The 44,368-nt window shown below is 40.6% G+C and carries 38 protein-coding genes and 1 pseudogene; 19 read left to right on the forward strand and 20 right to left on the reverse strand.

The annotated features are described in order from the left end of the window. Both tnpA and BMX26_RS08115 read left to right on the forward strand, forming a co-directional pair. A partial coding sequence (tnpA, locus tag BMX26_RS08110; protein WP_075530930.1) for an IS200/IS605 family transposase occupies positions 1–270 on the forward strand: 270 nt, incomplete at its 5' end. Positions 271–330: 60 nt separating this feature from the next. Next, positions 331–969: pseudogene (locus BMX26_RS08115) on the forward strand (RNA-guided endonuclease TnpB family protein); the annotation flags it as partial. Positions 970–1,040: 71 nt separating this feature from the next. Here the strand turns inward: BMX26_RS08115 and BMX26_RS08120 are convergent. The 3 genes from BMX26_RS08120 to BMX26_RS08130 are packed head-to-tail and all read right to left on the reverse strand — an operon-like array spanning position 1,041 to position 2,643. Further along, a complete protein-coding gene (locus BMX26_RS08120; RefSeq protein WP_075530931.1) occupies positions 1,041–1,271 on the reverse strand; it encodes a hypothetical protein in 231 nt (76 codons plus the stop codon). Then, positions 1,258–1,497, reverse strand: coding sequence for a hypothetical protein (locus BMX26_RS08125; protein ID WP_143454890.1), 240 nt, complete (start codon positions 1,495–1,497; stop codon positions 1,258–1,260). Before BMX26_RS08125 ends, BMX26_RS08120 begins: the two co-directional genes overlap by 14 nt. A gap of 9 nt (positions 1,498–1,506) precedes the next feature. Continuing rightward, on the reverse strand, positions 1,507–2,643 hold the full coding sequence (locus tag BMX26_RS08130) for an MFS transporter (RefSeq protein WP_143454893.1): 1,137 nt from the start codon (positions 2,641–2,643) through the stop codon (positions 1,507–1,509). Positions 2,644–2,997: 354 nt separating this feature from the next. Here BMX26_RS08130 and BMX26_RS08135 point away from each other — a divergent pair, with 354 nt between their 5' ends. Then, positions 2,998–3,432 (forward strand): sigma-70 family RNA polymerase sigma factor, encoded by a 435-nt coding sequence (locus BMX26_RS08135; protein ID WP_075530934.1) that lies wholly within the window; start codon positions 2,998–3,000, stop codon positions 3,430–3,432. Positions 3,433–3,631: 199 nt separating this feature from the next. Here BMX26_RS08135 and BMX26_RS08140 read toward each other — a convergent pair whose 3' ends face one another. The 3 genes from BMX26_RS08140 to BMX26_RS08150 form a co-directional block, all read right to left on the reverse strand. Further along, the gene (locus BMX26_RS08140; protein ID WP_075530935.1) at positions 3,632–5,539 is read right to left on the reverse strand and encodes an ABC transporter ATP-binding protein; all 1,908 of its coding nucleotides are present in this window, start codon (positions 5,537–5,539) and stop codon (positions 3,632–3,634) included. Positions 5,540–5,541: 2 nt separating this feature from the next. Beyond that, on the reverse strand, positions 5,542–7,281 hold the full coding sequence (locus tag BMX26_RS08145; protein ID WP_225355237.1) for an ABC transporter ATP-binding protein: 1,740 nt from the start codon (positions 7,279–7,281) through the stop codon (positions 5,542–5,544). 419 nt (positions 7,282–7,700) lie between these two features. After that, positions 7,701–7,958 carry a hypothetical protein gene (locus BMX26_RS08150; protein WP_075530937.1) on the reverse strand — a complete coding sequence of 86 codons (258 nt, stop codon included), beginning with the start codon at positions 7,956–7,958 and terminating at the stop codon, positions 7,701–7,703. A 479-nt stretch (positions 7,959–8,437) separates the two neighbouring features. Here BMX26_RS08150 and BMX26_RS08155 point away from each other — a divergent pair, with 479 nt between their 5' ends. From BMX26_RS08155 to BMX26_RS09795, 10 genes are all read left to right on the forward strand, one after another. Further along, positions 8,438–8,668, forward strand: coding sequence for a transcriptional regulator (locus BMX26_RS08155; protein ID WP_075530938.1), 231 nt, complete (start codon positions 8,438–8,440; stop codon positions 8,666–8,668). Positions 8,669–8,778: 110 nt separating this feature from the next. Beyond that, positions 8,779–10,893 (forward strand): AAA family ATPase, encoded by a 2,115-nt coding sequence (locus tag BMX26_RS08160; RefSeq protein ID WP_075530939.1) that lies wholly within the window; start codon positions 8,779–8,781, stop codon positions 10,891–10,893. 149 nt (positions 10,894–11,042) lie between these two features. Beyond that, positions 11,043–11,846 (forward strand): Cof-type HAD-IIB family hydrolase, encoded by an 804-nt coding sequence (locus BMX26_RS08165; RefSeq protein WP_075530940.1) that lies wholly within the window; start codon positions 11,043–11,045, stop codon positions 11,844–11,846. Between the two features lie 390 nt (positions 11,847–12,236). After that, complete coding sequence (locus BMX26_RS08170; protein ID WP_075530941.1) at positions 12,237–13,619, forward strand: MFS transporter; 1,383 nt, start codon at positions 12,237–12,239, stop codon at positions 13,617–13,619. 338 nt (positions 13,620–13,957) lie between these two features. Beyond that, positions 13,958–14,314 (forward strand): dihydrofolate reductase family protein, encoded by a 357-nt coding sequence (locus BMX26_RS09780; RefSeq protein ID WP_225355238.1) that lies wholly within the window; start codon positions 13,958–13,960, stop codon positions 14,312–14,314. 118 nt (positions 14,315–14,432) lie between these two features. Continuing rightward, the gene (locus BMX26_RS08180; protein ID WP_225355232.1) at positions 14,433–14,906 is read left to right on the forward strand and encodes a low molecular weight protein-tyrosine-phosphatase; all 474 of its coding nucleotides are present in this window, start codon (positions 14,433–14,435) and stop codon (positions 14,904–14,906) included. Between the two features lie 235 nt (positions 14,907–15,141). Continuing rightward, positions 15,142–16,077, forward strand: a complete 936-nt coding sequence (locus BMX26_RS08185) for an NAD(P)-dependent oxidoreductase (protein ID WP_075530942.1) — start codon at positions 15,142–15,144, stop codon at positions 16,075–16,077. A 406-nt stretch (positions 16,078–16,483) separates the two neighbouring features. Continuing rightward, positions 16,484–16,744: a hypothetical protein gene (locus BMX26_RS09785; RefSeq protein ID WP_225355233.1), complete on the forward strand. Its 261-nt coding sequence runs from the start codon at positions 16,484–16,486 to the stop codon at positions 16,742–16,744. A gap of 32 nt (positions 16,745–16,776) precedes the next feature. Beyond that, positions 16,777–16,923 (forward strand): hypothetical protein, encoded by a 147-nt coding sequence (locus BMX26_RS09790; protein ID WP_225355234.1) that lies wholly within the window; start codon positions 16,777–16,779, stop codon positions 16,921–16,923. A 143-nt stretch (positions 16,924–17,066) separates the two neighbouring features. Then, a complete protein-coding gene (locus BMX26_RS09795) occupies positions 17,067–17,663 on the forward strand; it encodes an MFS transporter (protein ID WP_225355235.1) in 597 nt (198 codons plus the stop codon). Between the two features lie 51 nt (positions 17,664–17,714). Here BMX26_RS09795 and BMX26_RS08195 read toward each other — a convergent pair whose 3' ends face one another. From BMX26_RS08195 to BMX26_RS08215, 5 genes are all read right to left on the reverse strand, one after another. Continuing rightward, complete coding sequence (locus BMX26_RS08195; RefSeq protein WP_075530964.1) at positions 17,715–18,242, reverse strand: PadR family transcriptional regulator; 528 nt, start codon at positions 18,240–18,242, stop codon at positions 17,715–17,717. 40 nt (positions 18,243–18,282) lie between these two features. Then, complete coding sequence (locus BMX26_RS08200; protein WP_075530943.1) at positions 18,283–18,840, reverse strand: phenolic acid decarboxylase; 558 nt, start codon at positions 18,838–18,840, stop codon at positions 18,283–18,285. A 60-nt stretch (positions 18,841–18,900) separates the two neighbouring features. Continuing rightward, positions 18,901–19,098: a hypothetical protein gene (locus BMX26_RS08205; RefSeq protein ID WP_075530944.1), complete on the reverse strand. Its 198-nt coding sequence runs from the start codon at positions 19,096–19,098 to the stop codon at positions 18,901–18,903. A 31-nt stretch (positions 19,099–19,129) separates the two neighbouring features. Continuing rightward, the gene (locus tag BMX26_RS08210; RefSeq protein WP_143454891.1) at positions 19,130–19,492 is read right to left on the reverse strand and encodes a hypothetical protein; all 363 of its coding nucleotides are present in this window, start codon (positions 19,490–19,492) and stop codon (positions 19,130–19,132) included. Between the two features lie 133 nt (positions 19,493–19,625). Beyond that, positions 19,626–19,871 carry a hypothetical protein gene (locus BMX26_RS08215; protein ID WP_075530946.1) on the reverse strand — a complete coding sequence of 82 codons (246 nt, stop codon included), beginning with the start codon at positions 19,869–19,871 and terminating at the stop codon, positions 19,626–19,628. 513 nt (positions 19,872–20,384) lie between these two features. On the opposite strand from BMX26_RS08215, the gene mprF reads away from it, so the two are divergent. Next, complete coding sequence (mprF, locus tag BMX26_RS08220; protein ID WP_075530947.1) at positions 20,385–22,982, forward strand: bifunctional lysylphosphatidylglycerol flippase/synthetase MprF; 2,598 nt, start codon at positions 20,385–20,387, stop codon at positions 22,980–22,982. 37 nt (positions 22,983–23,019) lie between these two features. Here the strand turns inward: mprF and BMX26_RS08225 are convergent, their stop codons facing one another. Genes BMX26_RS08225 through BMX26_RS08235 form a run of 3 tightly spaced genes read right to left on the reverse strand, consistent with a single transcriptional unit; the run spans position 23,020 to position 26,347 of the window. Then, on the reverse strand, positions 23,020–24,786 hold the full coding sequence (locus BMX26_RS08225) for an ABC transporter ATP-binding protein (RefSeq protein WP_075530948.1): 1,767 nt from the start codon (positions 24,784–24,786) through the stop codon (positions 23,020–23,022). After that, on the reverse strand, positions 24,783–25,418 hold the full coding sequence (locus BMX26_RS08230; RefSeq protein ID WP_075530949.1) for a hypothetical protein: 636 nt from the start codon (positions 25,416–25,418) through the stop codon (positions 24,783–24,785). The genes BMX26_RS08225 and BMX26_RS08230 overlap by 4 nt, the downstream gene beginning before the upstream one ends. Before the next feature lie 59 nt (positions 25,419–25,477). Beyond that, positions 25,478–26,347 (reverse strand): helix-turn-helix domain-containing protein, encoded by an 870-nt coding sequence (locus BMX26_RS08235; protein WP_075530950.1) that lies wholly within the window; start codon positions 26,345–26,347, stop codon positions 25,478–25,480. Between the two features lie 198 nt (positions 26,348–26,545). Between BMX26_RS08235 and BMX26_RS08240 the strand changes: the two genes are divergently transcribed. Continuing rightward, on the forward strand, positions 26,546–27,391 hold the full coding sequence (locus BMX26_RS08240; protein ID WP_075530951.1) for an alpha/beta hydrolase: 846 nt from the start codon (positions 26,546–26,548) through the stop codon (positions 27,389–27,391). Between the two features lie 262 nt (positions 27,392–27,653). On the opposite strand, the gene uidA is transcribed toward BMX26_RS08240, so the two are convergent. The 5 genes from uidA to BMX26_RS08265 form a co-directional block, all read right to left on the reverse strand. Next, complete coding sequence (uidA, locus tag BMX26_RS08245) at positions 27,654–29,393, reverse strand: beta-glucuronidase (protein ID WP_075530952.1); 1,740 nt, start codon at positions 29,391–29,393, stop codon at positions 27,654–27,656. A 142-nt stretch (positions 29,394–29,535) separates the two neighbouring features. Beyond that, complete coding sequence (locus BMX26_RS08250) at positions 29,536–30,771, reverse strand: DUF4038 domain-containing protein (protein WP_075530953.1); 1,236 nt, start codon at positions 30,769–30,771, stop codon at positions 29,536–29,538. Further along, positions 30,755–32,299, reverse strand: coding sequence for a glycoside hydrolase family 43 protein (locus BMX26_RS08255; protein ID WP_075530954.1), 1,545 nt, complete (start codon positions 32,297–32,299; stop codon positions 30,755–30,757). Before BMX26_RS08255 ends, BMX26_RS08250 begins: the two co-directional genes overlap by 17 nt. 4 nt (positions 32,300–32,303) lie before the next feature. Then, complete coding sequence (locus tag BMX26_RS08260; RefSeq protein ID WP_075530955.1) at positions 32,304–33,542, reverse strand: MFS transporter; 1,239 nt, start codon at positions 33,540–33,542, stop codon at positions 32,304–32,306. A 115-nt stretch (positions 33,543–33,657) separates the two neighbouring features. After that, positions 33,658–36,039 carry a sugar-binding domain-containing protein gene (locus BMX26_RS08265; protein ID WP_075530956.1) on the reverse strand — a complete coding sequence of 794 codons (2,382 nt, stop codon included), beginning with the start codon at positions 36,037–36,039 and terminating at the stop codon, positions 33,658–33,660. A gap of 128 nt (positions 36,040–36,167) precedes the next feature. On the opposite strand from BMX26_RS08265, the gene BMX26_RS08270 reads away from it, so the two are divergent. Beyond that, entirely contained in the window at positions 36,168–37,154 is a 987-nt protein-coding gene (locus BMX26_RS08270; protein ID WP_075530957.1) for a helix-turn-helix transcriptional regulator, read from the forward strand. Here the strand turns inward: BMX26_RS08270 and BMX26_RS08275 are convergent. Then, the gene (locus tag BMX26_RS08275; RefSeq protein WP_075530958.1) at positions 37,144–38,148 is read right to left on the reverse strand and encodes an AraC family transcriptional regulator; all 1,005 of its coding nucleotides are present in this window, start codon (positions 38,146–38,148) and stop codon (positions 37,144–37,146) included. The genes BMX26_RS08270 and BMX26_RS08275 overlap by 11 nt on opposite strands. A gap of 123 nt (positions 38,149–38,271) precedes the next feature. Between BMX26_RS08275 and BMX26_RS08280 the strand changes: the two genes are divergently transcribed. The 3 genes from BMX26_RS08280 (at position 38,272) to pgmB (ending at position 43,561) form a co-directional block, all read left to right on the forward strand. Beyond that, entirely contained in the window at positions 38,272–39,975 is a 1,704-nt protein-coding gene (locus BMX26_RS08280) for a glycoside hydrolase family 3 protein (protein WP_075530959.1), read from the forward strand. Positions 39,976–40,094: 119 nt separating this feature from the next. After that, positions 40,095–42,899, forward strand: coding sequence for an alpha-L-rhamnosidase (locus BMX26_RS08285; RefSeq protein WP_075530960.1), 2,805 nt, complete (start codon positions 40,095–40,097; stop codon positions 42,897–42,899). After that, complete coding sequence (gene pgmB / locus BMX26_RS08290; protein WP_143454892.1) at positions 42,899–43,561, forward strand: beta-phosphoglucomutase; 663 nt, start codon at positions 42,899–42,901, stop codon at positions 43,559–43,561. Before BMX26_RS08285 ends, pgmB begins: the two co-directional genes overlap by 1 nt. Positions 43,562–44,368 lie beyond the last annotated feature (807 nt).

Raw genomic sequence — 44,368 nt, forward strand, 5'->3', positions numbered from 1 at the left:
CCAGACCACGTACACATGTTAATTTCTTTTAAGCCTAAACACGCTCCATCTAATATTGTTAAAAATCTTAAAGGAGCGTCAGCTAGAATATGGTTTAAACAATATCCTGAAACTAAAAAATTATTGTGGGGTGGACATTTGTGGTCGCCTAGTTATTATATGGGGACTTTAGGTGATATGAGTAAAGAAGTTGTAGAAAAATATATTGAATCGCAGTATACAGAAGCTATGAGAAGGCAACTTAAAGGCTATTATGGTAAAAATAGATAAGACAGTTTGGCGGGCTTGACCCCTGATTAAAATCAGAGGTCAAGCCCGTTTTATAATCAACTGCCTGAGACTCATCAATCAGTTGGTCTGGACATGGGCCTCGCTGATCTGGCAATTAGTTCTGACAGTGTCAAGTACGGTGCTTTTAATGCAGAATGGTTGGAAAAACAAGCCATTCAATGGCAACGCAAATATGCCAGACGCCGCTACCTTGCTCAATGCCAGGTGTGGAAGTGGAATCATAATCGCTCTGACCATCTGGAAGAGCTTGATGATTATTCCAATTGGCAGCGTGCAAGAGTCAATAAAGCTCGCTGTCAGCAAAGGATTGCCAATAAACGCAGAGATTACCTTCATAAGCTGACAACTGACTTAGTCAGGAACTATGACGTGATTGTAATTGAAGATTTGAGAATCAAGAATCTGCAGAAAAATCACCACATAGCCAAGTCAATTGCCAATGCCAGCTGGTACCAATTCCGCACAATGTTGGAATACAAGTGTGTTTGGTACGGTAAACAATTAGTTGTAGTGAAGCCTGACTACACCAGTCAAATCTGTTCGAACTGTGGCTTTAACAGTGGAAGAAAACCGCTGGAAGTCCGCGAATGGACATGCCCAAAGTGTGGCATTCACCACGATCGAGATGTTAATGCGGCAGTTAACATCCTGCACAAAGGTTTAAAAGCTATTGGTTAGGGACTGACCTTGGTAAAAGAGCGGAGTTCTGTAAGTTAGGTAGCTGGAATACCAGTGCAACATCCTGAATACTACTTCGTGTTCCCAGAAGCTCGATCATTTATGTCCGAGTAGTTCACTAAATAACCCGGCTCCTTAAAATTAGGACCTAAATACCATTTTTTCATGCCCAGCGTCTCGCCGGCAATCGTTTGGTAGCTGGCATAATCATAGCTGGGACAATTCACCAACACCCCTGAAAGTTTCAGCGGACCGTAAAAAAGCCCTAAATCAGCCTGATTCATCGCTTCAGCCGCATACAAAGCTAAATGTCCCCCTGCACTGTCGCCTGATAAAAATATTTTGCTTCACATTTTGAGGCGCATGATACATATCAAAAACCTGCTGCTTATCTTGACCATACTTCACATTTAACAGCGGCTGATAAAGTTCTTTTGGTTCAGCCTGTTTTAATTTAAGCCTATTTTTAGGTTTTGACAGCGCAAAAAACAATTTAAGCATGGGAACTGTTAACGTTAATTCCATCATTTCACCTTCTTAATTAAGAACTGAGCGTAATTTGAAAAAGCGCAGGGCATTGACTACCATAACAAGACTGCAAAAAATAAAAATTCCGCGGTAATCAAAGAAGCCGGCAATTAAAGTTCCGCAAACCGGGCCCATTAAGGCTCCAATTGATTGGAAACTTTGATTATAAGCAAAGACAATACTGGTATTTTCCTTGGACGAATGCTTGGTTAAAAGCGTTTGGACCTCCGGCAATAAGGCCGCATTGGAAATTCCCGTCAAAAAGCGCATAATCCCAAGCTGCACGACATTTTGCGCCAAAGCCGTCAGTAAAAAGACCGCGATGGCAAATAAAAAACCGAATAACAACACTTTTTGCGTGCCGATTTTGTCACCTAATCGTCCAAAAAGTGGTGCCACTACGACCGTTGAAAACCCCGGCATCGCAGCGATAATCCCAGCAATAAAGGTCACCGATCCATGCCCGCCTAAAAGTTCTTTGACATACAAACTCAAAATCGGATTGATGGCCATATTTACTGAATTAACCAGTAAGGTGGTCACAATTAAAAAGAAAATAACTTGATTAGCAGCAACTTCTTTAAATGTAAGTGATTTTCCCCTTTTTTGCGGATTGCTATAAGCACTTTTATCTTCTTTGACAAAAATTAAGGTAAAGCAAAAGACTAAAAATAAAATAATCCCGGTAATGTGAAAAGTCAGCCGGTAAGAGAAGACGGAGGCCAAGGTTCCACCCAAAAATGGTCCCAGCAAATTTCCCGCTGTAATCCCCGTCACCAAAATACTTAAAGCTTGGCCTGATTTAGCTTTGGGTGTTTGGGCAGCAATAAGCGCATTCGAGTTAGAAACATACCCGCCAAAAGCTCCTTGCAAAGCTCTCAATAAAGCCAGTTCCCAGACATTTTGCACAAATCCCATCAAAAAAAAGACCGTTGCCATCCCAAAAGAAGCTCTTAAAAGCATCAACCTGCGGCCTTTTTTATCAGCCAGCTTGCCCCATAAAGGTGACACAATCGCCATCGTCAAAAAACTGAGCGCATAAACCAGCCCACTATAAAAATTTAATTCCTGTTTGTTGTAATTACCCAATTCATTGATGTATAACGATAAAAACGGCATAACCTCACTTAAAGCCATTCCAACCATAAATACGCCAAACCATAAAACCGCTAAATTTCGTTGCCAAAGTTCCTTTTGCACAATATCCTTCCTCTCTATCCTCTAAAAACAATTATAGCACTAATCGTCCATTCAGCTTATTGCTAAAAAACACCGCAATCCACGTCTAATTTGCGGTGTTTTAAAATGATAATGGTATCTTAAAGCAGCTAGAATAATTAATGATTATGCCACACAATTATTACAAAAAGCCCTAAAAAATGCTGTTAAATTAATGACAAATAAATTTTAAAATAGTATAATATGGCTGTTTGGAAAACGTTTTCTAAAAGGGGAGAGATATTTTCCAAAATATCAACTATTTTATAAGGAGTTGTGTTTATGATAAACGGGGATACCGAAAAATTAATCACACTGTTTCAACAAACCAAAAACACTGATTATTTATTGAATATCTACAATAAATATCTGCCGATGATTAATCACATTTCAAATTTATTTCATTTTTCTGATTTGGATAAGGATGATGTTTGTCAAGAAGCTTTAATTGTTTGCTACCACACTGCTTCAACTTATAATTCTAAAGCTGTCAAAGTTACCTATGGTGCCTATTTCAAGGCCAGCCTTTTCAATAAATTTCGCACGCTTAAACGTAAAGAACAGACTGCTAAACGGATGGCCTATAAAATGTCGGTTCCGCTAGATACTTGCCAGCAAAATTATCTCATTTCTGAGCAAACCACCCAAATTATCCAGCAAAGTATGCTTTTGGAACAAATTGCCCATAAATTACCCAGGCATGCTGACACCAACTGAATATAATATTTTTACGGCCTGGTTAGCTCATAGTGATATTAACCTAATTGCATCCAATTTTAATATCCCTCGGTCTAAAGTTTATAATACTTTGGCACGTTGCAAGAAAAAAATGCTTTTACTGTTGCATAACAAAGAATAAAACTTTATAGCTAAATAAAAAAGGCAGATAAATTGCACATTTATCTGCCTTTTTCTTTTATTCCAGTTCAAAAGCACCGGTGTAAAGCTGGTAGTAGGTACCCTTTTGGGCGATTAGTTCAGCGTGCATACCTCTTTCGATAATGCGTCCATGGTCAAGCACCATAATCGCATCCGAATTACGGACGGTTGATAGGCGGTGCGCAATCACAAAAACAGTCCGCCCTTTCATCAAATTATCCATCCCCGCCTGCACCAAAGCTTCGGTACGGGTGTCGATGGAAGATGTTGCTTCATCCATAATCATCACCGGCGGGTCAGCGACAGCGGCTCTGGCAATTGACAATAGCTGCCGTTGTCCTTGCGAAAGTTCAGCCCCGTTACCTGAAAGCAGGGTTTGGTAGCCTTCCGGCAAGCGCTGGATAAAATCATCCGCATTGGCCAATTTGGCCGCAGCGATACATTCTTCATCCGTGGCATCCAACCGGCCATAGCGGATATTGTCCATTACTGTTCCTGTAAATAAATTGACTTCTTGTAAGACAATCCCTAAAGAACGCCGTAAATCAGGCTTTTTAATTTTATTGATGTTAATACCATCATATCGGATTTTACCATCTGGAATATCATAAAAACGGTTAATCAGGTTGGTAATCGTTGTCTTGCCGGCACCAGTAGCACCCACAAAGGCAATTTTTTGCCCTGGTTTGGCAAAAAGGCTGACGTTGTGCAAAACTGTCTTATTAGGATCATAGCCAAAAGTTACATCATCCATCACCACTTCACCTGCCAAAGGCACATAGGTCACGGTGCCATCTTGGTGGGGATGCTTCCAAGCCCAAAGATCCGTTTTTTCGCTCGTTTCAATAATTTTCCCCTGATCATCATATTTGGCATTGACCAGTTCCACATAACCATCATCGCTTTCAGGTTCTTGATCCATCAAGTCAAAGACCCGGCTAGCACCGGCTAAACCTAAGGTAATCAAGGAAACCTGCATGGAAGCTTGCCCGATTTGCTGCGACATATTCCGCGCCATGGCTAAAAAGGACACGATAACCCCAATGGTAATGGGGCTAATCCCTTGCAAAGAAATATTAGTCGCCTTCATCGCAATGAGGATTCCGCCAAAAACGGCTAAGATAATATACATAATATTACCAATATTGCCTAAAATCGGCATCAACATAAAACCAGTGCTATTGGCTTTATCACTGGCCGCAAATAATTCTTCATTATAGGCTTTAAAATCAGTAATCGCTGCTGTTTCATGGTTGAAGACTTTAACCACCTTTTGACCAGCCATCATTTCCTGCACAAAACCTTCTTCTTTGGCTAAAGCTTTTTGCTGAGCGACCATGCTCCTAGCTGAAGTACCGCCAAAAATCTTGGTGACCCGCGTCATGATCAGCATAAAAGCAAAAACCATTAAAGTCATCCACACTGAAAACCGCAGCATGGAAATGGTCAAGGCAATCATCGTCAAAATGGTTTGCACCAGGGTTGGCAAAGACTGGCCGATTAACTGGCGAATCGCATCGGTATCATTCGTATAAGTAGACATGATGTCCCCGGCCGCATTCCGATCAAAATACCGAATCGGCAATGTTTCCATGCGGCTGAACATATCATCACGCATATATTTTAACGTTCCTTGGGTAATAACCGCCATCAGCTGCGTATAGATGGCTGAACAAGCCACCGCTGCCACATAAAAGGCAATCATCGTCAAAATAATCGAAATTAATTTTCCATAAACACTGGCTAAGCCGTGGGCAAGTCCCGGCGTAATAGCTTGGTCGACTAACTGCTGCAAAAATACCGTGGCAATAACCCCGCCAATCGCAGCTACAATAATACAGAGGCCGACAACCAAAAGCTGCAGCTTGTAATGGCTGAAAATATATTGCAACAGCCTAGTAAAAGTCCCCGGTGTAATTTGATTTTTCGGTTTATTTTCTGTCATCACTAGGCCTCCTTTTGTTGCATATTTTGCGTTTGTGAATCATAAACTTCCCGGTAAATGCCGTTAAGTGCCAAGAGCTCTTCACTGGTCCCTTGTTCAACAATCCGGCCGCCATCCATCACGAGAATTTGATCAGCATCTTCCACGGATGACACCCTTTGCGCAATAATAATCTTGGTTGTATCCGGAATCTCTTCTTGAAAGGCTTTTCTAATCAAAGCATCCGTCTTGGTATCCACGGCTGAAGTCGAATCATCCAAGATTAAAATTTTCGGCTTTTTCAGCAAAGCTCTGGCAATACATAAACGCTGTTTTTGCCCGCCTGAAACGTTCGTCCCGCCTTGGGAAATCATCGTTTCATATTTATCAGGAAATGCTTGGACAAATTCATCAGCCTGCGCTAACTTTGCAGCATGCAAGATTTCTTCATCGGAAGCATTAGGATTGCCCCAACGTAAATTTTCACTGATGGTTCCTCTAAATAAGACATTTTTTTGCAAAACCATCGCTACCTGATCTCGCAAAGGTTCAAGGTCATAGTCTTTGACATTGACACCGCCTACCTTTAATTCACCTTCTGTGACATCATACAAACGCGAAATAAGCTGAACCAGCGTGGTTTTAGATGAACCTGTCCCGCCAATAATGCCAATCGTTGCTCCTGATGGAATATGCAAATCAATATCAACTAACGCTTCTTTTTTGCTATGCGGCGAATATTTAAAGGATACATGATTAAAATCGATGCTGCCGTCTTTGACTTCCTTGACCCCATTGGCTGGTGACGTAATCGTCGGTTCATATGTCAAAACCTCCGTAATACGTTCAGCTGATTCTTCTGAAATCCAGCATAAAGTAAAGACCATCGATAATATCATTACCGCAGCTAAAATTTGGACCCCATAGTTAATTAAAGAAGACAAAGCCCCTGTTGTTAAAGAGGTCGCATGCGTAGTGATAATGAGGCGGGCTCCAAAGTAACTGATTAACGTAATCGAAGCAAAAATGCAGGTCATCATCACCGGTGAGTTCCATGCTAAGATTTTTTCAGCATGGGTAAAATCCTGCCGCACTGTTTCGGTTTCTTGATAAAATTTCTTTTTTTCGTAATCTTCACGAACAAAAGACTTAACCACCCGCATACCGCGAATATTTTCTTCGACACCATCATTCATAGCATCATATTTGCGGAAAATTCTTACAAAAATCGGGTGCACTTTAAAGGCAATCCCAAAAATAACAATCGCTAAAATGGGAAGCATCGCCAAAAAAATCAGCGCCATTTTCCAGTTGATCGTCAGCGCCATAATAACGGAAAAAATAATCATCAAAGGGGCTCTAAAAGCCGCTCTAATCAGCATGGAATAGGCATTTTGCACGTTAGTAACATCAGTTGTCATCCGCGTCACCAACGAAGCCGCTGAAAAATAATCAATATCAGGAAAAGAAAAATGCTGTACCCGTTCAAAAATGTCTTGACGTAAATTCTTAGCCAAGCCGCAAGAGCCTTTGGACGCTTGGCGAGCAGCCCCGGCTCCAAAAAGTAATGAAAAAATAGCTAAAATGAACAAAATAAAGCCGTAATACATAATAGGTCCCAAGTCCCCGCCCATATGGTCAATTAATTTGGCCATCAAAAGCGGAATTAAAACTTCCATGATAACTTCGCCAGATACCATGATGGGAGCCAAAATTGATGCTTTTTTGTATTCGCGAATGCTGCGCGCCAATGTTTTAACAATATTCAAAATTCTGCCTCCTCTATTATGTGGTGCTGCCTAAATAATTTTTACCATTAAGACAGTATATCAAGTATTATAATCCTTATCTTAATTGTTAGCAATCAAACAAAATATAAAAAAACTATTTTTGACTGACCTAACTAAAAAGGCAGCTTAAAAGTTAAAATTTAAATGGTGTTTAATGATTTTTTATATTAAAGCAATCCCTGTCAGTTCTTTAAGTTTAGCTAAAAAAGCGTCTTGAAGCTTAATCTCATAGGTTTGCCGATTATAGGGAGCTTTTTTTGGTGGTAATAATAATTGCCGCTGCCTATTTTGTTTTTAGCCGCTGTGGCTAAAAAGACATGGGTCATGTAGCCTGCTTCCAGGATGTCAGGGGCATCTTGGCCTCCCATTTTCGTTGGTACCCAGCCTGGATCTCAAGCATTCACGGCTAGTGTAGAAAACTTGCGTGCTAAAGCTTTGGTCAGCAATAAAAGATATTTTTTGAAAGCCGCATCAGAGCAGCCTTGATCCAACTGGGCTAAAGCAAGCCTGGCATTTTGATGCATACTAGACGACACATAAACTAAACGCTTGGGTTTATCCATTAAAGCCGTTAAAACATAGGGTGCTAATACATTGACCTGCAGGATTCTTTGAGGATCTTTGTTATAGACACCAGCATTGTGAATCACAACATCAAAATCCTCTTTTGGATGGCTGTAGTTATGACAGTTTCTTTTGTTTGGTCAATTTTGGCCAACCTGCTGGTCAGGCTTATCAGGTAATTTCACATAGTAAAAAGGGTCAATCCACGACGGGTTGACCCTTTTTGCATTTATGAAAAATTCAAAAGGAACTTTACTAACGGAATAAATTCTATCTTGCAATTATCTAAAACATAATTGGCTGATTATTCAAACACATAATTTCTAGGAACAATGTTAACTCTCGAAATTAATTGGAGCTGTTCCAAAATAATACCCTTTAAAAGATTATTATCCATATCATCACGCCTTTGTCTTGTAGATAAAACACCACTCTTAAAACCCGTTACAACCACTGATATATCAACCTTTTAAAATTTCTGCAAAAAAATTTTAAAAAAATAGTATTTCACACTTGTGTTATATCACAAATGTGCTATAATAGAAAATGTAAGAGGTGAGGCAAGATGAGAATCGACATCAAAACCTACTTAGCCGATCAGGACTTGACTATTTATCAAGTTGCTAAAATTTCCGGCTATGGTTACACCACCTTACATAAGTCTTTTAACAAGCAGCAGTCTAATGCCACATCGCTGAACCTGCGTGACCTTGACGCCTTAGCCCAGGCTACCAGCCAGACTATGTGGGAAACGTTAAGGCAACTTGAAGAAGGCTATCTGCATAATGATGATTAGGCGGGTAACCAGCAACATAACTATCAAGTCCGTATTTGTCAGTCACCAAGGCTTTCATTTAGGGGCTTTTTTATACCCGTAAAAACGCATAAATATAGGAGGAATTTACTATGGCTTACACAAACGATCCTTTCAGCAGTATGGATGACATTTTTAACCAATTAATGGGCAATATGAGCGGTTTGAACTCAGAACGCCGCTACCTGATTAATGGCCGCCAAGTGACTCCAGAAGAATATCAAGAATTTAGAAGAACAGGAAAATTACCAGCAAATAATCAAGAACAAGCAACTCAAACCAAAAAAATCAAGCAAAACGGAATTTTAGCCAAGCTAGGCCGCAACCTGACTCAAGAGGCTCGAGACGGCAAGCTTGACCCGGTTATCGGCCGTAACAAAGAAATCCAAGAAACCGCCGAAATCCTGTCCCGCCGCACTAAGAACAACCCGGTCTTAGTCGGGGATGCCGGGGTTGGTAAAACTGCGGTGGTCGAAGGCTTGGCTCAAGCCATCGTCAACGGCGATGTTCCAGCTGCTATCAAGAACAAGGAAATCATCTCCATCGATATCTCCAGCCTTGAAGCCGGAACCCAGTACCGTGGATCATTTGAAGAAAACATCCAAAACATGATTAAAGAAGTCAAGGATGCCGGAAATATCATCTTATTCTTTGATGAAATCCACCAAATCCTAGGCGCCGGCGGCATGGGCGGCGACAACGGCTCTAAGGGCCTGTCAGATATCTTGAAGCCTGCCTTGTCCCGTGGCGAAATCACCTTGATTGGTGCCACTACCCAAGATGAATACCGAAACACTATCTTAAAGGACGGCGCCTTGGCAAGACGATTCAACGAGGTTACCGTCAACGCTCCTAGCGCTGAAGACACCTTCAAGATTTTGCAAGGTATCCGGTCACTTTACGAAAAGCACCACAACGTTGTCTTGCCTGATGAAGTTTTGCATGCTGCCGTGGATTACTCAGTCCAGTTCATTCCACAAAGAAGCCTGCCTGACAAGGCCATCGACCTCTTGGATATGACTGCTGCCCACTTGGCTGCAAAACATCCAGTCACAGATGCCAAAACTATCGAAAAAGAAATCGCAGACTTGACTCAAAAGCAAAAAGACTTAGCTGAAAAAGAAGACTACAAGGGTGCTGAAAAAGCCAAAACCAAGGTTATCAACCTTCAAAAGCAATTAGATGAAAACCACGACAATACCAAGGTTACCGCCACAACCGAAGACGTAGCCAAGGCTGTCGAACGCTTAACCGGCGTTCCCGTATCCAAGCTGGGTGCAAACGATATCCAACGCTTAAAGGACATGGGCAAGCGGCTTGCCGGCAAGGTTATCGGCCAAGACGAAGCCGTAGCTGCTGTCAGCCGGGCTATCAGAAGAAACCGGGCCGGCTTTGACGAAGGCAACCGCCCTATCGGCTCCTTCCTCTTCGTCGGACCTACCGGGGTTGGTAAAACTGAACTCGCTAAGCAGTTAGCCTTGGACATGTTCGGCAACAAGGATAACATCATCCGCCTTGACATGTCCGAATACAGCGACTTGACTGCGGTCTCCAAGTTAATCGGGACCACTGCCGGATATGTCGGTTACGATGACAACTCCAACACCTTGACGGAACGGGTCAGAAGAAACCCTTACTCCATCGTCTTGTTAGACGAAATTGAAAAAGCCAACCCGCAAGTCTTGACTTTGCTCTTGCAAGTCTTAGATGACGGCCGCTTAACAGACGGCCAAGGCAACACCGTCAACTTCAAGAACACCGTCATCATCGCTACATCTAACGCAGGTTTCGGCAACGAAAAATTAACCGGCGACGACCAAAAAGATCAGTCCTTGATGGACAGGTTAGCTCCATACTTCAGACCGGAATTTCTTAACCGTTTCAACGCCATCGTCGAATTCTCCCACTTGACCAAGGAAGACTTGAAGCAAATCGTCAACTTGATGATTGCAGACGTCAACAAGACCTTGGCTAAAAAGGACATCGACCTTCAAGTTTCTGAAGAAGCCAAAGACTTCTTGATTGAAGAAGGCTACGACGAAGCCATGGGGGCTCGTCCATTACGCCGCGTAATCGAACAAGAAATCCGCGACAAGGTCACAGACTTCTACTTGGACAACTTAGACGAAAAGCACCTGGAAGCTGTCATGGAAGACGGCAAGCTGGTAATTAAGGCTCGGACTAAAGAAACTGCCCCTGCTTCCTAAATGTTGAATTTAAGGCCGCTCACCACAATGGCGAGCGGCCTTTTTTATCTTAAAAATTCATTTAAAGTTGCTTGCTTTCCAGCTGCGGCCTCGCTTATACTGAACTTGAAAAGCGTTTTTCTTAACATATTCTAAGAAAAGGTGATTTTATGGCAAAAATTAAAGCTGTAGCCGTAGATATGGACGGCACATTTCTCAATGACCAAAAAAACTATGACCGCGACTTTTTTAAACAGCTCCTCCAAAAAATGCACGCCCAAGATGGCCACTTTATCGTCGCCAGCGGCAACCAATACGCCCGCTTGCAAGATGACTTCAAAGAATTCTACACCGAAATCGATTTTGTGGCAAAAAATGGAGCCAATCTTTTAGCAAAAGGAAAAGAAATGCTGGTCCAAACAATTGACCAAAAGACTATTCAAGATATTATTGCCTTTCAAGAAGGTATTAAAGATAGCCATCTGACTGTCAACGGGGTCAAGAGCGCCTACATGCTTGTATATGAGGACCCTAAATTTTTGGAAAGTATCTTTTACTATTGCCCGGCCCACACCCTTTTAGCTTCTTTTAATGACTTGCCTGCCGACCGATTTATCAAAATCAATTTAGCTGTCCCTCAAGAATTGACCGAACAGACAATGGCCAATCTCAGAAAAAATTTTGGCGCTAAAGTCCACGTCACTTCCTCAGGCTTTGGCGATATTGACATCATCAAAAGAGGAGTAAATAAGGCACAAGGGTTGGAACTAATACTCAAACAATGGGGATTAACTGGTGATGACTTGGCTGCTTTTGGCGATGGCGGCAATGATATCGAAATGCTTAAGTTTGCTAAATACAGCTATGCTATGGATAATGCGACCCCTGAAGTTAAGGCAGTTGCCCGCTTTAAAGCACCGTCAAATAATGATTCCGGGGTACTTAAAGCCTTAGAAAAACTCCTTAGTAAATAAAAAAATGAGCCCGAGTATTGAAGTACTCAGGCTCATTTTTTAATAGAAGTAAAATTCGCTTTTACTTATTTGGCAGTTGGTAGATATCACCCAAACATAAATCAGTGATAAAATTTATTTTTATGATGTGGCAAAAAAGATACGCCAACCGTGAGTCCTAAATTTTCGACGGGTGGTTGAGAGAAGAGACAACTTTGCTTGAAATATTGGTTTAGTATTATCAGTCACAATAGCTTTTACCATCATTCAAAAATCCTCCGTCATAATATATGTAATATGTCAGCGGATTCATTTTAGAATTTCAACTTTTAACTCTAACCAGTGATTGACTTTATTTAAAAACTAATCAACAATAGAATTATTGCTATTTTTGATTAAAGGAGGATTTTCATGACTAAAGATAAAATCTCTTTTAGCTTACTTTGTTCAATTATCGCTACTGGTATGCTGTCTTTTACCGGCGTCTTAGTCGAAACAGCTTTAAATGTAGCCTTTCCCACCCTGATTCGTGAATTTAAGGTCACCACCGACCAAGTCCAATGGATGACCACCATTGTTTTACTAATTGTGGCCATTATTGTGCCCTTGTCTTCTTACCTCAAAAAGCGCTTCGCAGGCAAGGTAGTCTTTTGTCTGGGTATGCTCTTTTTTATTGCAGGTACTTTAGTGGAAATTTTCAGTCCTAAATTTGCCCTATTACTCTTAGGCCGCGCCTTACAAGGTGTAGGTGTCGGCATTGGCTTACCTTTGATGTTTAACACCATTTTAGACCAGGTTCCTAAGTCAAAGATTGGTACTATGATGGGGCTTGGAACTATGTTTATTGCGACTGCTCCTGCATTAGGACCAACATTTGGCGGCATTGTAACCCAATATTTAGGCTGGCGCTATATTTTTATTATTGTATTGCCTTTTTTACTGCTGGCCTTAATTGCAGGACTGCTAACTTTAAAGCAGGTTACGCCTTTACGCCGGGACACTTTTAATTTCGAAGAATATATCTTTTTAGCATTAATGATTGTCGGCTTTATTTTTGGCTTTACCAACCTGGCCAGTCGCCAATTTTTGAGTTTTTATGTAGGCGGCAGTTGGCTTTTAAGCCTTATTTTTGCTATTTTATGGTTTAAAACGGCTAAACAATCGAAAAATCCGCTGCTTAACCCGAAGCTCTTCCAAAATAAATCTTTTTTGGCCCAATTGACGGCTTACAGTCTTATCCAATTTATCGCTTTAGCCGTATCATTTGCTTTGCCCAACTATATCCAACTAGTCAACCATGAATCCACATCTTTGACGGGCTTTTTAATTTTGCCTGGCGCCTTGACGAATGCTCTCATTGCTTTATTTGCCGGACGGATTCTCGACCTTAAAGGGCCGCGTTTTCCCATCTTAACCGGCCTTATTATTGCCACCTTCTTTTTACTTTTAACCGGTATTTTAGGAATGCACTTAACTAATTTTCAGGTGGCTTTGCTATACGCCCTTTATCTGATTGGAAATGCTTTATGCTTTGGGCCTTTGATGACCAGCGGTTTAACCGAACTTGACCCCCATGATCAAGCACAGGGAAATGCTGCTTATAATTCAATCCAACAATCCGCCGGCGCCGTGGGTACAGCCTTAGCCTCTGTCATTATCGCCTTGTTCCAGCAGCGCAGCCAATTTTCATGCGCTTATAACACAGCAGCCGGTTTTTCTACGCTGTATTACGTTTTAGCCGGTATCGCCTTGTTTTGTTTCTTATTAGCTGTTAAAAATGTGCGCAAACGCTAAGGTCAAAGCTTATTATTTTGCTTTATACCCCCTTTCCTGTGCATTTGAATGACAAAGCCTATAAATAAAAGAAAGTGATGCAATAAAAATGAAGCCTTATATTATCTGCTACATGATGACCTCAATTGACGGAAGAATCGACTGCCAAATGACGGCACAACTTCAAGGTGTAGCTCAATACTATCAAATTCTTGACGAATTGGACCTTCCAACGACCTTAAGCGGCCGCACGACGGCTGAGTTTAAAATGGCGTGCCAGGTAAATTTAAACCTAAAAATGATACTAAATACAACCAAGAAAATTTTTCAAAAAAAGCGCTGCGCCAGGATATGAAATCATCGTAGACACCAAAGGGACGCTTCTTTGGAAAAAAGAAACAAGCAGTCAAAAGCCTCATTTGATTATCCTAAGCAAACAAGTCACCACAGAATATTTGAAATACCTTGATGAACAAAATATTTTCTGGATTGTTACAGGCGACAAACACATAAATTTAGCAAAAGCCATGCAAATTTTGGCCGAACATTTTCATGTTAACCGTATGGGTGTTGTCGGCGGTCCAACCATCAACACTGCCTTTTTAGAAGCAAAGCTGCTTGATGAATTTGCTATGCTGATAGGTCCAGGTATTGACGGAAGAAAAGAAATGCCTTCCGTATTTGAAGGACGAAAAGACAACCCCCCCTTGCATTAAAGCTGACGGATGTCAAAAGCTACAAAACCGGAGCAGTCCTGCTCCGTTATAAAATATAAGTCAAAGCTCCCGTATGATGCCCTTTTTGCAGGATTGGGATTTTTTTGGAGGTAATGATTTGAAAAATAAAAGTATCTTATTTGTCTGTCATGGCAACATCTGCCGATCACCCATGGCCGAATTTATCATGAAAGACCTGGTTCAAAAAGCCGGCCTAACTGACCAGTTCTTCATCGAATCGCGCGCAACTACCAGCGATGAAATCCGGGGTAATCACGGCAACCCCATCTACCCGCCAGCAGCCAAAGTTATGCGTGTTCACGGCTTAAACCCAATTGGTAAATTTGCCCAGCTGTTAACCCTAGATGATTATCAAAACTTTGATTTACTTATCGGAATGGACAAAGAAAATTTAGCTGATATGCTGCGGTTGACTGCTGGCGATCCAGCCGGCAAGATTTCTTTAATCATGGACTACACGCCTAACCCCCGCCCGGTTGCTGACCCCTGGTATACTCGTGATTTTAACCAAACCTGGCAAGATATCAACGAGGGATGTGAAGCGTTATTGAAAATTGACAGCTTAACCTAATAAGAGGATATGGCGAAATTGCCTTATCCTCTTATTCTTTATGCTGTAACAGTTCTTCGTTTTTGAATCGGCTTCAAAAATCGGCTGCTTTTGATCAAGCAGCATGTTAAAAAAAGGGCACATCGCCATCCTTTTTTCAGTTGTAATTAAGAAAAAAGCAAAATTTTCGAGTATACTTTTAGTATAAAACAATTCAACACATAATAAGGCGGAGCTTAAGGAAAGAAGGAATATTATGACAAAAATCGGATTTATTGGCACTGGTCTTATGGGACAGGGTATGGTTTTAAACTTGATGAAAAAAGATTTTGAAGTCCAAGTCTGGAACCGGACCAAGGCTAAAGCTAAGAGATTAATTGAACAAGGTGCGGTTTGGACAGAATCTGCCAAAGACTGCAGCACAGGTGTCGACTTTGTCATTACCATCGTCGGCTACCCTAAAGACGTCGAGGAAGTCTATTTTGGTCAAAATGGCGTCTTTGAAGGTAGCAAACCTGGGACAACCGTAATTGATATGACCACCACCAGTCCTAAGCTTTCCCAAAAAATTTATGCAAAAGCCAAAGAGCTTGGCCTGTCTGCCCTAGATGCTCCCGTATCTGGCGGCAAGGCCGGGGCTGACAGCGGCAAGCTTGCTATCATGGTCGGCGGAGACAAAGAAGTCTTCCAAGAAGCTCTGCCCGTCTTTTATGCCCTAGGTGAAAATATTGTTTACGAAGGCTCTGCTGGGGCCGGACAACACACCAAGATGGCCAATCAAATCGCCATCGCCGGCAGTCTTTCTGGAGTTTGCGAAGCCCTCTTTTATGCCAAAAAAGTCGGCTTAGACCCTGAAAAAACCTACCAAACTATCCGAACCGGAGCAGCCGGTTCCTTTCAAATGGAGGCCTTCATGCCTAAGATGATTAATGAAGACTTTGATGCAACCTTTTACATGAAGCATTTCATCAAAGACCTGACCATCGCTAAAGAAGAAAGTAAATCCCGCAACTTTAAGCTGGAAATCATGGAAGCCATCCGCACTAAATGCCTAAAAGTCCAAGACATGGGCTATGGCGACCAGGGTACCCAGGCTTTATACCACTATTACGTATTACGAAGACTAAACAAAAAAGCATTTCGTGTAAAAACGGAATGCTTTTTTGAGCTATGCTGCTTAATGCAACAATAAAACAGCCATTCTCCGCATTTTTTAGCAAATTCCTGCCAAAACCAGCGGTAAAATTTATTGGCTTTAATCAGCTGGAGCCCAGGCCGTAGATGCCGTAGAAAACTATACAGATATCGTTGCTATCGGCCGGAGAACCTTGGTTGAACCGCAGTTTGCTAAAAAATATTTGACACTAAAATCGGCAAAGCAAACAAGGTAATCACCTTAAGTACTGGTCCTTTAGTTAACGTTAAGCTGGTATTTTTCATCGCATCCACACCACTATTTATCTAATCTTTAGAGTAGCGTGCTTTTATTCAAAAAGCCAATTCATAAACCCTATTTTCAATACAAAAATTCGCTTATCATCTTATTTGTCATTAAGTTTAAAAACACTTAGAATAAAGATAAATAAACAGTGAATATATTGTCTGCCAAATTAAAAATTATCACCTCAAATTTCATCCTCATTGCCTTCATGATGGGTTCAAACGAATTCATGGTCGTGGGAAACTTGTCTTTAATCGCTAAAACTTTTCATGAAAGTCTAGGACAAATGGCGCTACTGGTTTCCTTATATGCTTGGAGTTATGCGTTAGTAACGCCGGTAATTACCGTCTTAACCAACTGTTTTGACCGGTTCAAATTACTGATGTCTCTAATGTTTATTTTTTTCTGGGGACCTTAGCTACTTATACTGCCCAAAGCCTTGCTATTTTAATGTTGGCGCGCATAGTAACAGCTGCTTTAGCTGGTGTCATTGAATCCGTTACCCAGGCAATTGCATATGAATTAGCTCCTGACGCTAAGACTAAATCGCAAATGGTTTCACAAATCTATACCGGCTACAGCGTGCAACAATTCTAGGTCTGCCATTAGGCACAATCATTGCCCATTATTGGCGGTGGCAAGACGCCTTTTTGATGGTAGCTGGCATTACCATTTTCCCATTATTGTGACCTACTTAACCGTACCTAAAAAAACTGCCCGTTCATGAAGGCAGCGTCTTAATGCAAGTTGGCCTGCTCAAAGATGCCCGTATTATTTGGTGTATTGTTTTATCTATCACCACAGCTGCCACTACCTATGGCTACTACACCTATATTCGGCCTTTGATTAATCAAGAGCTCGGTTTTAGTCCGCAAACTTTGAGTTTGATTTTACTCATGCTGGGCATTTTAGATTTAATTGGTACTCTGATTGGCGGGCGTTTGGCTGAAAATAATCCAATCAAAAAACTTAGGTTTATCTATCTTTTTATGGCAATAATGCTGCTATTATTTTCTTTAGCAATGCAGCATAAAGCAACCGGTATTTTATTACTTGCTTCCATGATGCTGCTTTTTCCAGCCGCCCAATCCCCCATTAAGATCTACTTTTTAAATGTCGCTTCTAAAGATTATCCCGCTTCGATTTCTTTAGCCTCATCGCTTAATGCCGTTTTTTATAATGTTGGCATTGCCATAGCATCTCTAAGCGCCGGTTTTACCCTCGAACATTTTGGTTTGCGCCATCTAGGGTTTAATTCTTTAGTCTATTGTCTTATTGCTTTAAGCAGCATCTTTATTTTAATTTATTTAAACAAACGCCACGCTCCCAAAATCTAAGTGCAAGTAATTGCACTTTTTTTGTACAAAAAAAGAGGCACCAGCGCCTCTTTAAATGTTAAGTGATTTTAACCAGTCAAGCTGGCTTTGAAGCCGCGCAATGGCTCGTTGCAAGATTAAAAAATGTCCAAAAGCCTTCTTAGGCTCCTGGCCGCCAAAAAGCAGTTTTTCGCGCTCTTGCAAATGTTTGAGCTGGGTTTCAAGCAGGCTGATTTCTTCTTCAATCAGCCGTTTCAACTCATAATCTGCTTTATCATCGATAAAAAACATCTTCAAAGAAAACATATCCTGGCTCACCGGCAAATCTGTCAATGGTTCTTTAATCCATTGCATAAGCATTGCCTGACCCGCTGCAGTTATCGAATAATAAATTTCTTTATCATTGTCAGCTTTCGTGCTTTTGACAATTAAACCTTCCGCCGTCATCTTTTTGAGTTCCGGATAAATTTGGCTATGGGCAGCCTTCCAAAATTCACCGATTTCATTTTGAAATTGATTGGTGATTTGGCGTCCATTCATTTCCCTATTTTGCGCCAATAATCCTAAAATAATGTAAGGTAAAGTTCTTTTTTTTGGCATCATATCCCACCTTTACCTTCCATTTTAACAAAATTAAGCCTTATTTGGCCAGACGGTGATAATTTTCATCGTAGTAATTGCCGTTTCTAATATCATCGGTCATCCCATCATATGGTGCTTGAGCAATAACTTCTTCATTATTAATCCCCGCATCACCCATATAAGTAATTGTTGCAAATTCAGGTACTACCATTTTAGGATAAGTAGCATGTTTTTCACGTGATTCTTCCATTAAATCAATATGGTCATTTTGGAAGCAAACTGTGATTTCAGGATGTTCTTTAACCCAACGTGGGAAAAAGATAGTGCCGTTAAGTTTTTGTTCATTAGGTACAAAATCCAAAGCTACATCAGTCCCTGTTGGTTCCGTCCAAGCAATTTTATAAATGCCTTCTGTCAGCATATTAATGTACGCTTCTTGTCCTTTAACCCAGCGACCCTTAACCATACCACCATGAATGCGGTAGTCAACTGTATGATCATTTTTGCAATACCATTCATATTCCCAGCCGTTATCATAAGTGTAGATAAAGTGAGTACCTACAAAATCGTCGAGTGTCTTAAACGTCTTTGATGCAAGTTTATTTAAATCTGCCATTTCGTTGCTCCTTTGTGTCGTTATTTACACAAATTATAATATGACGTTATCGACAAAAAGTCAACCCTGAAATTTAAAACGCCGCACAACGCGGCGTTTCCACTTATGGCAGGTAAACCACCCTTTTTTATTTTCATTCCAATTCACTTCATTAAGATCTTCTAAGGCAACACAATAAGGTTCAACGTTGAATTTGCCGCCGGCAACCAATTGAGCCAAGGTATATAATTCTTTGCCAAATACTGGTACTGCTACCAATCCAAGCCCTGAGCCAACGAAGTATAAATTATTAGACCGCAACTGGCTGGTAAAGCAATTTCTTGCCCGTCACATTGCCGATTTGAACCCATTCTAACAAGGCGGCCTTATTTTTCCTGGCTTGCAGCATGGCACCCATTAAGTCTAAAGCGGGTTGGCCCCATAAATAATCTAAATCAACACCAAAATCGGCATATTTTTGCATTTTTTCAGCCATTGTTCCATCTAACACCACATAATCATCAAGCCCTAAGCTTTGCAAAACCGCAATTTTACGGCCTAAGCCGACAACTTCTTTGGCGCCTAAATAACGGCTGATTTCAATAGCTAACCGGCCGGTATTGCTAGTAGCACCTAAAATAAGCACCTTTTTACCTTCAACGCCTTCTGCCAAACGTTATCTAATAGCAACCCATGAAGATAAGGCTGGATTCATGAACGCAGCCAAAGTTTTAACATCTATATCCTGCGGAATTTGCAGCATATGTCTGCTTGCAACCGGAGCATACTGGAAAAAAGAGCCGTACTTACCGCTGGCACCCACAAAATAATATAATTTTACCGTCTTCTGTCTGACCCACGCCATCGAAGCCGTCTACAAAACCCGTAGCATCTTTGGCTGAATAATGGCTGCCATTGGCCCGTGCACGTGTAACATTATCAATGCTAGCAGCTAAGACTTTCACTAATTGTTCACCTTCTTTAACTGTTGGCATTGGAATTTCTTTAATTTCCGGCACGGCCTTCATCGTCTCAAATACAGCAGCTTTCATTATTTTTTCATATCATCAAATCCTCACTTTTAGAATTATTACGGCAGTTTTTTATTACCCGTAATTTATTATTATACTGCGCCTCTTTTTTTCGCCAAGATATATTACCAGTAATTTTTATTTTCTTGCAAATAAGCACTAAGCTGTAAATTCCAGCTTAGTGCTTAATTAATCACGCAACCGTCCTTGGTCGATGACTTCTTGTTGAACTACCCCAACATCAAGGGTTTCGCCAAAATTAGCTGCTGTTGCTCTTTCAAAAGCCCGTTCTTATCTTATTTTGGCTTTTCGCCGCTCTTCTTTGACTTTCTCATCATGAGTCCTTTTCGTTAACATCATCATAACAATCAGTCCTTTCCAAGGCCTATTATAGCGCCAAGTAAATCGTTTTCATATATTTATAACGTATTTTGCCGTAAAATTTCGCGCTGATAAATTTTTTTACTTTTTTGTTTTTTTTTACTCACTTACCAACATATAGGCTTTATAATATTTAGCAAAGGAAGTGATTTTTTGAAAACCACCATTATAAAAATCCAGCATTTTATCGAAAAAAAAGCTAATTTACTTAAATATCTCTTTGTCCTCTCAATTTTAATTTTCGTCATCATCGAAGTTAGCCGGATGTTACGCGATACCGACTGGTCCAAGATTTCAAATGATATCACCAGTCGTTCGCCCTTAGAGCTGTTAATAATGCTCATTTTAGGTCTCATAGCTGTTTTGCCGATGATTAACTATGACTTTTTGATTACCGAATTTTTACCGGGAAAATATTCTAAACGGTACATTTTCAAAAGCGGCTGGATTGTCAATACCTTAACCAACATTGCCGGTTTTGGCGGCTTTTTAGGGGCTGCTTTGCGGGCCAACTTCTACGGTGAAAAAGCCTCTAAAAAAGAGGCCTTCTACGCTATCTCCAAAATTGCCCTCTTCTTATTATCGGGTCTTTCTATCTTAAGCTGGATAGCCTTGATCGACATTGTCGTCACGAAGCAGACAAACGGTTTGGGCCGACATGATATCTGGCTCTTGCTCGCCGGACTTTACTTTCCGGCCGTCCTTTTGGCTACCCGCTTTAAACAAAGCGAATTTTTCCAAGACCTCAAGGCTAATCAAATTATTCGCCTAATTGTCGGTTCAACTATGGAATGGGCCTTTGTCAGCCTTTTTTTCCTTTTAATCGGGTATTTTGTCAATATCAGCCTTAAGACATTAATCATTGTCTTTCCGATGTACATCATTGCTTCGGTTTTAGGGATTATCTCCATGATTCCCGGCGGTATCGGGTCTTTTGATGTCTTCATGCTGCTGCAGCTAATGGGACTGGGCATTCCTAAGGAAACAGTCTTGATTTGGCTTATTTATTTTAGACTCTTTTACTACCTGGTTCCGGCTGCCATTGGCATTTTCTTTATGCTCCATGACATGGGCGAAAAACTCAATAAATCATTAAATGGCATTCCGCAAGCTCTTGGATCCCGGATATCCCATGGACTGATTACCATTTTCCTGTATTTTTCAGGGATTTTTATGTTCTTAGAATCAGCCCTGCCGGAATTCACCATTAGAAACAGTATTTTAGCCAAACTCTACCCGCTGACTTTTCTTTTTATTCACCAGGCAACCAATATTCTATTTGCCTTTTCCCTATTAGGATTAGCCCGCGGAATCTTCTCCAGGGTCAAAAAGGCATATATCCCGACTTTGGTCTTTATCGTAATCGGCATTTTTAATACCATCTACAACACCATCTACACCGATTTAAACTGGTCGCTTTTGGTTTATTTATCCGTCGTTTTAATTCTGATGCTGTTTTCAAAAGATGCTTACTACAGAAAACAGCTCCAATATTCATGGGGAGCTTTATGGACAGATGCAGCCATCTTTGGCGGCGGTTTTGTTCTTTATTTCATAGTTGGCGCTGTCAATCGAACTAAGTTTTCGAGCCGCCACCACATTCCATCCCAATTTTTATTCCCTGATCAGGGTGTTTGGCTGGCGGGGCTTTTGGGCTTACTTTTTGCCGGATTAATTCTTGCAATTATTATTACGTATCTGACTCATGGCAAAGACCCCTTTAAAGATACTAAGCCAGATTTTTCTCGGGCCAAAGCCATTATCGCTAATTTCGGCGGCAACGAAACCAGCCACCTGGCCTTTTTAGGCGACAAGAAGCTCTTTTTCTACCAAAAAGACGGCAAAGATACCGTCTTTTTCATGTACAAAGCCACCATCAACAAATTGGTCATCATGGGCGAACCTGTTGGAAACAAGGATGACTTCGACTTAGCCATCCAAGACTTTTTGGACCAAGCCGACCTTTATGACTATGAACTAGTCTTTTATGAAGTCGGTGAAAAAATGACCATGCTTTTGCACGAATACGGCTTTGACTTTATTAAAATCGGTGAAGACGCCTGGCTGAAACTGGATCAATTCACTTTGTCCGGTAAAAAGCAAAAAGGTCAACGTGCCTTAATGAATAAATTTGAAAGAGAAGAATATCAATTTTCTATTATCGAACCGACGTTTTCAGCTGAAACTTTGGCAGAACTGCACAAAGTCTCAAACAGCTGGCTTGGCAGCCAACCCGAAAAAGGCTTTTCTTTGGGCTACTTTTCTAAAGACTACTTGAATCAAGCGCCCATTGCAATTGTCCGCTCAAAAGAAGGCCAGTTGGTCGCCTTTGCCACTTTGATGCCTACGGGAGGAAAAGATACCTTAACGATTGATTTGATGCGGCATGATAGAAAAGCGGCTCCATCGGGAATCATGGATGAAATCTTCATTAATTTATTCTGGTATGGCCAAAAAGAAGGTTATGATTCCTTTTATCTGGGAATGGCTCCACTGTCAAATGTCGGCAGCAGTAAATACAGCTTTTTAGGTGAAAAAATTGCCAACTTCATTTACGAATATGGCAACCGGCTGTATGCCTTCCAAGGATTGCGCAACTACAAAAACAAATATGCCACTTCCTGGCATCCAAAATACATTGCCTACCAAAAGAAGAGCTATCTAGCTTCAACGACCCTGCAGCTGGTCTTATTAATCAATCAGCGTGCTGACAGCAAAAAATCTGCTTTACGAATTCGCGATATTTTTTAATAAATTAAAAAGGACTTCCAACATTGGAAGTCCTTTTTTAGCTATTTATATATGCTTTTCTTTGAATTTCATACAATTCCCGGTAATCAGGATCATCTTGCATCAACTGTTCATGTGTGGCAAACCCATGTACCTGCCCATCTTTAAGATACAAAACCTTATCTGCCAAGTTTACTAAAGACATGCGGTGCGTAATAAAAAAGATGGTCTTATTGCGATTTTCATTCAAGAAAATCTCATAGATTTCCTGCTCGCTTCGAGCATCCAACGCAGCTGTCGGTTCATCAAGAATTTCGATGGGACGATCCATGTACAAATCTCGGGCTAACGCGACTTTTTGCCATTGACCGCCTGACAAATCCACTCCGCCTTGAAATTCTTTTGATAAAATCGTTTGCAACGTCACACCATCATTTTTAAATTTATCATATAAACCAACTTTTCTTAAAATTTCTTTCAAATCGCGCTTTTTTTCATTCATCGCAGTCAGATTATCTTGCAAGCTCAGCTTAAAGCGGCTGAAATCCTGGAAAACAGCTGAAAAATGCTGCCGATAATCTTCAATATCATAAGATTTAATATCTGTTTTATCCCACATTATACTGCCTTGATTACAGTCATAAAAGCGTAAGAGCAGTTTAACCAAAGTCGTTTTGCCTGAACCATTTTCACCAACAATCGCAATTTTTTCACCATTTTTAACCGTGAAACTAACATTATGCAAGACTTCATGATTAGAAAAAGGATAGGTAAAACTTAAATTTTTGACAGCCAACTGCTCAAAAGTATCCGTAAAAAGCTGTTTTCCGTCCTTTTTAGTCTCATGATAATCCATAAAATCATAGTATTTTTCAATCCATAATAACGAATCATAAAGTAGACTGGCATCTTCAACCAACCTAGTCATGCTGTCAGTAATGTATGCAACTACTGAGATATACATCAGCAAGCTGCCAATCGCTAAGCTTGCATTTTGCACTTGGACAATAAACCAATAAAAACCATACGATGTCGTTAAAATGACTAGCGTTAAAAAGAAGGTTGCCGTCCACATCTGTTTTTTACGGACTGAATTAACCGTCTTTTGCGTCTGATTGAATAAATTGGTATAGCGGAAAATGACCGCCTTAAACATTGAAAATAAGCGTACTTCTTTAGCATCTTGACGATCAAGTAAAAGGCTGCTCAAATAATCTAATTTCCGGGCATTTTTACTACGGGTAACCATCGTCTCAAAAGCTGCCTGTTGAATTTTGTAATATACTAAGGTCTGTGGAACTAAAACAGTCAACAAGACCAACGTCAAAAAAATATTATAACTGCCAAGCAAAATAAACATTCCGAGTAAAATCAATAATTGTTGCAAAATTGACATGCCAAACACAATCAAATTGACCGGCCGCCAACTAGCATCACTTTGTAACATCTTTAAATTATCAAAATATTCGCTATCATCAAATAATTCTAAAAATTTAAGCTCCCGCGACTTTTTCATCAAGGAAATGTTAACAAAACCTGTCAACTTATCAGTCAACACCCCCTGAATATTGGTCCGTACTGCCGGCAAAAGCTGAATTAAGAAAGTTGCAATCACCCAAATGATAAAGGCCGTCATAAATCCCTGATTCCTGCTTAATCGATTAACGATTTCCTGGCTGGCCTGTACCGAAGCCAAAGGAACAAAAGCTTCCAGCGGTGTCAAAATTATAATCACCAACGTAACCGCTTTGGCCGCCTTAAAGAACAGGCTATATGTTTTAAACAGATATTTTAAATACTTTTTCACGTTTTCCACAAAAATCACTCCCAGTTTTCTGGGAAGATATACTGTTCATGAAGTTTAGCCAACTCCTTGTTTGTCAGTTTTCTTTTTGAGACTATCCTGTAGCGTTCACGCATACTTTTATTTTTATCAAATTTAACTAAAAATTCAGTATATTCAGGCATTTTGAAAATTTCAAATTTTCGTCCTGATTCATCATATTCATAAACAGATAAACTCTTCCCTAATGTAACATATTTATCTAGTCCGTCACCTTCAGTTCTCACCAAAAAATTGCCTGTAGTTGAATTCCAACAACTTGTCCGATATTTTCCACTAGAAATAACAGCAACATCACCATAATAAACGGGCTTTATCCCTTCAACTGTATGTTCAAAGCTAATTTCACTTTGTTCCATTAATCTATAGGTATATCCATTTAAATTTTTTATTTCAATTCTACTATCGTTAGAATTAATAATACCCTCCGTTGAAATAACCATTCCTTTATTCAGAAAAATGCTTTTTTCTTTACTAAAATCAATAAATACGGCTGAATCTTGTTTGGAAACATAGGTTACAATATATGGAACATCAATTTTAAACTCGCAAATTTTTTGTAAACTAGCTTCGTGACTACCAATTGCTGAACCATCAAGATATTTTACTCTCATAACAATAACCTCCTCCATTAATTGGCTATCATTATATTTTAGAATTAATTTTATTTTAGCTACTTTCTCATATAATTTAAATCTTGTTTTTCCTTAAAAGCTTCAAAATAATTACGGTATACTTTATATATCCAGTATTCATCCAAAAATTCAATGACCTTTAAAGCTTTTTTTACCATTCTTTCGCCACGCTTTTTTCGCGCTATTCTATAAAAGTAAAGCCCTTCAAAATAATTGAGCTTGGTACGTTCGTAGTATTGGCTACTTTGAATTTCATTGTGCAAAATATCCAAATACTTTCCACAATAAAGTAAATTTTCACTTTCAAGTTCACCTATTACTGCGTTAAACAGCATCTTCAGGATAATGTCTTTATTTTCAACAGGTATTTTTCCATCATGATATACACGTTTAATTAAAAAAAATTTCTGTTCATTACTAAAAAATATGATTGCTAGTGAAAGCAGCTTTATTTCATAATTGCCAATATCTGCTACGGTCCAAAGATAATCAATCAGTTCGCTAACAATCCTTTTATCAACTGGCTCATGCAAAATTCTATTTTGCGCTAATTTTAGTAGCATAATATTATGCTTATGCCTGATATTTCCATCTAATTTAAATGTTTCGGCTTCTTCTAAAAACAATTCATTAACTTTATTTAAATTCCCATTTTTGACAGCTTCATCGTACTTTTCAATAAAACAATCTTGGTTATCAAACGTATAAAACTCTTCGCAAAGACATCTCAATTCGCCGTATGACATATTCAATCTATCAATAATCTTTAAGAACTTGCTGATGGTCAATTCACTTTTGCCATTTTCAAATTTAGAAAATTGCTGGACTGAGACAATATTTTTCACTAAATCCTTGATTTTAATCCCCTTCGCCAAACGTATCTGCTTAACTTTTTGCCCTATTTTCATAAACTTCCCCCAATTTAAACAATATGAGAATACGCCCTTTTTAAATTAAAAAAATAACATTTAGATTAATTACGTCCACATTTTAGCATAGTCTTGCCAACGATGCAAAAGCTTCGGCTACATATTGCATATTGCTTTTTTTTCTAGCCAAAACGCGTAAAATATTAAATAGAGAACGTTTTGAAAGAAGATGGTTTTATGCTCAAAAAAATTTTATTAACGCTTTTCATCATCTTAATTTTGGCTGTTTTGATCCAACTTTTCCTCATAACCGGTACAAAAGGCCAAGCATTGCAAAAAGACAATTTGCGTAGCGATGTCAAATACAGTCCAACACCTACACTTCTCATTCCCGGCTGGGCGGGAAACGCCTTAACCTATGCCAAATTAATTCATTATTATCAAAAAGAAAATATTGCTCAAAAAACGATGACCGTCCATGTATCCCCTACTGGAAAAATTCATGTTTCAGGTACTGTTGCCGGCAAAAAAAATGCGCTGATACAGGTTATCTTTGACTGGAATTACACTAAAAACTACCTGCCTCAAGTTACTTGGCTGACTAATATAATGAAAGTTTTACATCATCAATATGGAGTCACCAAATTGAATGTCGTGGCCCATTCTTGGGGGGGAACGGCGTGGATTCATGCCGTCGCCAATTCCCGCTACATCCAAAAAAACATAACTTTTAACAAGGTCATCTTGCTTGGAGTCCCCATTAATGAATCTTTCTCCAATAAAATATCTTTTTTAGAAGCTTTAAAGAAAAAGACCACCGACAAAAATTATTTTCGTTTAGTTAAGAAGTTAAAAAAGTTTGATCCGCAAAAAATGATTCACTTTTATAATATTATGGGAACTAAATCAGACGTAAAGGCCTCAGATGGATCTGTTCCTCATGTACAATCTGAATTTTTAAAAACGGTTCTCAAAGACGATTGGTCCACCTATCACCAAGTTATCTATCAAAACACCACCCATTCCGGCTTGCATGAGAGCAAAAAAGTGTTGAATAAATTAGCCTCCGTTTTGTGGGAATAATTTATCCGTCGTAAAACTTAGTAGTTTACGCTAGCCAAATAGTGCTAACTAATTTCAAATGCTTGCCACAAGTTTCTAATAAAGCTTTTAATAGCGCTTATTTTGGGAAACCAAATCGCATCCCCCTTTCTTTTACATAAAAATAAAGACTAGACCTACAACACGTAGTCGTAGGTCTAGTCTTTTAATTTAAATAGCGCAAGTCCGTCTTAGACTTGCGCTATTTGCCTAAATTTATCAGCTTTTTTGCCTTGAATTTTATTTAATTTTGCTTATGCCAACGTTTTTGCAACAATTTGACGACCATCTTAGGCTGGCGCTCTCTCGTAAAGACCCCTTTATTATTTCCCATAACCCTGATTAATGACGGAGATGTCTTAAAATCAGCAAAGTTCCACAATTGTTCGCCAACTACATAATCATATTTATCAAAAACTTGGAAATTAGCCTCATAATAATCCCACTGATATTCTTCTGAATAGGGTTCATGATACAGGGAATGCTTGCCATAAATTGTGTCTGCCCCAAATTCAGTGAAAATAATCGGCTTATTAGGATAAAGTTCATGCCAACCTTCAATGTCTTGGGCTAAATCCTGTTTAGCTTTGGTTAAATCATCATTATCAACATACCAGCCATAGTAACGGTTAAGGCATAAAACATCGCACAGGGAGCTGACCTTATCAAGCTGATATCCTGACATAGAAATATTGACCACTGTTAAAGGCCGATCATCTAAGGTTCGCATATACTCAAACAAAGGCTTAAAATACTCATAAGCCCCTTCCTGCTGGCCAGCTGGTTCATTTGCCAACGACCACATCACTACACTCGGGTGATTTTTATCCCGCTCAACCAGCTCTTTTAATGCCTGTTTATGGGCCTTTCCTGTTTGTAAAACCTGCCAAGTAGAGCTGTCCGTTTGGCTGATACCCGTATTAACACTAAAATCATTATACAATCCTACGGCTGCTACTTCATCAATCACTAAAAAGCCGCGTTTATCTGCTAGCATCATTTCTTCTTCTGAATAAGGATAGTGTGATGTTCTAAAAGAATTGGCACCTAAATTTTTCATAATGTTAAAATCCAAATTGGTCAAAGCTAGATTCTCACCCCGGCCACTGGCAATAAAATCTTCATGCCGGCCAAAGCCTTTAAAATAGACGGGTTTATCATTTAGATAAAATTGGCCATCTTCCACTTTGATTGTCCGTAAGCCAAATTCCTGTCGATAAGTATCTAACAGTTGGCCTTTTTGATAAACCTTAATTTCAGCAGCATATAAATGCGCATCCATCACATTCCAGCGTTTGGGCTTATCAATCATAAAACTCCCGCCTAAACTGCTTTGTCCAAGCAACACTTCATCTTCATCGAAGTAGGTAATCATGGCTTGGTCATAAGGCCCAACAATTTCAGCACTTGGTGTAACAACTGCCTGTTCACCTGTCAGCTGGTAATTGATGTCAAATGTATCAATGTAGGTAAAATTAGTCGTATACAATACAACCGGCCGATGAATACCGCTATAATTATAAAAATCAAACCGTGGTTCCAAATGGTTTGTCTTTTCATCGTAAGCAGCTGAAGGTAAAGTTGTATTGTCTAAAATATTTGAAACCGCCACTTTTAAATCATTAATGCCAACTTGAACATAATCATTAATGGTAAATTCAAAAGGCGTAAAGCCACCTACATGCTGGTCGACAAACTGACCATTAATGTATACTTTAGCTTGATGCGTTACTGCACCAAAACGCAACACCAGCCTTTTTTGCAAAGTTTCCGGTTGAACAGCAAAGTTTCTTTCATACCACACCGTACCCACATAGTCGCTTAGTTGCTTATCCAAAGTTTGATCGTTAAAAGAAGCCGGAACTGCCATCAGCTGCGCATGTGTTAGTGGCTTTTTTAAATCTACCTGAGAGGTATTAGAAAACTTCCACATTCCATCTAGTTTGCTGGTCATTCTTATTTCATTTGCTTGCGGATATAACATGTTATCGCCTCAATCTTAAACGTTTTCATGATTATTGTAGCACTTTCTTTTTACGTTCATAAGTAATTTTAAATGTAACTACCAAAAAATCAGCCTCTAACTTTAGAGACTGATTTTTCATGTATTCGTTGCTACTGAGATTTTAGGCTAAAATCAAGAGGTAATCATCAGCCAAATCCAGCTTCTTTGCAAGTTTGTCAGCAACTTCTGGAAAGTAAATCCGCCTATTTTCAAGATTGACCGCCTTAACTTGGCTGAAGTCAAAGTCTAAGTCAGACAGGTCAACATCTCTTGCGGCAGGAACATAGACTAATGTCTTATTTTGTCCCTTTAGCGCCTTTAAACCATCAAGTTCAACCGGTTGGGGATTGATTAAATCTTTCGTTTTTTCCTTTATATAGGCAATATCCATAGCACCAGAGAAATTCAGAGCATCATGGAAATCGGCCGGGTATGGGTAGCCGGGCGGGAAAGTCTCGCCACTGTTGTGCCAAGACCAAATCCCATGAGCACCATAGGTTACCCCGCCAAAGGCTCCGGCAAGCACGGCCTGCCAAGATGACTTGCGGACATCTTTTGCACTATATCTTTCATCCATTTCCCGGGAAAATTTCGGCATGAATTCATAACAGACTTCTGTATCAACCATTGGTTTATTAAAACCTTTTTTAAGCATTTCTTTAGGAATTGAATAGGAAGTCTGCTGGCCGTCTCTGCCGTGGCCTGATTGATAGGAGAAGAAGTCAAGTTTTTCCAACAAATCCGGGTAAACGTCAGTGTGTTCACCGGCAATATGCGCTGATACCAAGGCTTCTGCGTCATTTGCCTTTACAACATCATAGGCTGTCAGGTAGTAATCTTTGGCCTTTGATTCTTCAGGAAAGTCGGTATCACCACTGATAAAGTAGATTGGGTGGTACTTCTTAAAACGCTTGACCGCCATTTCCACATAGCCGGCCACATTTTCATAAGGCATGAGATTAGTTGCTTGGGCCATCCCATGTACCCAGGTATCAGGGATATAGTTGCACCACAAAAGAATGAGGCCGGGTGTCAGGTCATATTCTTCCATGACTTTCAGCATTTCTTCAGCATGGTTGAAATATTCCTCATTTGGTTTGGAGTAATCATAGACTCTAGTACCGTCATTACTTACCAGCTCAAAAGGTTCCCAAACCTTGCCGTCTGAAATAGTGCTGGCGTCCCATTGTCTTAAGACGTTAATTTGAATAACATTGTATCCTTGTGCTTTTCTTTTTTTCAGGTAATGACGCCAATCATTCATGGAAATATTGGTAAAGGCAGACCAACAAGTGTCGGCCAAATAAAAGAATGTTTTGCCGTCTTTTTCAAATCTTCTATTATTTACTTTCAACATCGGCATTTACCTCCCTTTTTACTTTCGTTACTGTCAGTTTGGCATTGCCATAAGCAAAAAGGCCTTCGATATCACCGGTGTTTAAAGCGGCTAAAGCTTCATTTGATAAGTTGATAGCTGCCATTTCAAAGGACACCTTTTGCTCTTTAGCATAGGCAGTAAAAGTCTTCGTTGCTGCCGAATTGATTAATTCCAGTTTTTCAGGTAGGCTTGTCAAATGACCCACTTTTTGGTTAACCACAACATCCGCGACTTGTTGGAGGCGATAGAGGTCATAGCCTTGTTCTGTTTTCTTTAAGATAAGTCCGGCATAGTGGTCAACATTAATGAGGGAAACAATCCCGGCGGCTCCTTCCTTAAGGTCCGTTTCTTCAGATACTTCTACCGTCAATACTTCTTCATGGTCTGCTTGTCTTAAACCAACAAACGATGGCGTACCAAGTTCTGAGAGCTTCTTTTCTTGACCATACAATTCAAGCAGACCGTCTTTGACCTGCAGCTTGTCTTTTAAACTGTCACGCAATGTCAGCCAGTCATTTTTCAACCCGTCCTTGAAGTCATCTTCAAAGTCTGCTGAAGCCTGGACCCCGATAGTCTTGGCATGTTCTGGGAAGTCTGTCAGGTCCACTTCCTTTTCAGGCACACCCTTGTAGATTTTAGGCCAAATACCCGACCAGTCAACCGGATAAAGCAGGGTTTCCCGGCCGATATTGGTGATTTGGCTGAAGCCGACATTGGCGGGTCTAGTGCCTAAGCAGACCAGCCACCAGTTGCCATTAACATCTTGAAACAAGTCGGAGTGCCCGATGTTTTGTAAGGGCTGTTCGGCCCGGTCACGGTTGGTGAATAAGGGGTTGACACCGACTTCGTTTTCGTATGGTCCCCATAATTCTTTAGACCGGAACATGGTAACCATGTGGCCTTGACCGGTTCCGCCTTCTGCAGTCAATAAATAATAGTATCCCTTTTGCTTTAAGATGTGAGGACCTTCAACGTCGCGTCCACCGGTCCCAAAGGCGATGACTTCCGGTCCACGCAGGATTTTGCCATCTTCCAGGTTAATTTCTACCTGCTGGATTGCTTTGGTTCCCTTGTCATCGATGTAGCCGGTAAACTGCAGGTAGGTTCTCCCATCTTCAAAGTACAAGTCCGGGTCAATCCCCATGACGTTAACTTCCACTCGATCGTTTTCCCAGATAATCGCTGACTTGTCTTCATTGAAAGTCCCGCGGATGATAAAGGTCTTGAATTCGGCAAAGTTAGTGGTTACCACATAAAAATGCCCTTCATAATGTCTGATGCAAACAGCAAAGATACCTTCGTTTGACTTAGAGGTTCTAAGATCCGCCTGCTTAGGACTTTTAGCAATACCGGGCATTCTTTCCCAATTAACCAAATCTTTACTCTTTGATAAAGCTATTCCTGGATAATATTCAAAAGTTGAATTAACTAGATAGTAGGTATCGTCCACTAAAACAATACTTGGATCAGGATACATCCCATGTAAAATTGGATTTTGATATTTCATAAAATTACCCCTTTACAGGATGGTTAGCAGCATCTTCTTGTTCTTCTGACGCATTTTCATTTTGCAATAAATTACCAGATTCAACCTTCTTTTCAAAGCCAGTTACAAACAAGATAATCGCTACAACTAAAGCTAAAGCACCGGCAAAAATAAATGATGGTGCACCGGCTGGAACATGTAACCAGCTGATAAGTTTAGGAGCAATTGCAGAACTTAAACTATTGATGAAGACAAAAATCGACATAACAACGGGTACTTGTTTTGGTGAGCAAAGCATTGATAACATGAATGTTGCAGTTGGCATAATTGTAACCATAGTAATAGCTGAGAAAGCTGCTGCAATACCTAAAGCGATTACATTATTGAAGAAATAGGTCAAAGCTAAAGTAATAACTAAGAATAAGAAACCAAAGGCCAAGGTATTAGGCTTAGTTGCCTTGCGCAAATATTTGAAACCAAGACCAGCAAAAATACCGACAAAAGTACCAAATGAATTGATAGCCCCTGTCATGGCTGTCCCACCTAGATGCTTAGCAGCAATAATGATAGAAAGGTTAGCAGCATAAGCCGTATAAGCAACACCTAAAACAAAGACAGCTAAATAAATCCAATAAACATATGGGTTCATCCCTTTGATAATTGACCAAGTGGATTCTTTTTGGCCATTATCACTATTCGTTGTAACATTTTCAACTTTGTCGTTTGGCAAGCAGAACAATACTAATAAGAAGACAATAATCCCTAAAGCAAAGACCCAGTACAAATGACGCCAGTTTTGTGCGCCTAAGACCCCGCCTAAAGCAGTAAGTACCATGGATCCAAGAGAAGTCATCCCCGTACTAATTCCCATCATAGAAGAACGATCTTCACCGTCAAAGTTAGCGGTTAAAATCATTGGATTTAATGTTGAAATAAAACCAACACCCATCCCCAAGATGACAGAGCAAGCCAGCAGACCAATAATTGAGCTATTCCAAACAGCAGGAATTACCCCACCGGCTGTAACTAAGGCAATACCCAATAGAACCAAATTCTTTTTGGAAACATGCAAAGCCATTTGGCCAGCGATTAAAGTGATAATTAAAGATCCAAGTCCTGGCAAGGTAGATAATAATTGCACTGTTGAAATAGGTGTATTAGGAAATGATTTTGAAATGGCCGCAATCGCAGCCCCTGCTACTGAACCTGACATTGCTAGTGTCGCCATACTTACGGCACCGATTCTTGTTTTCATTTTATCCATATAATTTCAATCCTTTCTTGCATAACGCTTTTGTTTACATTTATATTATATGTTTCATAAACCGCTTTCACCATATTCAAATGTTACACTATTTATGTTCATTTCACAGATATGGTCATTTAACTACAATACGATAAAGCTGCTTTGCTGCTTTTTTAACAATAATTAAAGCCTTACCATTAAAGAGTTTGACTTGTTTTAGACTATATGGGCTAATATCAGCTGGGTCGCCATTTCCTATACCAACTATTTTCCCACCGTATATTTCAAATGAAATCTCTCTATTTTCACAAGGCACTGCCACTCCAGCTTGATCTAAAGCCTGGACTGCAACTAAGTCATAGACTTGGCCCTCATATATCGTGTTCAGTTCCAAACTAGCTGTTTTGCCAGCAGTCTGTTTCACATCAGCCGCCGTTTCTTTGCCAAAAGAATCGTAGGCTTTAACTTCTAAAGTACCTTTTGCATATTCTACATCCCAATCAGCCGTGCAGTCGCTTAATACCTTTTTGCCTAAGCTTTGGCCGTTTAAGAAGAGTTCTGCACTAGCTTGATTAGAGAAAGCACGCACTTTGGTCTTGCCGTCTTCAATTTCCAAACCTTCAGCATTCCAGTGAGGCATCAGGTGGACAAAGGCATCCTTCGTCCAGTGGGCCTTATAGTAGTAGTAATAGTCCTTAGGAAAGCCGCACAAGTCGACAATTCCGAATTGTGAACTAATCCCCGGCCAGGAGAACGGTGAAGGTTCGCCAAAGTAATCAAATCCGGTCCACAAGAAGACTCCGCCCATGTATTTGTGGCTGTCAAGATAGGCTAAAACCTGTTCTGGCCGCGCTGTGCCGCCTACCCCTGGGTCACCCGGATTTCTCTTGCCGGGAAGAACCATGGAATACATTGAACCAAAATTGTTACATTGGCACTTATCACCGTCATCCTTATAAATTCCTCGCGTTGAAAAGTATGAAGCATTTTCAGTACTCATCATTGGAAGATCAGGGTGGCTTTCTTTAATCAAGTCGGCACCAGACCCCATAACGCCGGCTTCAGGGTAGTTAATCCCTAAGATATCAAAATTCTTAAGGTAATCGTCATCCACGAAACCTTCTGGACTGAGCAATTCAGCTGAAATAATCAAGTGTTCAAAGTCGTTTTTCTTAACAACTTTGGCCAATTCAGCCATTGTACGCTTGCCAAAATCAGTGTTGCCGGTTAATTCTTCGTTACCCAATGACCAAAAGGCAATCGAAGCATTCATCCTCGTCTTTTTAACCATCTTTTCCAAATCATTCAAGCGCCAAGGTGTAGCTTCGGGCAGGCGATTTTCATTAATAACAATAACACCTAAACGGTCGCAGGCATCCAAGAGTTCCTTGGCAGCAAAATTGTGGGAAGACCTCCAGGCATTAACCCCCATCTGCTTCATCATCTTGACCTTGAAGTCTAAAATATCTTGGTTTAAGGCTACCCCTACGCCAGCAAAGTCTTGATGTTCGCAGATTCCATGAAGTTCATAGGCTTTACCGTTCAAATAAAAGCCGGTTTGGTCATACTTGAAGGTCCGAATCCCAAAGCTCTTTTCCAGCTTATCTTCATTTGTTTCAAGTTTTGCGGTATAAAGCTTGGGATTTTCTGGAGACCATAATTCTGGATTTTCAACTTCCAAGTCTTCTTGGTAAAAAGTCTTGCCTAAAGCGGGCACATCTAAGCTGATGGTCTTTTTAATTCCAGCAACCTGATACGTTACTTCTGCTTTTTTAGCTGCAAAAGTTTCATTTTCCAGCGTGAATTCCAAACCTAAGCTAGCCTGGCCATCTTTTGCACCCTTAGTGTAAACATAGAGATCATCTTCATTAAAGTGGACCTTAGGCAAAACTTTAAGTGAAACATTCTTGTAAATACCGGCACCATCGTACCACCAGCCTTCAGAGCCGCGAGTTGTATCGGCCTTAACCAAAAGCGTATTTTCCTGGTCGCCGAAATAAACCAGGCCCGAAACATCAAATTCGAATTCAGTGTAGCCGCTGTTATTGTGGCCTAGATATGCCCCGTTCAGCCAAACATCGGCCATCCGCGAAACCCCTTCAAAATCCAAGACTAATTTCTTATCCTTAAAATCTTCACTAAGTCCAAAACGCTTGCGGTAATAGCCTACATCGTCAGGTTTTGATCCTTCCATCAAATTTTGCGGGTTGTTTTCGTAAGGAATTTCTACTTTCCAGTCATGGGGCAAGTCGATTTTTCGCCAAGAATTGTCCAGACTGCTTTCAAGATCAGTGTTGCATAAATTGCGTAAGCCGACCTCTTCATCGCCTTGAGCAATTAATTTTAAAAAATGAACTCCGCCCGGGCTGACTTCTAGGCGGCTTTGCTTTTCAGCTGGAAGGGCAGCGGTTAAGCCCCCGAAAGCATAGGCTTTTTTAGCAATTTCATGCGGCGGAAGTTTTAATTCTCCCAAATGAAAAAGCCAATTATGATTTAAATTGATTTTTGTTCGCATTGTTTTTTCCTCTCAATTCATCTTATATTTACATTTATATAATATAAAATTTCAAATTGTGCTATAATGCAATTTAGCGACTAGCATTAGAGAAAGCGGTGTCAAAAATCGACTAAGGAGTTTTGCAGATGAATTCATATCTTGAGAATAATTTTAAAAAATTAGAAATTAAAACAGCCGGCAGCGATTATCCCAGCATCCAAAATAACGCTGATATCGCTATGTTTATGAAAAAATCATTCAATGGTGAAATTCTTTACACAAATATACAAAATGAAAGAATTAAATATTTTGTCGGTGCCAATAATAATCAGCCGCATCAAAATACAGCTTTTGAACTTTTTTATGTTATACAAGGCACCATGATAAAAATTATTGAAAACAAAAAATACATCTTCCACGCAGGTGAAGGATGTATTATTAACCGTCGCATCACACACAGTGATACGGTTCAAAATGGTTTTGTAATGATTCTAAATTTTACAGAAGCTTTATTTAAACAAATTACCCGTGATTTAACTGAAGATACCTTGTCAGGTCCTATCTTTACCTTTTTGCGCAATAGCTGCACTGATACTGGTGCTTGGAAAAAAATTTTCTTAGCATTTCACCCTACGCTCCCAATTATCGATTCTCGCTTTAAAACTATTTTAGACTCTTTGCAAATTGAATTGGCTAGCACCAACCTTGGGGCTGCCTACTTTAGACAAGGCCTTTTATTACGCCTTTTGGCTATCTTAGAAAATCATCATGCCTTTAAGTTAAAGCAAGTCTATATCAATTCTAACAAAGAAAATTATCTGATTAATCAGATGCTTTCCTTTATTGAAAAAAACTATGGGGCTATTTCCCGCAAAGAAGTCAGTGCTTTTTTGCATTATAATGACGAATACTTAAATCGCCTTTTAAAAAAGCATTGCGGTAAAACAATTAATGCATATGCCAGAGAAATCCGCCTTGATCGTGCTAAAGAATTGCTGCTGACAACCAAGCTTTCTATCGCTGAAATTGCCCAATTATTGCATTTTTCCTCTGAAAATTATTTCTATCATTTCTTTGCTAAAGAAGCACATTGTTCTCCCAATCAGTTTCGCCAAAAGTATCCTAAAGATTAGCCATCTTTTGGCGGTATATTTTGGGTGAACAGCCTAAAACTTTTTTGAAAACTTTGTAGAAATAAGATGGATTTTCATAACCAACTTTAGCTGCAATTTTTTCAATCGCTACCGTGGTATTAACCAAACATTCAGCCGCCACATTGACCCTTTGCAAATGCACCAGCTTAATGAAAGTTAAGCCGGTGTTTTTTTTCAGCGAATTTGACAGGTAGTTGGGATTGAAGCCGAAGTGTTTAGCCATCTCATCTAAGGTAATATTTTGGTAGTTCTTTTCTATATATAAAAGCAACCCCAAGATATCCACCCCGTTATTGATATTGCCTGACTTAACCTTAAAGTCTTCTTTGTAAGCCTGCCGAATAAGGCGCGAAAAAAGACTTAACAAATCAAAACGAATAATTTGATTAGCTTGAACTTCATTTTTATAGTACTCATCGATAATATCATAGACTATTTGGATGATTTTATGATTATGATTAACAGAAAAAAGACAATATTTGCTGCCTAACTCCCTGCTGTCGCTCAAAAGAGCAAAAAGCATGCTGGAAATTGACTGGCTGGTTCCTGTATGCAACATGAAATTTAAATCGTTCAATGAAAATGCGGTTTTTTTCAAAGCAATATTGACCACAATCGCACCCGCCACCGTTTCTTTAACACGGTGTACGACCCCATTACCAATTAAAATAATATTTTCTTGGGAAATCTCAACTTCTTTACCATCAATAATAACCGTACAAGATCCTAAAAGTGGAATGATCATTTCCGCATAGTTATGCTGATGATAAGGAATAAAAGAGTTATTGGGCTGAATTGACAATGAAATAGACTGGGGTGTGACTTCCAAGCTATCATTTAAGGTTGAATAAAATTTATATACGGGCTGATCTTCTATATAGCCGAACAGATCCGCATTGAAAGTATTTTTTAGTTTTGACCAGTCTTTAGGATCACTATTTTTGCGTAATATTTCAAGTATTTCTGGATTCATTTTATTACCTCTTTTTTAAATCTGTGAAATGAACACATTTTTTATCTGTTTTAAATATAGCACAAATTTGGGAAATTGCTATAATGAAAACGTAAACAAATTATTTGGAGGTTTTTAAATACTATGGTTGATTTAAAGAAAAAACCTTACTTCTTAAATGATGAACAGGTTAAATACGTTGAAAATAAAGTAAAAGAAATGTCCACTGAAGATAAAATCGGACAATTATTCTTCGTTATCGGACAAGACGAAGACCAGGTAAACTTAAAGGAATTTGCTCAAAAATACCGTCCTGGCGGTATCATGTACCGTCCAGATGCTGCCCAAAAGATTAAGCGCGAAATTTCAGAAATCCAAGCAAACAGCGAAATCCCAGCCTTTGTTGCAGCTAACCTTGAAGCCGGCGGCAATGGAATTATCTTTGAAGGTACCCGCTTAGGAACACCAATGGAAATGGCTGCTTCAAATGACATCAAGTCAGCCTACGAATTAGGGAACGTTGCCGGTTACGAAGCCAACCAAGTCGGCGCAAACATGTCATTTGCCCCAATCGTTGACATCGACAACAACTTCAAGAACCCCATCATGAACGTTCGGACTTTCGGGTCTGACAAAGACAAGGTCTTGAAAATGTCACAAGCACAAGCTAAAGGTTTAGCAAAAAACCACGTGATTCCGGTTATCAAGCACTACCCTGGCGACGGGGTCGATGACCGTGATCAGCACTTATTATCCTCCGTCAACTCCCTTTCAGCTGACGAATGGATGGAATCATACGGACAAATCTACCGTCAATTAATCGAAGACGGTATTCCATCAGTTATGATTGCCCACATCATGCAGCCAGCTTGGGAACGCCGCTTATCCCCTGGTATCGCCGACAAGGACTTACGCCCTGCCTCATCATCCAAGCTTTTGATTGACGGCCTCTTGCGTGACGTCTTGAACTTCAACGGTTTGGCTATCACAGATGCTACTCCAATGATTGGTTACAACGCAGCCCTGCCTCGTGAAGAACTCCTGCCAGCTACTATCAATGCCGGTATCGACATGATTTTATTCAACAAAAACATCGACGAAGACTACGAATTCATCCGCAAGGCTGTCGCTAACGGCACTATTTCTGCCGCACGCTTGGACGAAGCCGTAACCCGGATTTTAGGAACTAAATTAGCCCAAGGTGTCATGGACACAAACGAAAACTTATTAAACGGCGTCCCTGAGGTCCTTGATTTGAAGAGTGCAGAACACGAAGCCATTGCCGACCAAATCGCAAAGAAGGCCGTAACTTTGGTTAAGGACCGCGACAAGCTCCTTCCTATCACTCCTGAAAAGTACCCCCGTGTCCGCCTCTATGTTTTAGGCGACTCAGACGACGGCGGTTTCAAGGAAGGCGGACAGGTTGCCGGCGAATTCAAGCAGCGTCTTGAAGCTGAAGGATTTGAAGTTAATGTCTTTGACAAGAAGCGTTTAGACTTCCACGAAGTCTTTGAAGAAGGTGTCGCAGACGTCAAAGACAAATTTGACCTGGCCTTATACGTTGCCAACGTTGAAACTGCAAGCAACCAGACTACTACCCGGCTTGACTGGATTCACTTGATGGCAGCCGATGCCCCTTGGTTCATGAAGTCAATTCCGACAGTCTTTGTTTCAACTGCCAACCCATACCACCTCTACGACATTCCTAATGTTTCAACATTCATCAATGCCTACACTGGTAACCGGGCAAGCATCGATGCCGTGATGCGCAAGGTAACCGGCAAAGAAGACTTCGAAGGGGTAAGCCCTGTCGACCCATTCTGTGGCCGCTTCGAAACCCGCTTGTAAAAAGCAGCCTAGGTCGAAAAATCCTAGGCTCTTTTTATGAGAAAGTCGATTTCTCAACGTGAAAACGCTTCATTAAATGATAAAATTTAAATGAAGATAAAAATATTGGAGGAACAATAATGCAAGTATCAAAAGTTTACGTTAACCACATGGAAAACCCGCTTGGCTTTGAATTAGAAGATTTGCGGATTGAATTTACCGTTGAAGCAGACTCCTACTCAAAGGCTCAAAAACAATTAGTTATTAAAAAAGACGAAAAAGAAGTTTACAACTCAGGTTTAGTCGACTACGACAACAACTTCTTTACCCCAGATTTAGCCTTAGAAGCACGCAGCCGCTATGACGTTGAAGTTACCATCAAAACTGACAGCGAAGAAGCCAAGGGTTCTGCCTTCTTTGAAACAGGGAAGATGGATGAAGCCTACACAGGAAAGTGGATTGGCAACAAGGACAAAGACATCCAAAACACCCTCTTCAAAAAAGACTTATCCTTTGACAAGGAAGTTAAGAAGGCCCGCCTTTACGCTACCGGCTTAGGTCTGTACGAAGCTTATATTGACGGGAAAAAAGTCGGCGATGAATTCTTAGCCCCAGGCTCAACCGACTACACCAAGTGGGTTCAAGTCCAAACCTACGACGTCACAGACGCCTTGACTTCAGGCAGCCACGAATTGACCTTCTCCTTGGCTGATGGCTGGTACAAAGGCAACATGGGCTTTGACGGCGGCAAGAGCGAAATCTACGGCGACTGGCAAAGAATGCTGGCTGAATTGCACGTGGAATTTGCTGACGGAACAAAAGAAGTGGTAAATTCAGACGAATCATGGCTGACAACTTCAGGCAAAATAACCAAATCTTCTATTTACTATGGCGAAGACTTAGATGCTACAATCGTTCCTTCCAACTGGGAAAATTCCCAGGTCTTAGATTTCTCCTATGACGTTTTATGCGACCGTTTGAGCATCCCTGTTCGTGTCGACAGCCGTTTAAATGTTAAAGAAGTCATCACTACTCCTAAGGGTGAAACAGTCCTTGACTTCGGTCAAAACCAGGCCGGCTGGTTAGAATTCTATAACCGCCTGCCAAAGGGCAAGACTATCACCTTTGAAATGGGTGAAATTCTCCAAGAAGGCAACTTCTACCGGGAAAACCTGCGTGAAGCCCGCGCTGCCTTCAAGTTCACTTCTGACGGAAAAGAAGGCTGGGTCCGCCCACACTTCACTTACTTCGGCTACCGTTACGTCCGCGTAACCGGCGATTTCGATGAAATCAAGCCTGAAGACTACAAGGCAGCCGTTATCTTCTCAAACTCCGAACAAACTGGGGACTTGAAGACTAACAACGAAAAGGTTAACCGCCTCTTTGCAAATGTTCAATGGGGGCAAAAGTCAAACTTTGTCGATGTTCCAACTGACTGTCCACAACGTGACGAACGTTTAGGCTGGACCGGGGATGCCGATGTCTTCTCAAACACCGCAGCCTTAAACCGCAACGTTTACGAATTCTTCAAGAAGTTTGCCCGTGACATGGCTGTCGAACAAGAAGCCCACGACGGCATGGTAACCATGTACGCTCCAGCTATGGGTGTTGACGATGGCGGCGCTGCTGTTTGGGGTGACGCTACTACCGTTGTTCCTTGGAACATGTACCAGACATACGGCGACCCTGCAATCCTGCGTCAGCACTACCCTGCAATGAAGTCTTGGGTTGAATGGATTACTAAGCACACTTCTACCAAAGACCTCTGGACCGGCGGCTTCCAATTCGGCGACTGGATTGCCTTGGACGGTGAAAATCCTGCCCTGCCTACCGGTAAAACCGATGAAGACTTCATCGCTTCTGTCTACTACTATTACTCATCAGATATCGTAGCCAAGACTGCCCAGGTCTTAGGCAAAGATGACGATGCCAAGTTCTACGCCGACCAGGCTGCCCGGATTAAAGAAGCTGTCCAAAAAGAATACATCACAGCTAACGGCCGTCTTTCAATCGACACCCAAACCGCCTACGCTTTGACTCTTTACTTCAACTTGGTTCCAAAAGGACAAGAACAAAGAGTTCTCCGTGATTTAGTTGCCCGTTTAGGCAAAGACAATGACCACTTGAAGACTGGTTTTGTGGGAACACCATTTATCAACCAAGTCCTTTCCAAGTACGGCGACCACAAGCTCGCTACCAAAATTTTCATGAACGAAGACTTCCCAAGCTGGTTATACGCTGTTAACATGGGTGCCACTACTGTTTGGGAACGCTGGAACTCCGTCATGGAAGACGGTTCAATGAACCCAGACGGGATGAACTCATTAAACCACTACTCTATCGGAGCTATCATGGAATGGGGTTACCGCTACCTCTTAGGTTTTGCAAAACACACTCCTGGCTACCAAACCGTAGAATTCAAACCTAACTACGACTACAGATTAAAGCAGGTTTCCGGCTACTACACATCAAGCTACGGCAAACTTTCTGCTTCATACCAAATCGAAAGCGACGAAAACCACACTATCAAGCTTTCCTTGACTGTCCCATTCGGCCAAACTGTCAACGTTGATCTGCCAAGAAGCCCAAAAAATGGTGTGTCTGTCAACGGCGAACTTAAGCCAAACGGGAAGTTCACACTGACTGCCGGTACTTACAAAATCTCATACGTGCCTGATGAAGACTACGTTGAATGCTACAACGCCCAAACTCCGGTTGCCCAAATCATGGAAGACCCTGAGTTGGTTGCAGCAATCTCTAAGGAATCAGATGTCTTGAACTTCTTCAAGGACCCTAACAATGTTGCCAACCTCGGTAAGATGTCTTTGACCAAGTTAAACACCCTCCTGCCCTTCATCAACATTGAACCGGATGCTTTGGTTAAAATTAACCACATCTTAGAAACAACTCCGCTTTTAAGCGAACGTAAGGAGGCCGTAAGATAATGAAAGGCGCATTATTTGACTTAGACGGCGTCATTGCAGACACAGCCGTTTTTCATTTCAAGGCTTGGAGAAAACTCATCAAAGACAACTTCGACCGCGAACTGCCCGACGAATTGGAAGAAAAGACCAAGGGTGTCAGCCGGTCCGATTCGCTTAAGGTCATCTTAGACTACCTTAAAATTGACCTGCCGCAAGCTGAATTCAACCGCCTGGCTGCCGAAAAGAACAACGTTTACCGCGGCTACCTGCAGACTTTGACTGAAAAAGACATCCTACCCGGCATGGCCAAATTAATTTCCGACTTAAAGGAACATGGCGTCAAACTCGCCTTGGCCTCAGCCAGCCAAAATGGTCCTTTCATCTTAGAAAAATTGGGTCTGTCTGAAGCCTTTGATGCCGTGGCTGACCCAACTAAGGTGGCTAAAGGCAAGCCGGCTCCGGATATCTACCTGGCAGCTGCCGATGCTTTGGGCTTTAAACCAGAGGACTGTGTCGGTTTTGAAGATGCCATCGCCGGTGTCACTGCTATCAACGACGCCCACGCCGTATCAATCGGCATCGGGTCAAAAAAAGAAGTCGGCAAGGCAGACTTTTGCTTTGATAAGACCGTAGACATCAACTATGCAGACGTCAAAAGAGCCTGGGAAAACTTCCACGAATAATTAAAAATACCCGGTGAGCCAGATGCCCACCGGGTATTTTATACACTAAAACAAACATTTTCGTGCAATTAGGAATTTTTAATCACGGACAGGAAAAGTGTAAGTGTTCATTGATAATAATATCCAAGCGAATTATAATGCTCGCAAAACATTCATATTTTTTGATAGTAATGGGGAAAATGCTATGAAAAGAACAATAAAATCCAGTCTAATCATTGTACTGGCAGTCTTATTAGTCTCAACTAACACTGCCATGGCACGAACGGTGCGCTATCATGGAGTCAATGTAGAGTGGAACTATGTCCGTATTGGAGGATTATGAGGATATTCTCAGGTACAGACCAGCCACTTCATCCACAGCACAACTGTTAATGGCAAGTTTTCCGGCTGGGAACCTAAGGGTAAGTTGGCATATGTGCGAACATACATTGGGCATAAAAGTCTCGAGGCTTCCTGGAATTGCAAATAATGAAAAGTAAAAATGCATTTATTGGCTTTACGCTTATCTTATTTCCAAGTATCCTGCTCGCTATAGCTGGCACCTACCTTCTTCGCAGCAGATATTCGCAATCCTGGTAAAACTACCTGCAAAACGGAAAGTACCATTTTTACCTAACCGACGTCCAAACTCAGCGTAAAGATGCAGTAATGAATTTTTTAGAAGAATATACCGTCGAAAACAGCCTTCTTTTGAACTACCTACAATTAAAATCGTAGGAATCGCGTCACGCGATTACATTACGTGTACATTAAAAAACGATACACGCTCCGAACCTAGTTATAATGACTGGAAATACCGCCACTATA

The sequence above is a fragment of the Ligilactobacillus sp. WC1T17 genome (genome assembly GCA_900110005.1).
Classification (GTDB): domain Bacteria; phylum Bacillota; class Bacilli; order Lactobacillales; family Lactobacillaceae; genus Ligilactobacillus; species Ligilactobacillus ruminis_A.

What these genes read in the sequence shown, in the direction of transcription:
- BMX26_RS08255 (WP_075530954.1), bottom strand. Translation starts at nt 32,299, where the DNA reads ATGAAATATCAAAATCCAATTTTACATGGGATGTATCCTGATCCAAGT.
- BMX26_RS08270 (WP_075530957.1), top strand. Translation starts at nt 36,168, where the DNA reads ATGAATTCATATCTTGAGAATAATTTTAAAAAATTAGAAATTAAAACA.
- pgmB (WP_143454892.1), top strand. Translation starts at nt 42,899, where the DNA reads ATGAAAGGCGCATTATTTGACTTAGACGGCGTCATTGCAGACACAGCC.
- BMX26_RS09795 (WP_225355235.1), top strand. Translation starts at nt 17,067, where the DNA reads ATGCAAGTTGGCCTGCTCAAAGATGCCCGTATTATTTGGTGTATTGTT.
- BMX26_RS08165 (WP_075530940.1), top strand. Translation starts at nt 11,043, where the DNA reads ATGGCAAAAATTAAAGCTGTAGCCGTAGATATGGACGGCACATTTCTC.
- BMX26_RS08240 (WP_075530951.1), top strand. Translation starts at nt 26,546, where the DNA reads ATGCTCAAAAAAATTTTATTAACGCTTTTCATCATCTTAATTTTGGCT.
- BMX26_RS08140 (WP_075530935.1), bottom strand. Translation starts at nt 5,539, where the DNA reads ATGACAGAAAATAAACCGAAAAATCAAATTACACCGGGGACTTTTACT.
- BMX26_RS08170 (WP_075530941.1), top strand. Translation starts at nt 12,237, where the DNA reads ATGACTAAAGATAAAATCTCTTTTAGCTTACTTTGTTCAATTATCGCT.
- BMX26_RS08280 (WP_075530959.1), top strand. Translation starts at nt 38,272, where the DNA reads ATGGTTGATTTAAAGAAAAAACCTTACTTCTTAAATGATGAACAGGTT.
- BMX26_RS08235 (WP_075530950.1), bottom strand. Translation starts at nt 26,347, where the DNA reads ATGAAAATAGGGCAAAAAGTTAAGCAGATACGTTTGGCGAAGGGGATT.
- BMX26_RS08285 (WP_075530960.1), top strand. Translation starts at nt 40,095, where the DNA reads ATGCAAGTATCAAAAGTTTACGTTAACCACATGGAAAACCCGCTTGGC.
- BMX26_RS08250 (WP_075530953.1), bottom strand. Translation starts at nt 30,771, where the DNA reads ATGTTGAAAGTAAATAATAGAAGATTTGAAAAAGACGGCAAAACATTC.
- BMX26_RS08215 (WP_075530946.1), bottom strand. Translation starts at nt 19,871, where the DNA reads ATGAAAGCTGCTGTATTTGAGACGATGAAGGCCGTGCCGGAAATTAAA.
- BMX26_RS08160 (WP_075530939.1), top strand. Translation starts at nt 8,779, where the DNA reads ATGGCTTACACAAACGATCCTTTCAGCAGTATGGATGACATTTTTAAC.
- BMX26_RS08185 (WP_075530942.1), top strand. Translation starts at nt 15,142, where the DNA reads ATGACAAAAATCGGATTTATTGGCACTGGTCTTATGGGACAGGGTATG.
- BMX26_RS08200 (WP_075530943.1), bottom strand. Translation starts at nt 18,840, where the DNA reads ATGGCAGATTTAAATAAACTTGCATCAAAGACGTTTAAGACACTCGAC.
- BMX26_RS08155 (WP_075530938.1), top strand. Translation starts at nt 8,438, where the DNA reads ATGAGAATCGACATCAAAACCTACTTAGCCGATCAGGACTTGACTATT.
- BMX26_RS09790 (WP_225355234.1), top strand. Translation starts at nt 16,777, where the DNA reads ATGTTGGCGCGCATAGTAACAGCTGCTTTAGCTGGTGTCATTGAATCC.
- BMX26_RS08230 (WP_075530949.1), bottom strand. Translation starts at nt 25,418, where the DNA reads ATGAGAGTAAAATATCTTGATGGTTCAGCAATTGGTAGTCACGAAGCT.
- BMX26_RS08195 (WP_075530964.1), bottom strand. Translation starts at nt 18,242, where the DNA reads ATGCCAAAAAAAAGAACTTTACCTTACATTATTTTAGGATTATTGGCG.
- BMX26_RS08135 (WP_075530934.1), top strand. Translation starts at nt 2,998, where the DNA reads ATGATAAACGGGGATACCGAAAAATTAATCACACTGTTTCAACAAACC.
- uidA (WP_075530952.1), bottom strand. Translation starts at nt 29,393, where the DNA reads ATGTTATATCCGCAAGCAAATGAAATAAGAATGACCAGCAAACTAGAT.
- BMX26_RS08275 (WP_075530958.1), bottom strand. Translation starts at nt 38,148, where the DNA reads ATGAATCCAGAAATACTTGAAATATTACGCAAAAATAGTGATCCTAAA.
- BMX26_RS08125 (WP_143454890.1), bottom strand. Translation starts at nt 1,497, where the DNA reads ATGATGGAATTAACGTTAACAGTTCCCATGCTTAAATTGTTTTTTGCG.
- BMX26_RS08260 (WP_075530955.1), bottom strand. Translation starts at nt 33,542, where the DNA reads ATGGATAAAATGAAAACAAGAATCGGTGCCGTAAGTATGGCGACACTA.
- BMX26_RS08265 (WP_075530956.1), bottom strand. Translation starts at nt 36,039, where the DNA reads ATGCGAACAAAAATCAATTTAAATCATAATTGGCTTTTTCATTTGGGA.
- BMX26_RS08130 (WP_143454893.1), bottom strand. Translation starts at nt 2,643, where the DNA reads ATGGTTGGAATGGCTTTAAGTGAGGTTATGCCGTTTTTATCGTTATAC.